Origin of the sequence: Caballeronia sp. M1242 (assembly GCF_017220215.1) — a bacterium.
In the GTDB taxonomy this organism is placed as follows: Bacteria; Pseudomonadota; Gammaproteobacteria; order Burkholderiales; family Burkholderiaceae; genus Caballeronia.
The window spans coordinates 2158003-2215093 of sequence record NZ_CP071129.1 but is presented as its reverse complement, the minus strand read 5'-3'; the positions used below and the strand labels follow the sequence as shown (position 1 = coordinate 2215093).

The following is a 57091-nucleotide window of genomic DNA, read 5'->3' as shown; positions in this document are numbered from 1 at the left end:
GCAGCAGAAGCGGAATGAGATACGGCATCGCGCCGCTGCCGATCCGCGCGAACAGGTTGCCGAGCAAGCCGACGCTGAACGTGTGAATCTTGAAGAGATCGAGCGAGAAGATGGGTTGCGCGGCGCGCGTCGCGTGCAGCCCGTAAGCGACGAAGCAGCCGACGCTCAGAATCAGCAACACGAGCACGATAGCGTGCTGAAGGCCGAGATCGGCGAGACCGTCGAGCGAAATGGTCAGCGCCACCATGCCGACCGCGAGCAGCAGATAGCCCGCGAGATCGAAGCGCGCGGTCGCGGGATTGCGGCTGTCGGGCATGTACAGATTCGTCGCGATGCAGCCGATCACGCCGACCGGCACGTTGATCAGAAAGATCCAGTGCCACGACGCGATCTGCACGAGCCAGCCGCCGAGCGTCGGACCGATGAGCGGCCCGATGAGCCCCGGAATCGCGACGAACGCGAGCGCCGAAAGGTAACGCTCCGCCGGAAAGACGCGCAGCACGGCGAGCCGGCCGACCGGCAGCAGCATCGCGCCGCCCACGCCCTGCACCACGCGAAACGCGACGAGCCCGGTGAGCGACTGCGCCTTCGCGCACAACAGCGAGCCGATGGTGAAGATCAGAATCGCGCTGAAAAACACGCGCCGCGTGCCGAGCTTGTCCGCGAGCCAGCCGGAGACCGGGATCATCATCGCCATGGTCAGCGAGTACGCGATCACGACGCCCTGCATGCGCAGCGGCGCTTCGCCGAGGCTTCGCGCCATCGCGGGCAGCGCGGTGTTGACGATGGTCGAGTCGAGCGTCTGCATGAAGAAGCCCGTCGCGACGAGCCACAGCATGATGGTGAGCGATCGGTCGGACGGCTGGACTGTGGCGGTGTCGGTCATGGCGGGCGACGTCGTTATTTGCGAAGCTCGGCGACGAAGTCGTAGTAGTCGTTGCGGCAGTAGGTATCGGTCAGCTCGATCGCGCGCTGGTCCGCCGTGTAGCCGACGCGCGTGATGAGCAACAGCGCGTCGTGCGGCGCGATGCCCATCTGTTCAGCAATCTCCGGACTCGCGTTCACCGCGCGAAAGTGCTGCAACGCGCGCACGATGGAGAGGCCGCGCGTGTCGAGATAGCTGTAGAGCGAATCGCCGATGGCGAGCGGATCGGGAATCAGCGCGGCGGGAAAGGTGGAGTTCTCGACGGCCATCACGGTGTCGTCGGCAAGGCGCAGGCGCTTCAGGCGCGCAACGGTGGCCGCGGGCGAGAGACCGAGCTGAATCACTTCTTCGCGATTGGCCGGCTCGATGGTGCGCGAAAGCCACTTCGAACTCGGCTGGAAGCCGCGCCGCCGCAGCATTTCGGAGAAGCTCGACAGACGCGAGAGCGGGTCTTCGTAACGCGGCCGGATGAAGCTGCCCGCGCCTTGTTCGCGTCGAATGAGCCCTTGCTCGACCAGCAGCGCGATGGCCTTTCTCGACGTAATCCGCGAAACGCCCAGCGCTTCCGAGAGCACGCGCTCCGACGGCAGCGCTTCGCCCGCGTTCCAGCGGTTGTCGTGTATAGCGTTGGCGAGCTTGCGGGCGAGTTGCAGATAGAGCGGAGTGTCGCTGTCCGGGTCCGGGCGCAAGTCGCGCCAGCGGTCTTCCGTGGTCGAGTTCATAAATCGGACGCTGTGGGGCCAAGCGGCGATTTTAAGACAAAGAGCGGGCAAAATTTCCGGCGTTTGCCTGCTCTTTCGGACGAGAGAGTGGAGCGATTTGCGAATCGACCGTTCACGCGGTTGCCGGGCCGCCCACGCCGCGCCCGGCGCGCATGTAAAGCGCCACCGACAACGCCACCGCCGATGCCGCCGCCAGCGCCGCGAACAGGAACACCGAGCCGTAGCCGAATTCGCCCGCGACATAGCCCGCGAGCGGCCCGGTCAGACCGAGCGACAAATCGAGGAACACCGAGTACGCGGAGAGCGCCGCGCCGCGGCTCGCGGGCGGCACGAGGCCGACCGCTTCCACGCCGAGCGCCGGAAACACGAGCGCGAAGCCGCATCCGGTCAACGCCGCGCCCGCCAGGGCGAAGGTGGGTTCGGCGGAGAGCCACAGCATCAGCAGGCCGGCGCATTCCAGCGCGAACGAGACGATGGCGACGCGAAAACCGCCGTAGACCTTGATCGTGTTGGCGAACAGGAGGCGCGCGCCGACGAAGGTCGTGCCGAACACGGTGAGCGAAAGCGCCGCGTTCGGCCAGTGATGCGCGGCATAGAAAAGCGTGATGAACGTGGCGATGGACCCGAAGCCCGCGGAACCGAGCGCGAGTCCGAGCCCATGCGGCAGCACGCGGAAGAACACGCTGCGATACGACATCCGCTCGCCGTGCACGATGGGCACGCTCGCCATGCGCGTCGCGAGCCAGTAGCCGATGCCGCCGAGCGCGATCACGATGAAGCCGAGCGACGCGAAGCCGAGCGAATGGTCGATGGCGACGCCGAGCGGCGCGCCGATCGCAAGCGCGCCGTACGTCGCGATGCCGTTCCACGAGATCACCTTCGCGTTGTGCGCGACGCCCACGCGCCCGATGCCCCATGTGATCGATCCGGTACCGACCCAGCTTTCGCCGAAGCCGAGCACGAGTCGCGCGATCACCAGCAGCACGAGGCTCACCGCGTGCCATTGCGCGGCGAGCGCGGAGCACAGCAGCAGCACGCCGCTCGCCGCGCAGGCGGCCAGGCCGTACAGCACCGTTTTCTTCGGCCCGAGCGTGTCGGCGGTGCGGCCCGCGAGCGGCCGCGACAGCAGCGTGGCGAAGTATTGGACGCTGATCGCCGCGCCCGCCATCACCGAGCCGTAGCCCAAATCCGTATGCACGAAGCCCGGCAGCACCGCGAGCGGAATGCCGATCGTCAGATAGCAGAGGAACGTGTACAGCACGACCGAAACGATCCGTAGAGTGACGGCGAAATCGCCTTGCGGCGCGGCGGCGGTGCGGGGCTGGGTGGACATAGGGAAAGTGCGGACTTGAATTCGGCGCGAAGGCGTGATTCTCCCATATGTTGCGGCGCAGCGTCGCAGCCGTTTTGTAACTGGATGGTCCAAATTTTCCGGAAGCACGGTCGTGCCGCATCGCTGAAAGCCTTGTCGGGCGGGGCGCTGGTGACTTATCGCGGGGCGAATATGTCGCTCATGCAATGTCCGCTATGGGTTCCACATTTTGGCGGTGATAGCTTTCGAACCATCGAGGCGGTCGGACTATTCCGAAAATTCCCGGCCGAACCTCTCCGCCACCGGCTGCGCACCCCGCGCAACCAGCAAGAAGCCATGAAGCCCCGCGAGACATTCGTCATGACCCAGCCGATCCGCTTTTATCACCGCAACGCGATCCGCGAAGTGAGCGGCGCGTCGCCCACGCGCACCGTTCTTCAATATCTGCGCGAAGACGCGCGCTGCACCGGCACCAAAGAAGGCTGCGCCGAGGGCGATTGCGGCGCGTGCACGGTCGTCGTCGGCGAGCCGGACGGCGCGGGCGGCGTCGCGTTCAAGGCGGTCAACGCGTGCGTGCAGTTCCTGCCGACGCTCGATGGCCGCGCGCTCTTCACCGTCGAAGACCTGCGCCAGCCCGACGGCTCGCTGCATCCGGTGCAGCAGGCGCTCGTCGATTGCCACGGGTCGCAGTGCGGCTTCTGCACGCCGGGCTTCGCCATGTCGATGTTCGCGCTCTACGAAAAGCACGGCCACGCGACCACCGGCTGCGCGCACCGCACGACGCCTTCGCGCGAGGAAATCAGCAACGCGCTGACCGGCAACCTGTGCCGCTGCACGGGCTACCGGCCGATCATCGACGCGGCCGAGCGCATGTTCGATCACGCGCCGCTCGCGCCCGTCGATGTGCAGTCGCTCGCGCGCACGCTCGACAGCATCACCCGCGACGACACGTTCCACTACGAGCACGCCGGCCGCCAGTTCGACGCGCCGCGCACCGTCGAGGCGCTCGCGAAGATCAAGGCCGAGAAGCCGGACGCGCGCATTCTCGCGGGCAGCACGGACGTCGGCCTGTGGGTGACGAAGCAATTGCGCGATATCGGCGACATCGTCTACGTCGGGCAGATCGATGCGTTCAGGCGCGTCGAGACGACGGACGAGTGGATCGAGATCGGCGCGGGTGTGAGCGTCGAGCGCGCGTATGCGGAACTCGCGAAGACCTACCCCGAACTGGAAGAGATGTGGCTGCGGTTCGCGTCGCTGCCGATCCGCAACGCCGGCACGCTCGGCGGCAACGTGGCGAACGGCTCGCCCATCGGCGATTCGATGCCTGGACTCATCGCGCTGAACGCGCGCGTGGTGCTGGCGAGCATCGACGGCACGCGCGAATTGCCGCTCGAAGACCTGTACCTCGCGTATCAGAAGAAGGACATGGCCGAGCATGAATTCGTCGCGGCGGTGCGCGTGCCGACGCGCACGGGAAAACGCGCGAATCTGCGCTTCCGGACTTATAAGCTGTCCAAACGCTTCGACTCCGACATCTCCGCCGTGTGCGCCGCGTTCGCGTATATCGCGGAGGGCGACGTGATCCGCGAGCCGCGCATCGCATTCGGCGGCATGGCCGCGACGCCCAAGCGCGCCGCCCGTGCCGAAGCCGCGCTCGCCGATGCGCAGTGGCACGAAGCGACGGCGCAGGCCGCGATGCGCGCGCTCGGCGAGGACTACGCGCCGCTCACCGACATGCGCGCGAGCAGCGGCTATCGGCTGGAGACGGCGAAGAGCCTGCTGTACCGCTTCTGGCTTGAGACCCGCCCGCACAATCCGCTCTCGAAATCGAAGCTGGATGTGCGCGCGATCGAACTCGTCGAAGCGAAATAAGGACACACACGAACATGAATCAGCAAGCCGAAGCCTTTCTCGCCGACGCGCAGTCCCTCGTCAACGACGCCGACGCGTTCAAGCAGGTCCACGTCTCGCGGCCGCATGAATCCGCGCATCTGCACGTGAGCGGCCGCGCGAGCTACACCGACGACATTCCGCCCGTCGCGGGCACGCTGCACGCCGCGCTCGGGCTGAGCCCGAAGGCGCACGCGAAGATCGTGTCGATGAACTTCGACGCCGTGCGCGCGACGCCGGGCGTGGTCGCCGTCTTCACCGCCGACGACATTCCCGGCGTGAACGACTGCGGCCCGATCATCCACGACGATCCGATTCTCGCGCCGGGCGTGGTGCAGTACGTCGGCCAGCCGATGTTCATCGTGGTCGCGACGTCGCACGACACGGCGCGGCTCGCGGCGCGCCGCGCAGCGATCGAATTCGAAGACTTGCCCGCCGTGCTCACGGCGGAGGACGCGCGCCGCGCCGAATCGTACGTGCTCAATCCGCTGAAGCTCGCGCGCGGCGATGCGGAAAGCGCGATGGCGAAGGCGGCGCATCACGAACGCGGCGCGATGAAGCTCGGCGGCCAGGAGCAGTTCTATCTCGAAGGCCAGATTGCGTACGCCGTGCCGAAGGACGATGACGGCATGCACGTCTACTGCTCGACGCAGCATCCGACGGAAATGCAGCATCTCGTCGCGCATGTGCTCGGCGTGCATTCGCACAACGTGCTCGTCGAATGCCGGCGCATGGGCGGCGGATTCGGCGGCAAGGAATCGCAGTCGGGCATCTTCGCGTGCTGCGCGTCGCTCGCGGCGTGGAAGCTGTTGTGTCCGGTGAAGCTGCGCCCCGACCGCGACGACGACATGATGATCACCGGCAAGCGCCACGACTTCGTGTATGACTTCGAAGTGGGTTATGACGACGAAGGCGTGATCGAGGGCGTGGCCGTCGACATGACTTCCCGCTGCGGCTTTTCCGCCGATCTCTCAGGCCCGGTGATGACGCGCGCCGTCTGCCACTTCGACAACGCGTACTGGCTGCCGAATGTCGCCATCGAAGGCTATTGCGGCAAGACCAACACGCAGTCGAACACCGCGTTTCGCGGCTTCGGCGGGCCGCAGGGCGCGTTCGCGATCGAGTACATCATGGACAACATCGCGCGTTCGGTGGGCCGCGATCCGCTCGATGTCCGCATCGCGAATCTCTACGGCAAGACGGAGAACAACCGCACGCCGTATGGCCAGACGGTCGAGGACAACGTGCTGCACGAGCTGATCGCCGAACTGGCCGCGACGAGCGACTATCGCCGCCGCCGCGAAGCCGTGCGCGAGTTCAACGCGGACAACGCGATTCTGAAGAAGGGCCTCGCGCTGACGCCGGTGAAGTTCGGCATCGCGTTCAACGTCACGCACTTCAATCAGGCCGGCGCGCTGGTCCATATCTACACCGATGGCTCGATTCTCGTGAACCACGGCGGCACCGAAATGGGCCAGGGCCTGAACACGAAGGTGGCGCAAGTCGTCGCGCATGAACTCGGCATCGACTTCGGCCGCGTGCGCGTGACGGCGACGGACACGAGCAAGGTGGCGAATACATCGGCGACGGCGGCATCGACCGGAACGGATTTAAACGGCAAGGCCGCGCAGGACGCCGCGCGTCAACTGCGCGAGCGGCTCGCGACATTCGCGGCGGAGAAGTTCGGCGCGGGCACGGTGCCGGCGGCGAGCGTGCGCTTTGCCAACGACTGCGTGATCGTCGGCGAAGATGCGATTCCGTTCGGCGAAGTCGTCGCGAAGGCGTATCTCGCGCGCGTGCAACTGTGGTCCGACGGCTTCTACGCGACGCCGAAGCTCTACTGGGATCAGGCGACGATGCAGGGCCGCCCGTTCTTCTATTACTCCTACGGCGCGGCGGTGTCGGAAGTAGTGATCGACACGCTCACCGGCGAAATGCGCGTGCTGCGCGCGGATGCGCTGCATGACGTAGGCGCGTCGCTGAATCCGGCGCTCGACATCGGGCAAGTGGAGGGCGCGTTCGTGCAAGGCATGGGCTGGCTCACGACGGAAGAACTCTGGTGGAACAAGGACGGCAAGCTGATGACGCACGCGCCGTCGACCTACAAGATCCCGACGGTCAACGACATGCCCGCCGATTTCCGCGTGTCGCTCTTCAAGAATCGCAACGCGGAAGACAGCATTCATCGCTCGAAGGCGGTGGGCGAGCCGCCGCTGCTGCTGCCGTTTTCGGTGTTCTTCGCGATCCGCGATGCAGTCTCCGCGGTCGGCGATCACAAGGTGAATCCGCCGCTGAACGCGCCCGCGACGTCCGAGGAGATCCTGCGCGCGGTCAATGCGGTGAGGAGCGCGCGGTCATGATGCATGTCGTCGTGTTCGGCGCGGGCCACGTCGGCCATGCGCTCGTGAAGGTGCTGGGCACGCTGCCGTGCGTCGTCCAATGGGTCGATGCGCGCGACGAGCTTTTCCCCGACGAAGTGCCCGCGAACGTGCAGATCGAAGCGACGGATCTGCCGGACGCCATCGTCGATGAAGCGCCCGCCGGGGCGTATTTCATCGTGATGACGCACGATCATTCGCTCGACTTCGCGCTCACGCAGCGCATCATGCGGCGCGACGACTTCGCGTACTTCGGGCTGATCGGCTCGAAGACGAAGCGCGTGAAGTTCGAGCGGCGATTGATGGAGCGCGGGTTGGCGGAGGAGCGGCTCGTCGAGATGACGTGTCCGATCGGCGTCGAAGGAATCGTGGATAAAGCGCCGGCGTCGATTGCGCTGGCAGTCGCGGCGCAGGTGCTGCGGGTGCGGGAAGAACGCGCGCGGTCGAGTGCTTCGGTGCTGGGCGCGAAACGCGCAATGGCCTAAGCGCGCCTCACGCCCCAAACCCCCGCTCCGCCCGAAACTTCCCCGGCGCGACGCCATACACTTCCTTGAACCGCTTGCTGAACGCCGCTTCCGACTGATAGCCGACATTCGCCGCGACATCCGCGATGCTCTTCTTGGTGTGCGTGAGCATGGTGCTCGCGAGCTGCATGCGCACATGGCCTAACAGCGCGAGCGGCGAGCTTTCCGAATGCGCCGAGAACGCGCGCATGAACGTGGCGCGCGACATCGCCGCTTCCTTCGCGAGCATGTCGAGCGTCCACGGATCGGCGGGGCGTTCGAGCATCGCGATCACGGACGCGCCCAGCCGCCGGTGCGCCAACAGCGCGAGCACGCCCGAAAGCGACGGCTGCTCGGCCAGCCACGCGCGCAAGACCATCGCGAACAGAGCGGTGGAAAGCGCCGCCACGATCGACGGCGCGCCGAGCTGCGCTTCCTCCGCCTCGCGACGCATCGCCGCGACGAGCGGCCCCAGATACGGCGCGGACGCGCGCGTGAACGACACGTGCACCGCGTCCGGCAACACGTCGATGAGAAGCGCGCGCGGCGCATACGTGAAGCGCCCGCACAGCAGATCCACCGCCGGCTGCGCTTCGCCGCAATTGCTGCGCACCGTGACCGCGCCGTTGTCGCGCGTCTGCATGTCGCCGCCGCGTGTGTCGCCACCCGCGACGTGAAGCACGTGTGCGTCGCCGCGCGGCAGAAAGAGAATATCGCCCGCTTTCAGGTCGATCGGCGCATGGCCCTTGCGCGCCACCGTGCACGCGCCGTCCAGGACGACGTGATACGCCGCCTCGCCGGCCGGCGCGGGCGCGTGATCCACTTCGAGCGGGCCGCGCAAAAGACAACGCAAATCAAGCGCGCCGGAAAGCTGCGCGAGTTGAATCAAGCGGTCGAGAGCGTCCATGTCGTGAGCACGTTATTTGGCGACGGCCGCAGCGGACTCATGCACCGGCGCGGTCTTTCGGCCGATGAGCGAGTCCGACACGCGCGACATCAACGCGCAGAGCCACGCCACATCGGTCGATTGATCCGACTGCGGCTGCGACAGCCGATAGCACTTGATGCGCGGAAACGGCACCGGCGAATCCAGCACCGCGAGCGGAAGCATCGCGGCATAGTGTTGCGCGAAACGGCGCGGCGCGGTGAAGATCAGGTCCGATTGCAACAACACCTGCGGCACGAGACCAAAATACGGAATCGTCGTGACAATTCTTCGGCGGATGCCCGCCCGCGCGAGCCCGATATCGATCGGATGACGCTTCGCGCCGCTGTACGGCGTCGGCGCGAGGTGCGCGGCGAGCGCATAGCGTTCCACCGTCAGCGGCTCGCGCGCGAGCGGATGGTTCGCGCGCATCAGGCAGACGAACACGTCGGAGAAGAGGTCCTGTCGCTCGAAGCGCGGCTCGGGCTTCGTCCAGTTGGCGACCATCAAGTCGATCTCGCCTTCGTCGAGCGCGCGTTCGTGGTCGCGCATCGGGTTCAGGGATTCGATTTCGAGACGCGCATGGGGCGCGGCGTCGCGAAACGCGGCCACGAGCGTCGGCATGAAGAAATCGTTCAGATAGTCCGGCGCGGCGAGCCGGAAGGTGCGGCGCGAATGGGCGGGATCGAAATCGCCGTGCGGCGTCGCGACGAACTCCACCTCGCGCAGCGCGCGCTGCGCGGGCGCGAGCAGCGTCTCGCCGTATTCGGTCGGCACCATGCCTTGCTTGCCGCGCACGAGAATCGGATCGTTCAGGATTTCGCGCAGGCGGCGCAGCGCCGTGCTGATGGCCGGCTGCGTCTGGTTCAGGCGCTGGGCGGTCTGCGTGACGCTGCGCTCCAGCAGCAGCGTGCGCAGGACGCGGATGAGCCAGATGTCGAGGGAATCGGCGGGTTCGTTCATGGGCTTTGCGTGGGACCGGAGGCCGAAGCGCCGTGTCGGGTGCGGCAACGGTTAAAAACAGACGGCGCGGCGCACGGCCGCAACCGAAGTTAAACCCGTTCCGATTTTTGACGCCATAGCGCATGCCCTATGCGCGGCATAGGCGCGGCATAGGCGACGGTCGCGAACGCGGTCGCCGTGGCTCAGCCGCCGACTGCCGTCGTGTCGCCGGGATCGGCTTCCGGGCGGGCCATCGGCAACGTGCTGATGCGCTTCACCTCGGCCGCGTCCAGCCAGTTCGGCGAGCGGGCGACGTAGAGCACCATCGGCAGCGTGTCTTCACCCCAGAAGATCTGGTCGTTCACGACGAAGGTCGGCACGCCGAACACGCCCATCGCGACGGCGCGGTCATTGTTGTCGCGCAGCTTCGCCTTCACGTCTTCGTCGTCGATGCGCGATTCCGCCTCCGGCATGCCCACGTATTCGCAGAGCGCGCGAAAGCCATCGGGCGACGATGGATCGCGCCCTTCGCGCCAGATGAAGCGAAAAATGTCGCGCACGCGCGTCATGTCGCCGTTTGCGAGCACGGCGAGCCGCAGCGCCTTCACCGGATCGAACGGATGCGCGGGCGGCATGCGGAACGGAATGCCGAGTTGTTCGGCCCGAAAGAGCGCGTGGCGATACGTGAACACGCGCTTGGACGGAATGGTGGCCGCGTGCGGCTGCTTCCAGCGGTCGAGGAGCTTCAGCAGTTGCACGGGCACGAATTCGAACGGCATGTCGGGCCATTTGTCGTGCTGCTCCAAGAGCAGATACGAGAACGGCGAGATGAAGTCGAAAAAAAAGTACGGGCGACCGTCGGCGGTCGAATGCGGGGCACTCATGTCGTTTCTCCTTGCTTTTGGCGCGCTCGCGCTGGCCTCGTCGTTCGCTCTACGTGTTCGGTTGCTGCGGCGCTCACGCTGCGGCATTCGCCGGCTGGCGTCGTGTCCTGCATCCGGTGCGGCGAACGCGCGCCGCGTATCTCCCGACCGCTTATCGCGATCGAATCATTCGATATTACGTGCTGCGCTGCTCCGTGTCTTCACGCGACGCGACTTGCCGGCGCGAAGGCGGCTGCGCGTTCGCGCCGGCCTCGGCGGCGAGCCGCTCGCGCACGAAGCCGATGTGCTCGCGCAACACATAGAACTGGTCCGCGAAGGCGAGCGGCATCTTCATCCGGTTGACCGCCGATTCGATCGCGTCGATTCGGTCGAGCAGGGCGTCGCGCTGCGCGGTGTCGGGGCCGCTGATCGCCTCCCGTTCGATTGCAATCAACGCGCCATACCAGCGATAGATGCGCGACTTCACGCGCCAGCGATACAGCCCCGGCACGAGCCGCAGCGCCGGAATGAGCACGACGACGAGCGGCACGAGCACGACGAGCACGCGATCGGCGAGACTCGCGATCCAGAACGGCAGCACGCGGTACAGAAAACTCTTGCCCGACTTGTAATAACGCTCGGCGTCGTCGCTGATGCGGAATTCGTGGGCGAGCGGCGCGGGAAATTCGTTCGCGCGCTGCATCAGGTTCGCGCGGCTGTGGACTTCGCGCGCCGCCTCGATGAGCAGGTCCGAGAGCGCGGGATGCAGGCTGTCGCGGGCGACGAGCTCGACGGTCGGCGCGATCATGTGGACCGGGCGCGGCGGCAGATTGTTGGCGAAATCGAACGCGCCCATCGGCAATTCGATCTCGGTGAGGTAGGGAAAGCGCCGCGCGTAGGCGTCGGCCTGCGCGAAGTCCATGAAGCGCACGCCCGGCGTGCGCAGCAGCTTCGCCATCGTCGGCGGCTGCGCGGAATCGCCCGTCAAAAGCGCGGCGTCGATCTGCCCGCCTTCGAGCGCCTTGGCCGCGGCCTCGCCGGACAGCGGCAGCAACTGCGTGTCGCCGCCGGGCTCGATGCCGTTCGCCTTCAGGAGCGTCAGCGCAAGCGCGCGCGTGCCGCTGCCCTCGGCGCCGATGCCGAGCCGCTTTCCCTTGAACTCCGACAGCCGCGAAACCACGGGCCCGCGATAGAACACGGCGAGCGGCACGTATGCGACGCTGCCGAGCGATTCGAGGTCGTCGTGCACTGCGCCCGGCGGCATCATGCCGCCCTGCACGAAACCGACATCGACGCCGGAATCCGGCTTCTCCAGCCGCGTGAGATTGTCGAGCGAGCCTTGGGTCTCCAGCACGTTGAGCGTCACGCGGTTGCGTGCGAGGATCGCCTTGTACTTCTGCGCGCTGTTCCAGAAAGAACTGCCCTTCGGCCCGGCCGCGATGGTGAGCGTGTTCGGCGGCGCGGGTTGAATGAGCCGCACGGCCAGGTATAGCGCCGCGATCGCCACGACGAGAATCGGGCCGAACGTCAGCGCGAGGTCGCGCCACGACACCGCGACGAAACGCGCGACGATTTTCGGTTGCGGCCTGCGTCGCGGGCGTTCCTTTTGGGGATTGCCGTCTGATTGAGTCATCTCGTGCCAACTGTCAACTTCGTGCCCGAGAGCTTACCCGAACGCGCGACGCGAAGCCCTCGCGGCCCGGCTGCCGTCGCGGCGGCGGCATGCGTGTGACACGCGTGTGTCGCGTGCGGGCGGCTCGCGATGTTAAATGCTTTGCGCTAATGCCCGCGCTGGGCTAAATTGACGTTCGCCGCCGCACGGCAAGGACTTCCGTCCGAAAACCCGTTATTTGGGTCAGGCGGGCACGTGCCGCCTTCTTGGGCGCTTGTTGAATTGCCGTGCGTCAGGACAACACATAGACGAGCCGACGGGTCATCCGCCCGAATAACGGCCGAGTTCGTTTCTTCGCCAGCCTCTCGCAGCATTGCATGACAGCATCCGCGGCACGTCGCCGCCGGTTCGCCGGTCCATTGGACCGCCGGCCGCGCGGCCACGGGCATGCGCGGTGCCGTACGCCTTAGGCCGGTCCACGCTGTCCGGCTTGAAGTGCAAACGAGCGAAGCAGCAACTGTGCGAAGTCAACAAGCGAAACAAAAGGAGAAACCATGAAAGTTGTCGATATGTTGAAGGCGCTGGGCGTCGTGGTGTGCGTGGCGGTCGCGTCGAGCGCCTACGCTCAATCCAGCGATGCCGCGGCGACCACCGGCACCGAATCCGCCGCGCCGACCAAGGCGCAGAAGTCCGCGACCAAGAAGACGGATCGCAAGCTCGGCTACGACGTGCGCCGCGCGCTGTCGAAAGCGCAGGGCTTCGATGTGTCGAACGTGTTCGTCCGCGCACGCGGCGGCGCGGTCACGTTGACCGGCACGGTGCCGGAAGGCGCGCAGATCTCTCAGGCCGAAGAAGTGGCGAAGGGCGTGACGGGCGTGCAGTCGGTCTCGAACAAGCTCACGCTGAGCCCGCAAAACGGCGGCAAATAAGCGGCGAGCCTCAGCCGTTTCGGGCGAGGCGCGCGAACGGGCTCCGGCTTAGGTCGGAGCCCGTTTTTGTTTGGTGCGACAGCCGGCCGATGAGCCAGCGCGGCGCTGCCAAGCCGGGTGAATGGGATAGGTGCTGTCCGGCCGCGACGCTGTGCGCGAACGGAGGCAGCGCGTCGGCGAATGGGCGGACGCAGGGCGGCGAGGAGCCCGTTATCGCCTTGTGCGACAGCCGGCCGATGAGCCAGCGCGGCGCTGTCGAGTCGGGTGAATGGGATAGGTGGTGTCCGGCCGCTTCGCTGTGGCGCGAAACGGAGGCCGCGCGTCGGCGAATTGGGGCGACGCAGGGCGGCGAGGAGCCCGTTTTTGTTTGGTGCGACAGCCGGCCGATGAGCCAGCGCGGCGCTGTCGAGTCGGCGATATGTGCTGTTCGGTCGCTCCGCTCTTGCGTGAACCGGGAAATGCGCGTCGACGAATGGGCCGACGCCGGCCGAAGTCGCAACGCCCCGCGAATCGGCAATCGCTCAGCCTGTCACCGCCGATGCGGCACGAGTGCGGATGCCGTGACTGCGGTCTTCGCAGTCGGTAGATTGTCGGCGAAGCGGTGCGTCACCGCCGACGCCGCAGCCGACCAACGATCCATCAATGCGTCACCGCCGACGCCGCAACCGGCGCCGATGCCGCCACAGTACTGGCGGCAGCCTGGGCTTCCTGCTTAGTGGCCGCCGCGGCCTCCGGCGTCTGAATCGCGGTCGCGGCCGCGGCAGGCGCCTGCACGACGATCGGCGTCGGCGTCAACTCCGGCGAGCTGACGATCAGTGAGGGCGCGAGCGGCTTGCTCTCGACTTCATCGGATGCAATGGGCGAGCTGCGCGGCACCGTCGTCAGATAGTGGCCCATCAAGCCGAAAAAGCGGTCATAGAACTTGCCGGCCGGCACGGTTTCGCTCGAGATCTTGACCATCGCGTCGCTGTTCGAGCGGATCGGCAGCGAAAGCGAGCCGAGCACGCTCAGGCCTACGCTCGCGGACGTATCGCTCTTCTTGAGCGCGTAGCCGTCCTGCACGGCGTTCACATAGGCGATGCTCTGATTCGTCGCGTTCTCGCCGGGCGTGCACACGACATGAAACGACACCACGACGTGCGTCTCGGCGGACGGCTGGAAGTTCTTCGTGGCGTCGACGCTGTCGGCCTGCGCCATCGTCGTGAGAAACCCTTGAGACAGCAACGCGCGGCGCGCGGCTTCGCAGGTTTCCTTTACCGTGGCGTCGAAGTTATGCGCGTAGGGGCTCGCGCCGGTGTTGAACAACTCCTGCTGATAGCTGGGCGTGGTGGCGGTGCGGCCACCGCAGGCAGCGAGCGCGAGAAGACCGAGTGAAACGACAGCGAGGCGCAAGGACGACGGGATAGGCATGGCAGGGGGCAGAAACCAGATCTGTGACAAGCAGACACACATTTTAGTGCGGTCCGAGCCTCCGATGAAAAAGCACAATCCGAAAACGTCGAAAAATCCGAGGCTTACAGCGAGATGACCGTCGTAAGGCGCCTGTCGTGGCGCTCACCAAACGCGGACGCGCATGCGAAAAAGCCCGGCGCGGGGCCGGGCTTCGCATCGGTCGATACCGCTTACGGACGATTGAAATCGACCGCATTGACCTCGGCAGTCGCGCGATTCGCGCGTCCGGACGCCGACGCGCCGTCCGCCGAGCCGCCGAACGACGTCGCCGCAGCGCCTTGCGTCCCGTGGATGCGGGCTTCCGCAGCCTGGATCGCGGCCGGGTAAGTCGTGTGATCGCTGGCGGGGTTGTAACCGGCGCGCTGCAGTTCGGCCAGTTGCGCCTTCACTTCGGCGCGGGTCAGAGCGCCGTTTTCGTCCGCGTGGGCCAGCGCCGGGGCAGCCAGTGCCGAAGCAATGACGATGGCGGGAACGATTGATTTGAACATGATAAACCTCCGTATCTGGTTGAGCGGGACGCCGCAGGAGCTTGGACTCGCACTGCGTTGTCGTTGAGATGCAGTGTAAGTCGGCTGCGACTAGGTATAAACCCTAGTTAAGCGAAAGCTGAATTGTCGAAATAGGATTAATCCGCTCAATCGGTTTGCCAGAGCGATTGACGCTGCATCGCATGCAAGTAGCGAGATGCATCGGCCCGCGGCCTAGACGAGCTTCTGCATATTTTTTGTTGCATATCGCGTGGTATCGTCGTCTGCGTACCGCGTCGTCCGCCCACATTAACGTCGGATGAATCCTTCGGGCTGCTTAGCGACGCGCTCTACGGTCAACGCAGCTTTCGCCATGAGAACATCGCCTATGACGACGTTTGATCTCATCTCGCCGCGCGACGAACCTTGCCGGCTCGTCAATCTGGCCCTGCGCGTCCGCGCCTCCTCTACAAGTTCGCAGCCTCACTACACGCCGACGACTTCCGTCCAAGAAGGGCACATCATCGAGGAAACGCCATGAACTTTCCGGTCGATCGCTCCGCGCCGGCGAGCGCGAACGTCGATGCAGCGGCCGCGCCAGCGCCGGTCTCGCGCGCCGGTCCGCGAGCCGCGATGCTGCCGCGCGTGCTTTTTTTCGCGACCGTGCTGTATGGCGCAGCCTTGTTCTGGATCGCGCCGCGTCCGCCGCTCGCCGACTTGCCCCAGCACGCCGGGCAGGTCATGTTGCTGCGCGATCTGCTCGAACATGCGTCGCCGTGGCAAAGCCTCGTGCAACTCAATCTGCTGACGCCATATCTCATCGGCTATGGGCTGGCTTTGCCGCTCACGTATCTCATGCCGGTCGCGGCCGCGCTCAAGTGCCTGATGACGGTCGCGTACCTGGGGTTCGTCGCATCGTGCGTGGGCTTTCGACGTCATTTGCATGGCGATGCACGGCTCGACTGGCTCTTCGTGCCCGGATGTTTCGGCTTCGCGTTCGGATGGGGCTTCTACACGTTTTTGGTCGCGGCGCCGCTGGGCATTCTGTTCATCTGGCTGACGTACGGTTATGCAACGGCGTTGTCGGTGAAGAAGGGTGTCGCCATCGCGCTGGCGGGCGCGGTGCTGTTCTTCTGCCACGGGCTCGTGTTTCTGTTCGCGTGCGCTGTCGGCGTCGGCTTCGTGCTCTTCAAGCAAAGGCCGCTCGCGCGCGGCGTGAAGGCGCTCGCGCCGTTCGTGCCGCTCGGCTTGCTGTGCATTGCCTATGTGCTGCGCAGTCGCGCGACCGATCCGCTGCTCGGGCAGACGGTGCCCGACATCGTCGTATTTAAATGGGGCTGGAATTTGCACCGCGTGCTCTCGCTGCCCGTTTATGTCTGGGGCATGAGCAAGAGCGCCGCCATGTATCTGCCGCTCGTCGCCTTGATGTTCGCGGCGCCTTGGCTCTGGCGCGACAAGATCAATCGGGACCGCGCGGTGATCGTCCCGATGCTGGCCGTGACTTTCATCTGGTTCGCCGTGCCCGACGCGGCGCTCAAGACCGGCTATCTGTATCACCGGTTCGCGCTTTTCCTGCTGCCGGCCTATGCGCTGATGTTCTGTCCCGCGCCACGGCCGGCGAGCGATGCGCGCGCATCGGCGTCGGGTTCGGCGTTGGGTTCGCCCTGGACCGCATGGCGAGGCGTCGGCGTGCAGGCCGCGATCATCGCGGGATGCTGGATTTTTCTCACCGATCAAGCCGTCCGCCTGCATCGCTTCGCCGCCGAGAACGCGCCGCTCGAGAAGCTGCTCGCGCGAGCGGAGCCGGGTCAACGCGCGCTGAACCTCGTGTTCGATCGGGAAAGTCCCGCGTACGGGAGCATCGCCGCTTACATGCATCAGGCGCTGTGGTATCAGGCGGAGAAACACGGGTTCGTCGATTTCAACTTCGCGACGTTCGTGCCGCAGATCGCGCGCTTCAAACCGGGGATGCTGCCTTTGCAACCCCCGGCGCTCGAAGGCGATCCCCGGCGCTTCGACTGGACGAAAGACAACGGGCGGCAGTATCGGTATTTCTTCGTGCACAAGGCGGGGCCCGTACCGGAGAATTTTTTCGTCAACAATGAATGCGATGTCGTTCAGGTCGTGCAAGAGGGCGAATGGTCGCTGTATGAGCGGCGCGATTGTCGCTGACACGGCCCGCCCCGATTGGCGTGGGCGCCGGCAAACCGCAGCGCGCCCGTCGTTTCGATCAGCTAGTCGGACTGTCCGCGGATGCCAGATGCCCGTGCTTCATTAGCACGGCGCGCGCGCCCGAGGCAAGCAGCGCCTCGCCCTGACGCACCAATGTGCGTTGGTATCACGGGAGGTTCGACCCGCCAACGTACCGTGCGTCGATCATGCCGTGAGCAGACGGCGCCGAATCAAGCGACGCATGACGTTTCGCCTGGGAGCTCAGCTCCTCTCGGCCGCATGCCGGTTCCCGTGCTTACACCGCAAGCGGTTCGGGAACGCTTCACGGTGCTGGGCCGGCCTCCGGCCGACAAATGCGGCGCTCGCTAACCCCGCCACAGGCTCGACGAGAACAGGCGCCATGCGTAACGGCCGCCCAACGCGCGCTTCGCTCGCGCAGTTGCCGTGTCGCATGCGGGTGCGGCGTCTCGCGAAGCATGAGCCGCGATGAAACCTGCCTAGTTCTTCGGATGCGCGAAAAAGAAGCGCAGCATCTCGGCGCTGGCGTCCGGTCCGCTCGGGTCGGTGTAAGTGCCGCGCGCGCTGCCGCCGGACCACGCGTGGGGTGCGCCGTGAAGCGTCCACAGTTCGGCGGGCAGCCCATCGGGCGATACGAACTGCTGCACCGAATGCTGGCGAGTTCCCGCCACGCCCGCCATGCGGCGCTCCGGCCCGCTCGCAACAAAGCCTTCGACGACTCGGCGCGCGTTGACGTGATTCACGGTGGCGTCTGCATCGCCGTGAAAGACGATCAGCGGACAGCGAACGGCCCCCGACGCCGCCGCCTTGCCTTCGCCGCCGCGCATGACGGCGAGCGCGGACGGCAGATCGTGCGCGTGTCCGGCGGGCAGTCCCGAGTGAACGCCCGCTGCCGCGTACAAGTCGGGATAGCGTTGCGCCATGATCGCCGCCATCGCACCGCCCGCCGACAAGCCCGCGACGTAGACGCGCTTCGCATCCACATTGTGAGTGGCCATGATTTCGCGCGTGATGCCGGCTATCAGCGACGGCTCGCCCGCGTCGCGCTGCTGGTCGGACGGCTTGAACCAGTTCCAGCATTTCGATGCATTCGCGCTTTGCGGCTGAACCGGGTACGCGACGATGCACGGCTGCCGTTCCGCGAGCGCGTTCATTTGCGTGCCGGCCGCGAAGTCGTCGGCGTTCTGCGTGCAGCCGTGCAGCATCACGACGAGCGGCAATGGCTCGTTGCGATAACCGCTCGGCACATAAAGCTTGTAGTCGCGCTGACCGGCGGCATTCGCGTAGCGGCGCGTGCTGAAGTGCCCGCGATCTTCCACTTCGGGCTGCGGTTCGGCGCGCGCGGGCGTCTTGAGGCGTTCGGTGAAGCGTGAGAGCCCGGACGCGGGCGCGGAGGACTCCGCGTGGGCATGGTCGCCGCGCATCGCGCGCTTGACGACGTCGGTGGCGGCATCGCTGTTGCCGTTCTGAAAGAGCTGAAAAGCCTCTTTCATCGAGTCGAGAAAACCTTCGTTCAGTTTCATGTCTTGTCCGGTTTCGGATGCAGAGCGGTCGAGCCGCAATCAGCGGATCCGGTCTGCAAGCGCGGCCTTGACGGCCGGCGATGCGTGAAGGGCACCTCGAACCAGAATCGATTCGATGGTGGCAAGCGCGAGTTCGGGGGAAACGTCGGCGGCGATGCTCGCGAGGCCCAGCACCTGAATCTTCAGCCGTTCATTGGCCGCGCGCACCGCTTCCAGGTCCTGTCTGGAGAAATATTGAAGCCCGAGCACGAGCGCACGCCGGGTCGCCGTTTCCCGAACGACGGACGCGTGCACCGCGAGTTGATTGCGGATAGCCGTGCGGATCAGGTCCGTGCGGTTCGAGTAAAAGCCTTCTTCGACGAGCAGATCGATCTGGCCGAGGTCGACGGGGCCGAGGTTGATCGTGATTTTTTCGGTGTCGCCGCCTTTTGAGCGGGTGAGGTCGTTTGGTTGTACGGGCATAAGGGGCTCCATCCTGCTGCCATCTAGGTGGATGGTCAGCGGCGGGTTTTCAAGTGGCAGTTCGCATTTTTTAAAGCGCGCGGTCGCGTCGCGCAGCGGGATATGGCGGCGCGGTTGCGCAATCTGCGGCGGAGGAGGGAACTGCCTTCTCGTGATAACTAATGGCTAGTCGCCGCTTTGTGCGGCGAACCGCGTTGTCGGCGTAACCGGCGCGGCAAGGCTTGGAATTAGCGGCGCGGCGCCCTTCGGGATCAGTTGGCCGACGCCGGTCACGTGGCCGCGCGGCAAGCCTGTCGACGCGAGGCCCGCACTGCGAGCTTGCCGGTAGCGCGGCCCCGGCGGCTGTACGCGACTCAGCCAGTCGCTAGCGCCTCGCACGCGTCAGTTTGGCGACGCATTGCGCAAAACGCTCGTTGCTGGCCGCGATACCGTATTCCTCAGCGCGTTCCAGCGCGCTTTGGCGCATGCGATTGCTCAACGCATCGTCGGTAAGCAAGCGGCGCATGGCGCTCGCGAGTTCCTCGTCCGCTCGAACTGCGAATTTTCTTGCCAAAGGCCAGTCGCGTAGGCGTGCGGCAAGCCTGTCGACGTGGGTCCGCATTGCGAGCGTGCCAGTAGCGCGGCCCATGCGGCCGTACAGAAAACAAGCGGCCGCTAGCGCCTCGCACTCGTCAGTTCCGACACGCATCGCGCAAAACGCTCGTTGCTGACTGCAATGCCGTACTCTTCAGCGCGTTCCAGCGCACGCGCGCGCATGCGATGCATCAACGTTTCGTCAGTGATTAGGCGGCGCATGGCATCGGCGAGTTCGTCGTCCGCTCCGATCGGAAACAAGATCCCGAAGCGGCCGTCGCCGAGAATCTCGCGCGGGCCGGTCGGGCAATCGCTCGCTATCACGGGCGTGCCCAGCGCGAGCGCCTCGAGCAGCACCATCGGCATGCCCTCGTAGCGCGAACTCAGCACCTGAAGGCGCGCGCCGGCGACCAGCGCGTGCGGGTTGTTGCGATAGCCGGCGAAGTGCACGCGCGCGGCGATACCGAGCTCTTCTGCGAGCCCTTCGAGTTCGCCGCGAAACGCGCCATCGCCGACGATCACCAGATGTTCCGCGATATCGCCGGCACTCACGAGCCGCGCGTAAGCTCGCAGCAATGTGCGATGGTCCTTCTGGATTTCGTCGAGCCGCGCGACGGATACGATGTACGGCGCATCACACAGCGGCGTTTCGGTCGCCAGCGCGTCGCGGCGAATACGTTCTATATCAATGGCATTCGGCAGCACGAACAGCCGCTGCAGCCCGTCGCCGAACATGCGGCGCGCTTCATCGGCCATGTGCTGATTCAGCGCGGCCACGCCGTCGTAACGCGCGAACTGCGCCGCGAGCCGGCGCTTCTTGCGCGGACGGGCGCCCAGCCGCGCATCGAAGCTGAAGTGGTTGACGCCGAGCCACGCCGTGCCGAACTGGCCCGCCAGGCGGCGCAGCGACATGTCGAAATCGACGATCAGCGCGTGCCGGCGCGCCAGTGCTTGAATGCGTCGCTTCACAAAGGGCCGCACAGCGAGCGTGTTGAAGACGTCGCGCCCCACGCGCCCGAGCTTGCTCAGCTTGCGCGCGTAACGTCGCGTCTGAAAGTAATTGAGCCATTGCTTATCAGCGAGGATCTCGATGCCGACATCCGGCGGCACGAGCGCCCGAAAGCGGCTCTCGAACGCCGGGGAGGAATGCATCACGGACAGCGTGACGCTGAAGCGCTCACGGTCGAAGACCCGCAGCCACTGGATGAGCGACGATTCGATCCCGCCGTCGTTGAAGTCGACGATATGAAAAAGCACCGGCATGCGTTCGCCCGCTGGCGGCCGTGCGTTGGTTTCGGAGTCGGCTTGGCTTGCGATTGTGCTTGCGGGAAGAGCGGCAGTCGGCACTGTGGGAACGCGTTCGTCGAAAAGAGAAGGGCGAAGCTGCCATGCTACCGCAGTTGCCGAGAGGCAAAGACGAGCGCCCGCGACCAAAGATTTCGTCTCGAGGACCGGAACGCGCCCGCTCGCAGGCGCCGCGGCCCGCCAGCGATGGCGGCGAAGCTGTCACTGATCCAGTCTAGACGCTTTATTAACATGACCGCGCGCACACGTCCGAAGCCGTCTCCCTCCCTCCCTCCTTGAAATTGTCAAATCCGGTCCATATAATTGGCACTCACTGCACGAGAGTGCTAACAAGATTTCCGTCCGGCGGGCTCCGCCCAAAAGACGGGCTTTCCCGCGTTTTCAGTCTCATTCAAGAGAGGAGTGTGTATGAACCTTCGTCCTTTGCACGATCGCGTCATCGTCAAACGTCTGGACCAGGAAACCAAGACCGCATCGGGCATCGTGATCCCGGAAGCAGCGGCAGAAAAGCCGGATCAAGGCGAAGTCCTGGCCGTCGGCCCGGGCAAGCGCGATGACAAGGGCACGCAAAACGCCCTCGACGTGAAGGTGGGCGACCGCGTGCTCTTCGGCAAATACGCCGGCCAGACCGTCAAGGTCGACGGGCAGGAACTGCTCGTCATGCGCGAAGAAGACATCATGGCCGTTCTGGTCAACAAGTAAGCATTCTTCCTGTACGCCGGGCTTCGCGCCTCAAAGGGCGGCGGGCCGGCACACTGAATCGAATCAAGGAGTCTGGATATGGCAGCTAAAGAAGTCACTTTCGGCGATTCCGCACGCGCCAAGATGGTCGAAGGCGTGAACATCCTGGCCAACGCGGTCAAGGTCACGCTGGGTCCGAAGGGCCGCAATGTCGTGCTCGAGCGTTCGTTCGGCGGCCCGACGGTCACCAAGGACGGTGTCTCGGTCGCGAAGGAAATCGAACTCAAGGACAAGCTCCAGAACATGGGCGCGCAAATGGTCAAGGAAGTCGCTTCCAAGACCAGCGACAACGCAGGTGACGGCACCACGACCGCTACCGTGCTCGCACAGTCCATCGTTCGCGAAGGCATGAAGTATGTCGCATCGGGCATGAACCCGATGGACCTGAAGCGCGGCATCGACAAGGCCGTCGCAGCAGCCATCGAAGAACTGCGCAAGATCAGCAAGCCCTGCACGACGAACAAGGAAATCGCGCAAGTCGGCTCGATCTCGGCGAACAGCGACACGTCCATCGGCGAGCGCATCGCTGAAGCCATGGACAAGGTCGGCAAGGAAGGCGTGATCACCGTCGAAGACGGCAAGTCGCTGCAAGACGAGCTGGACGTCGTGGAAGGCATGCAGTTCGACCGCGGCTACCTGTCGCCGTACTTCATCAACAACCCGGACAAGCAAGTCGCCGTTCTGGAAAACCCGTTCGTGCTGCTGCACGACAAGAAGGTTTCCAACATCCGCGATCTGCTGCCGGTGCTGGAACAAGTCGCGAAGGCCGGCCGTCCGCTGCTCATCATCGCTGAAGACGTCGAAGGCGAAGCTCTGGCTACGCTGGTCGTCAACAACATCCGCGGCATCCTGAAGACCGTTGCTGTGAAGGCTCCGGGCTTCGGCGACCGTCGCAAGGCCATGCTGGAAGACATCGCGATCCTGACCGGCGGTCAAGTCATCGCGGAAGAAACCGGCCTGACGCTGGAAAAGGCGACGCTGCAAGAGCTGGGTCAAGCGAAGCGCATCGAAGTGGGCAAGGAAAACACGACGATCATCGACGGCGCTGGCGAAGCCGTGAACATCGAAGCTCGCGTGAAGCAAGTGCGCAAGCAGATCGAAGAAGCGACGTCGGACTACGACCGTGAAAAGCTGCAAGAGCGCGTGGCCAAGCTGGCCGGCGGCGTGGCAGTGATCAAGGTCGGCGCTGCGACCGAAGTCGAAATGAAGGAAAAGAAGGCACGTGTCGAAGACGCTCTGCACGCCACCCGCGCAGCAGTGGAAGAAGGCATTGTGGCTGGCGGCGGCGTTGCGCTGATCCGTGCTCGCAAGGCGATCGAAGGCCTGAAGGGCGCGAACTCGGACCAGGACGCGGGTATCCGCATCGTCCTGCGTGCGATGGAAGAGCCGCTGCGCCAGATCGTCACGAACGGCGGCGAAGAAGCCTCGGTCGTGGTGGCGGCTGTTGCTCAAGGTTCGGGCAACTACGGCTACAACGCGGCAACCGGCGAGTACGGTGACCTGGTGGAAGCCGGTGTCGTCGACCCGACCAAGGTGACGCGCACGGCGCTGCAAAACGCGGCATCGGTGGCAGGCCTGCTGCTGACGACCGACGCAGCCGTCGCCGAACTGCCGAAGGAAGATGCTCCGATGCCTGGCGGCATGCCCGGCGGCATGGGCGGCATGGGCATGGACATGTAAGACGGCTTCGGCCCGATTACATCGGTGCGAGTCTCGCAAGGGGCTCGCGCCATGCCAGAAAAAAAACCTGCAGCGATGCAGGTTTTTTTTCGCCCATCGACAAGCTATTTGTTCATCTCGTCGCGCAGCTTCTGCGCGGCGGCTTTGTAGTCGTAGGTCGGGTAGAACTCCGTGTGATATCCGCCCCACGCGGTCGTTTCGATCGCGCGATTCACTTCCCGCAACCTGTCCGCCGGCACGCGCAAGGTCACCACTTGCCCGATGCCCATCATCACGTACCACGACACCACTTCGACGCCCGGCGGGGGAAACGTCTTGAAGTAGCCCTGTTCCTTCAATTGCTGGTTGATCTTCGGCAGCGGCTTGGACTCGTCGTGCTTGAGGAAGATGGTCAGCAGGAAGGTGCCGTCGCCCGCAGGCGTGGCCGGCGGCGGCGATGCGTCCTGCGCATGGACGGGCAGCGCCGCCGAGACAATCGTGGCGAGCATCGTGGCTCGGATCAGGCGAGCGAAGCGTCGTGCCGGCTTGTGCATCAGCGAATCTCCTTCGGAAGCAATGAGCAGAAGCGGAAAGGCACTACGCCTTCCGATGATGAAGATGCAGACGCTCCATCACATGCAGCGCGTTGGGCTGCGCGTGGCCGAGCGTCGTGTTGTCGAAGATGCACCACACCTCGGGCGTCTTTTTCGCGCGGGCTTGCAGCGTGCGCGCGAGATCGTCGAGATACGGGAAGTCGTACGAAGACTTGTAGAGATCCGGCGAGCCGTGCAGCCGCACATAGACGAGCGACGTGTCCGCCCGATGCTTGATCTCGCAGTCGTCGGGAATCGGGTCGGCGTCCACGTACGCGATGTGATGCGCTTTGAGAAGCGCCGCCGCATCCTTGGTGAACCAGCTCGGATGGCGCGCCTCGCAGGCAACCGGCAGCTTGGTGCGCTCGCGCAGCGCCTTGAAGAAGGCATCGGCCAGATCGTGTTCGAACGCGAGGCTCGGCGGCAGTTGCGCGAGCCAGCAGCCGAGCTTGTCGCCCAGTTTGCCGGCGGCGGCCAGAAATTCGTCGATGAGGGCGTTCGTGTCGGCGAGACGCGCGTCGTGCGTGATCGCCTTCGGCAGCTTCACCGAAAAGCGGAACGAGTCGGGCACGCTCTGCGCCCACTTCTCGTAAGTCTGCTCGCGATGCGGCTTATAGAAGCTCGAGTTGATTTCGACGCACGTCAGCACGCGCGCGTAGCGTTCGAGATGCGTGCCTTCGTCGGGAAAGCTCGACTGGACCGAGCTCGAAAGCGCCCAGCCCGCGCAGCCGACGCGGATGGCGCCTTGCGGGCCGGGCTTGTGCAGATGGGGCAGTCGATACGGCATGCGCTCGCAAAGCCTCCCTTCGTTGGTCTCCGAACTCCGTTCGTGTCGCTTCGTTCACTGCATCGTTGGCACCGATTTCGTCTAATGCCGGGCTTCTCCGGGCAATCCGGCCGAATCATCGGGCAAAGACGCGGCGTCGGTTTCGTCGTCCGCGTCGTTGGATCGCGCCCAGAAAAAGCGATCCGGCAAGTACGCGCCCATGCCCGGACGAAACGCGGCGCGCGCCGCCTGAAACACGTACTCCTGCGCCTCGCGCGCGGCCTCGGCGGGCTCCTGACCGTTCGCGAGCAGCGCGGCAACCGCGGCGCCGAGCGTGTCGGTGAGGCCCATCACGCGATGCAGCCCGCGATCCCACAGGTCCTGCCGCACCTGTCCTTCCTCGCTGTACAGCGTGTTCACATGCCGATGCGTGCCCGTTTCCATCGCCAGCACGTACTCGCAGCCCTGCGCGAGAATGTGCGAGATGGCGGAATCAAGCGTCGGCGCTTCCGCGTCGCTGTCCGGCTGCGCAAGCTGCAAAAGCGTCGCGTGATCGGCGATCAGCATGGTCGTCTGCGGCACGAGCAGGTCGGCGAGCGATTCGCGCAGCTCGTCGGCGGACAGTACGTGTTCGTCGTCGAGCGTGAAGTCGGGCGCGAGGATCAGCGGAACGTCGTCGTAGTCGGACACCACTTCCGCGATCGCGGAGACCACTTCCGCCCGCGTGGCCGCGCCGATCTTGAATGCGGCAATCGGCATGTCTTCTAGCAACATGCGCGCCTGAGCGGCGACCGCGTCGGGGTCGAGGCCGTTGACCTCATCGCAGGTTGCGGAATCGCGCACGGCGTAGCCGGTGAGAACCGTTGCGCTGTGGCAGCCCATGCTGGCGAGCGTGAGCAAATCGGCTTGCAGGCCGGAGCCGCCCGTTGGGTCCGAGAGCCCGAAAGTCAGAACGATCGGTGGAGAGTCGCCGGTCATGGCAAGAGCGGACATTTTTGATTTGAATTGCACGAGTGAGACGTTTCAGTTGCAGCGAACGCGAAAAAAGCCGCGCACGCGCCCGGACACGGTTCGATTATGCGGCCTATTGCCGCCCGCCTGCCGTCCGTGCGCACCTTTTTGCAGAGCGGTGACGCACACATCCCGCTATTTGGGGGATGCACGTCGGGCCGGCGCCTTGCTAGGCATCCACACGGCAACACGGTACCATCATGGCCTAATTTCAATCGACCAATCGACGCGGCATAAGTATGGAATACAGAAGCTGGATGTGCCTGATCTGCGGCTGGATCTACGACGAAGAGGCGGGATTGCCGGAAGAGGGCATCGCGCCGGGTACCCGCTGGGAGGACGTTCCGATCAACTGGACCTGTCCCGAATGCGGAGCACGCAAGGAAGATTTCGAGATGGTCCAGATCTGATCCGCATGCTCTACCGCGCCGCATGGCTCACGCCATGCGGCGCGTGTTTTTTGCGGCCTGCGATTCGTGCAGGCGTCGCAGGCGAGTCGGGTCGCGCGTCGGCGCCAATCCGGCAGGAACATTCGTTCCCGCCTGCGCTCGTAAAAGGCATACGCTTTGAGCACGACAGGCTCGGCGGCGCTTCGCTGCCGCGCTCGTCGATAATGCAGTTCAACCGCGCGTCGAGGCGGCGTCGCCACGCGCGTTTCTGGCTTGTGAGCGCCCGTTATGACATCTCGTCCCGACCTTCCCGTTCCGATCGAAGCCTTGCCGAACCCGCGCGGCGGCTCAGTCCGGCTCGCCGAAATGGCGCTCACGGACGCCATGCACGCGTTCCAGCGGCAGGGCGAGATCGCGCCCGCGCTCAAGCGCGCGATTGCCGCGCTGCATTCGGCCGGATGGCTGCCCGCGCAACGTTTCGCGGAAGCGCTCGCGCTCGTCGCGCCGCTCGGCGATGAATCGGAGGGCACGCACGACCGCATCGCTCTCGCCATGTCCGCGTTCCGCGCGGCGGTCGAGCGCCACAACCTGCGCGAGCTGTCGTGTTCGACGGAACTCTTCGATCACTATCGCGGGCTGCACGCGCTTTTGGCCGTGCATTCGCGCATCGCACCGGTTTCCTACGACGACCTCGCGCTCGCCGGACGCGCCATTGCGCCGTCGACGCTGCGGGGCGTCGCGCCCGAAAGGCTCGCGCGGGTCCGGGCGCACTACGAGGCGGCGCTGCTTGCGTTGCTGCGCGCGGGCGCCGACCAGCCGCAAGCCGACATCGACGAAACCTTCTCGCGGCTCGATGCCTGCCTCGCCGAGCTCACCGGCCCGGATCCGTACGACTTCTGGCGGCTCGCGTCGTCCACGGTGCGGGCGCTGCGCGAGCGCGCCGGCCGTCATGCGGATCTTTCCAGCTACGCGGACGCCAAGCGCCTGTACGCCCGCTTCAACCTCGTGCTGGCGGATCAGGCGCACGCGTCGAGCTTCGCGCCGCGTTCGCTCGTGCGCGCCACGCTCGCGTTGCTGTGGCGCGACTTCGCGCTCTACGGCGCGACGCCTGAAGACGCCGAACACGTCGACGTATTGCGCGACTACGGCCTGACCGTGGCGTGGCACGTCGCGGCGACGCCCGCGTCCGAAGCCGCGTGGGAGCAGGGCGCGGCGCAGGCGAGCGAAGAGAGCACGCGCGACGCCGTCACGCGCGATCTCGGCGTGCTGCGCGTGAACGCCGCCGCGTACGAAGACTTTCTGCAAAGCGCGGAGGCGTCGATCGAAGGGCTCGTCGAGCGGGGCACGCAGGCGAGCGAGACCGGCACCGTCGATTCCGCCGCCGCGCTGCATGCGGCGAACGCGTCGCATCGGCTGGGCGCGGCGGCGTGCGCGCTCGGGCTCGGGCACGTCTCGCTGCTCGCCGATACGCTCGGTCTCGCGTGGCGGCGCGTCGCGCATCAGGGTGAAGGCGCGGCCGAGAGCGATGCCCGCGGCCTGGACGCCTCCATTCCCGAGCGCGCCGCGCAAACGCTGCGTTCGATGCTGCATCAGGCGGCGGCGGGCATCGCGCCGTCGGAAGGCCGCGCGTCGATTGCGGCGCTGACCGCAATGATCGAGCGTCCTCCGGCCGTCACGCGATAGCGTCGTCGTCCTCGTCTAAAGACGACGCCCGTTTGGCCGCCCCGCGCACGACGTCGTAACGCAGCAGTGTTCGCTTGCGCGCGGCGTCGTGATCGACGATCGGCGGCGGATAGTCCGCGCCCAACGCGATATTCGCGGCCTTCAGCGCGTCGGGTTTCGCGAGCCACGGCGCATGAATGTCGCGGTCGGACAGCGCCGCCAGCTCCGGCACGTAGTGGCGGATGAACTTGCCGGCGGCATCGAATTTCTGCGACTGCGTGACCGGATTGAAGATGCGGAAGTACGGCTGCGCGTCGCATCCGCTGGACGCGGCCCACTGCCAGCCGCCGCTATTCGACGAAAGCTCGAAGTCGTTCAGCTGCGCCTCGAAATACGCCTCGCCGCGCCGCCAGTCGATGCCGAGATCCTTCGTCAGAAAACTCGCCGTCACCATGCGCAGCCGGTTGTGCATGTAGCCCGAGGTATTGAGCTGGCGCATGGCGGCATCCACGAGCGGGTAGCCGGTTTGTCCAGCGCACCACGCGGCGAAATTCGCGTCGGCCGCCTCGCCCGTTTCCCATTCGATGCGGTCGTACTCCGGCTTGAACGCGCGATGATCGCCCGGCATGCCCACGCGCGGGAAATGGTGCAGCACCGCGAAGTAGAAGTCCCGCCAGATAAGCTCGGAAAGCCACGTCTGCGCGCCGCGGTCGCCGTGGCGCTGCGCGTCGTGCGCGACGCGGGCGAGCGCGCGGATCGACACCGTGCCGTGCCGCAGATGCACGCCCATGTAGCTCGGGCCTTTGACCGCCGGGAAATCGCGCGTGCGGTCGTAATCCGTCATGCGGTCGCGGAAGTCGTCGAAGAGCGCGTACGCGCCGACGGTGCCTGCCGGGAACGCGGGGCCTTCTGCATCGGCGAAACCGAGCGCGGCGAGCGACGGAATGCCCTGATCCGCCTGCGCGGGCGGCTTGCCGAGCGCGTGCAGATTGTCTTCCGACGCATACGGCTGCAACGCGTCGGGCGTGAGCGTTTCGAGCCACTTGCGTTTGTACGGCGTGAACACCGTGTACGGCTTGGCGCTGCCCGTCAGCACGTCGTCGCGGTCGAAGATCGCCTGATCCTTGAACTCGAAAAACGCGACGCCCGCGCCCGCGAGCCTTCGCGCGACTGCTTCGTCGCGTGCCTTCGCGGACGGCTCGTAGTCGCGGTTCACGAACACGGCGTTCGCGCCGCACTCGCGGGCGAGCGCGGGAATCGCGTCGAGCGGCATGGCATGCCGCATCAGCAGCGCGCCGCCGGCCGCCCGAAGCGTGCGGTCCAGCTCGACCACGCTCGCATGAATAAAGGGCACGCGACGGTCGTTTTTAGCGAGCGGAGCGAGGATTTCGCGGTCGAAAACGAACGCGCACAGCACGCGACGGCACCTTGTAAGCGCATGATAGAGTGCAGCATTGTCTGCCGCGCGCAGGTCCCGCCGAAACCAGACCAGCCCCACATCGAAGTCGGCCATCTCGCAGCGCCTTTGTTAAAATCCTGAATTATGTCCAAGACTTCCGATCGCATCAATTTGACGAACCAGTTCCTGATCGCCATGCCCTCCATGGTCGATCCGACGTTTTCCGGAACGGTGGTCTACCTTTGCGATCACACCGATCGCGGTGCGCTGGGTCTCGTCATCAACAGGCCGACCGACATCGACCTGCAATCGCTTTTCAACCGCATCGACCTCAAGCTCGAAATCGAGCCGCTCGTGCATTTGCCCGTGTATTACGGCGGTCCGGTGCAGACGGAGCGCGGCTTTGTCCTGCACGAGGCGGGCGAGGGCGAACCGTACAGCTCGTCCATGAGCGTGCCCGGCGGCCTTGCCATGACCACATCGAAAGACGTGCTCGAAGCGGTCGCGAGCGGCAAGGGCCCCGAGCGTTTCCTGCTGACGCTCGGCCACGCGGGCTGGGGCGCGGGGCAGCTCGAAGAAGAAATCTCGAAGAACGGCTGGCTCACGGTCGAAGCGGATTCGCGCATCATTTTCGATGTGCCCGCCGAGGACCGTCTAGAAGCGGCGCTGTCGCTGCTCGGCGTGTCGCGCTCCATGCTTTCCGGCGAAGCAGGGCACGCATGAGCCGCGAAGCCACGCTGCTGGCATTCGATTACGGCGAAAAGCGCATCGGTGTCGCCGTCGGCAATACATTGACGCGCAACGCGCGGGCGCTCGCCGTGCTAGAAAACCGCGACCGCGACTATCGCTTTCAGGAAGTCGGCAAGCTCTTGCAGGAGTGGAAGCCGGACGCCGTGGTCGTCGGCATGCCGATGCATCCGGACGGCACGCCGCACGAAATGAGCGCGCTTGCGAAACGCTTCGGCAATCAGGTGAACGGCCGTTTCAACGTGCCGGTGCAGTGGGTGGACGAGCGATATTCGTCCGTCGATGCGAAAGCCGACTTGCGCGAGCGCGGCGTGCGCCCGAATGCGCGCGGCCGCTTCGACGGCATCGACGCCGAAGCTGCCCGCGTCATCCTCCAACAATATCTCGACGGACTTCCCGACGATCATGAGTTCCATTGACGCAGAGGCGCTGTATCGCGCGCTCGTCGAACAGATTCGCGCGGCTTACGGCGCGTCGCTCGCGGCGGCAGACGGCGTGGCGCTCGCGGGCATCTACAGCGGCGGCGCGTGGCTTGCCGAGCGGCTCGCGACAGACGTGGGCGCGCCGCATTTCGGCGTGGTGAACGTGGCGCTGCATCGTGACGACTACGCGAAAAAGGGCTTGCACAGTCAGGCGAGCCCGACTTCATTGCCGTTCGCCGTCGAAGGCCGCCGCATTCTGCTGATCGACGACGTGCTTTCCACCGGCCGCACCGTGCGCGCGGCGATCAACGAGCTCTACGATTACGGCCGTCCCGCGTCCATCGATTTCGCCGTGCTCGCCGACCGCGGCGGACGCGAAATGCCGATTGCGGCGCGCTTCACCGGCGGCATGGTGGACGTCGCAACGAACGAAGACCTCGTGCTCGCGCGCCGCGACGACGGCACCTTCGGCTTCACGACCGAGCCGCGCACGCACTGACGCTCAAGCGGCACGCGTCTCACGCCCAAGCAGCAAGCCTTTTTTCAAAGCAACGCCTGGATCACCATGAACACCGCCACGCAGAGCGCAGCCGAACCGGGCGCGCAGCAAGCTGACAAGACCAGCGACACCTTCCGCTACGGCTTTCTCAAAGGCAACCCGCAGCTCACCAAAAACGGCGAGCTGAAGCACTTGCTGACCATCGAGGGCCTGCCGCGCAGCATCGTCACGCATATTCTCGATACGGCCGAGCAGTTCGTGAGCGTCACCGATCGCGAAGTCAAAAAGGTGCCGCTTCTGCGCGGCAAGTCGGTCTTCAACCTCTTCTTCGAGAATTCGACGCGCACGCGCACCACGTTCGAAATCGCGGCGAAGCGCCTCTCGGCGGACGTGCTGAATCTGAACATCAACGCGTCGTCGACAAGCAAGGGCGAGTCGCTGCTCGACACCATCAACAATCTCTCCGCGATGCACGCCGACATGTTCGTCGTGCGTCATGCGTCGAGCGGCGCGCCGTATCTGATCGCCGAGCATTGCGCGCCGCACGTGCACGTGATCAACGCGGGCGATGGCCGTCACGCGCATCCGACGCAGGGCCTGCTCGACATGTACACCATTCGCCACTACAAGCGCGACTTCACGAAGCTGCGGGTGGCGATTGTCGGCGACATCCTGCATTCGCGCGTCGCGCGCTCGGACATTCATGCGCTCACGACGTTGGGCGTGCCGGAAGTGCGCGCCATCGGTCCGCGCACGCTGTTGCCGAGCAACCTCGATCAGATGGGCGTGCACGTCTACCACAACCTCGACGAAGGTCTGAAGGGCGTGGACGTCATCATCATGCTGCGGTTGCAGAACGAGCGCATGAGCGGCGCGCTTTTGCCGTCCGCGCAGGAGTACTTCAAGAGCTGGGGCCTCACGCCCGAGCGTCTCGCGCTGGCCGCCCCGGATGCCATCGTGATGCACCCCGGCCCGATGAACCGTGGCGTGGAAATCGATTCGCAAGTGGCCGACGGGCCGCAGTCGGTCATCCTGAATCAGGTGACCTTCGGCATCGCCGTGCGCATGGCGGTGATGGGCATTGTGGCCGGCAACAGCGACTAATCAGAACGACATGAAGATCCAGATTCAAGGCGGCACCATCATCGATCCGGCCGCAGGCACCGAAACGCGTAACGACGTATTCATCGCGGCCGGACGTATCGTCGCGATCGGCGAGGCGCCCGCCGAATTCAGTGCGGCTAAGGTCATCGACGCTAACGGCTTGCATATCGCGCCGGGCTTCGTCGACCTGTCGGCGCGTCTGCGCGAGCCAGGCTTCGAACACAAGGCGACGCTCGAATCGGAAATGGCCGCCGCGATGGCGGGCGGCGTGACGAGCCTCGTCTGCCCGCCCGACACCGATCCGACGTTGGACGAGCCGGGCCTCGTCGAAATGCTCAAGTTCCGCGCGCAGAAGCTGCATCAGGCGCATGTGTATCCGCTTGGCGCGCTGACCGTCGGGCTGAAGGGCGAGAGCATCACAGAGATGGTGGAACTGACGGAGGCCGGCTGCATCGGCTTCTCTCAAGCCGATAACCCGATTGTCGATACCCGCACGCTGCTGCGCGCGCTGCAGTACGCAACGACCTACGGCTATACCGTGTGGTTGCGCCCGCAGGACGCGTTCATGGCGAAGGGCGGCGTGGCGGCGAGCGGCGCGGTGGCGTCGCGCCTCGGCCTGTCGGGCGTGCCGGTGTCGGCGGAAACCATCGCGCTGCATACCATCTTCGAACTGATGCGCGTGACCGGCGCGCGCGTGCATCTGTCGCATGTGTCGTCGGCGGCGGGCGTGGCGCTCGTGCGCGCGGCCAAGGCCGAAGGCCTCGCCGTTACGTGCGACGTCACGATCAACCACGTCCATTTGACGGACGTGGACATCGGCTATTTCGATTCGCAATTCCGCCTCGATCCGCCGTTGCGCCAGCAACGCGACCGCGAAGCGATTCGCTCGGGCCTCGACGACGGCACCATCGACGCCATTTGCTCGGACCACACGCCGCTCGACGATGACGAGAAGCTGCTGCCATTCGCCGAGGCGACGCCGGGCGCGACCGGCCTCGAACTGCTGCTCTCGCTGACGGTGAAGTGGGCGCGTGAAGCGAACCTGCCGCTCGCGAAGGCGCTTGCGCGCATCACGTCCGCGCCGGCCGATGTGCTGAAGCTGCCGGCGGGGCGCATCGCGGTGGGCGCGCTCGCCGATCTCTGCGTGTTCGATGCGGGCGCTTCGTGGCGCGTCGATCCGCGCAAGCTGAAGAGCCAGGGCCGCAATTCGCCGTTCCTGGGCTATGAGCTGCCGGCTCGCGTGCGCGCGACCATCGTCGGCGGGCATCTCGCTTACGAAAGCCGCTGATTCATGAAGTTGATGTTGCGCAAGCTGCGCCTCGCTGCTCATTTGCTGCACGGCGCATGGATCGTGGCGCGGCGCTTTCCCGGCGCGACCGCAAGCAAGCGCATGGCGATGAACCGCGCGTGGTCGCTCGAGATGCTGCGGCTCGCGGGCATGAAGCTCGTCGTGCATAACGACGAAGCGCGGCTGGATGCCGGCGTGCTCGTCGTCGGCAACCATGTGTCGTGGATCGATATTTACGTGATCAACGCGTGGCGGCCGACGCCGTTCGTATCGAAGGCCGAGATTCGCCAGTGGCCGGTGGTCGGCTGGCTCGCGCAACAGCTCGGCACCGTGTTCGTCCAGCGCGAGAAGCGCAGCGACGCGAAGCGCATCATGCATGAACTGGCGGACCGGCTCGTCGCAGGCGAGATGATGTGCGTGTTCCCCGAAGGCACGACGAGCGACGGCGTATCGCTGCTGCCGTTTCACGCGAATTTGTTTCAGGCGGCGGTGTCGGCGTCGCGTCCGGTGCAGCCTATCTGCCTCATGTACGAGGATGCGCGCGGCATGCAGACGACCGCGCCCGCGTATATCGGCGATATGTCGCTCAGCGATTCGCTCGATGCGCTCTTGCGCGGCGGGCCGATCACGGCGCATCTCTACGTGTGCGATCCGCTCGCGCCGGGCGCTGACCGGCGGCTGCTCGCAAGCGAGGCGCAAGCGGCGGTTCAGGCGGCGCTGGAGCGGATGCGGGGCGCGCCGGCCGTCGTCATGGAAGCGCCGCTGGCGCCGCCGATCACTTCTTCATCGCGCAACTCACCTGCGTGACGACGCGCTGCGCGGGGTCTTTCGTCAGCCGCACTGCCGACAGCTTGTTGCCCCACACGCAGCCGGAATCGAGACAGAGAACGTCGTCGCGGATCATGAGGCCGAGCGCGGCCCAGTGTCCGAAGACGATGGTGACGTCCCGCGTGCGGCGGCCCGGCACGTCGAACCAAGGCATGTAGCCGGGCGGCGCGGTGTCCGGGCCCCCGTTGCCGGCGAATTCCATCGCGCCTTCCGCTGTACAGAAGCGGATGCGCGTGAGCGCGTTGTAGATCACGCGCAGGCGGTCCATGCCGGTCAGCGAATCTTCCCAGCGATGCGGCTCGTTGCCGTAGAGTTCGGCCAGCGTCTCTTTCCAGTTCGGCGCGCGCAGTGCGGTTTCGAGTTCGTGCGCGAGTTCCAGCGTCATCGTGACGTCCCACTGCGGCAAGACGCCTGCGTGAACCATCAGCGCGCCGTCTTCGAAATGGGCGACCGGCTTGTGCCGCACCCATTCGATGAGATCGGCGCAGTCCGGTGCCCCGAGGATGTCGTCGAGCGTGTCGCCTTTTTTCGGCTTGCGCAGGCCGGCGGCGACGGAGAGCAGATTCAGATCGTGATTGCCGAGCACGACGGTCGCGCGCGAACCGAGCGCGATCACGTCGCGCAACGTTTCCAGCGACTTGGGGCCACGGTTGATGAGATCGCCCGCGAACCAGAGCGGCGTGTCGGGTTCGGGCGCGGCTTTCTTGAGCAGGCGCTGAAACGGGTCGCAGCAGCCTTGGAGGTCGCCAAAGACGAGGGGAGCGGACGAGACCGCGAGGCTTGCGGAGAGTGCGTCGGTCATGGGTTCAGTGCGAAAGCGCGACGCGGCTTTGAAGTCGCGAGCCGGACGCCAGTCGAATTGCGGTGCGACAAATTATGCCGGTGATTAGAAAAACGCAACGCTCGATCGCTTTCGTACAAAAGATCACCACGGCGTCATTCCCGCCCACGCGACGGAAATTGACTAGCTGTATCAAGTTGTTAGCCGTGTAGTTTTTGCACTGCATGGCTTTATAATTGGCGGCTGACCAAAAATTGAACCGCGTCCGGCAGTCGGTCGCGGTTCCCGCATTTGATGCATCGGGGCATCGAATGCTGCAATTTTTTCCACAGCTTGCGCGTGCGTGTTCAGTCGCGCGAAGACTACAAGCAGCCAAAGGGTTTCTATGATTCTCGTGACGGGCGGCGCCGGTTTTATCGGCGCGAATTTTGTTCTGGACTGGCTCAAAGGCTCCGATGAGCCCGTGCTCAACGTCGATAAGCTGACGTACGCGGGAAATCTCGGCACGCTGAAATCGCTCAAGGACGACGCCCGCCACCTGTTCGTGCGTGCCGATATTTGCGACCGCGCAGCAATGGACGAACTGCTCGCCACGCACAAGCCGCGCGCCATTCTGCATTTCGCGGCAGAAAGCCACGTCGACCGCTCGATTCACGGCCCGGCGGATTTCGTGCAGACGAACGTCGTCGGCACGTTCACGTTGCTGGAAGCTGCGCGCATGTATTGGAGCGCGCTGCCCGAAGCGGAGAAGCAAGCGTTTCGCTTCCTGCACGTCTCGACGGACGAAGTCTTCGGTTCGCTTTCCGCAACCGATCCGCAATTCTCCGAGACCACGCCTTACGCGCCGAATAGCCCTTATTCGGCGACCAAGGCTGGCTCCGACCATCTGGTTCGCGCATATCACCACACGTACGGTCTGCCCGTGCTCACGACCAATTGCTCGAATAACTACGGCCCGTATCAGTTCCCCGAAAAACTGATCCCGCTGATGATCGCGAACGCGCTCGCAGGCAAGCCGCTGCCGGTTTATGGCGACGGTCAGAACGTGCGCGACTGGCTGTATGTGGGCGATCACTGCTCGGCCATCCGGGAAGTGCTGGCTAACGGCAAGCCTGGCGAGACGTATAACGTCGGCGGCTGGAACGAGAAGAAGAACCTCGAAGTCGTGCATACGCTCTGCGATCTGCTCGACGAGAAGAAATCGAAGGCAAGCGGTTCGTATCGCGATCAGATCACGTATGTGACGGATCGCCCGGGACACGATCGCCGCTACGCCATCGACGCGCGCAAGCTGGAGCGCGAGCTCGGCTGGAAGCCGGCCGAAACGTTCGAGACGGGTCTCGCCAAGACCGTTCAGTGGTATCTGGACAATCAGGAATGGGCGGACGAAGTCGCTTCCGGCGAATACCGGAAGTGGGTCGAGACGAATTACGCGCAGCGGGCATAAGGAGCAGGCATGGCGCGCAAAGGCATTATTCTCGCCGGCGGGTCCGGCACGCGGCTCTATCCGATCACGCACGCAGTATCGAAGCAACTGCTGCCCGTGTACGACAAGCCGATGATCTACTATCCGCTGTCGACGCTGATGATCGCGGGCATTCGCGATGTCCTCGTCATTTCGACGCCGCAAGACACGCCGCGTTTCGAAGCCATGCTCGGGGACGGCAGCCAGTGGGGCATGAACATTCAGTACGCAGTGCAGCCGTCGCCGGACGGGCTCGCGCAGGCGTTCATCATCGGCAAGGAGTTCGTGGGCAACGATCCCTCCGCGCTCATTCTGGGCGACAACATTTTCTACGGTCACGATCTCGCGAAGCAGTTGGCGAACGCCGATGCGCGTACCGACTGCGCGACGGTTTTCGCCTATCACGTCCATGATCCGGAGCGTTATGGCGTCGTGGAGTTCGACGAGAGCTTCCGCGCGCTGTCGATCGAAGAGAAGCCGGCGAAACCGCGATCCAACTACGCGGTGACGGGCCTGTACTTTTACGATAACCAGGTGTGCGACATCGCAGGGGACATCAAGCCGTCCCCGCGCGGCGAGCTCGAAATCACCGACGTCAACTCGCGCTATCTTCAGCAGCAAAGGCTGAACGTCGAGATCATGGGTCGCGGTTACGCGTGGCTCGACACCGGCACGCATGAGTCGCTGATCGAGGCGGCGACGTTTATCGCGACTTTGCAAAAGCGTCAGGGGCTGGTGGTGGCTTGCCCGGAAGAGATCGCGTACCGCAAGGAATGGATCGACGACGAGCAACTGCTTGCGCTAGCGAAGCCGCTGTCGAAGAACGCGTACGGTCAATATCTGCTCAACCTTCCGAAGGACCAAGTCGCATGGCCATCCAGGTAACTGCCACGGCGCTGCCCGAAGTCAAGATCATCGAGCCGAGAGTGTTCGGCGATGCGCGCGGCTTCTTCTACGAGAGCTTCAATGCGCGCGAGTTTGCCGAGCACGTGGAAGCGGGCGTCGAGTTTGTGCAGGACAATCATTCGCGTTCGGCGAAGGGCGTGCTTCGCGGGCTGCATTATCAGATCCAGCATCCGCAGGGCAAGCTCGTTCGCGTGGTGGAGGGCGAAGTTTTTGACGTCGCCGTGGATATTCGCAAGAGCTCGCCGAACTTCGGCAAGTGGGTGGGCGTGAATCTGTCGGAAGAGAATCATCGGCAGTTGTGGGTGCCGCCGGGCTTCGCGCATGGGTTCGTCGTGCTGTCGGAGACGGCGCAGTTTCTTTATAAGACGACGGATTATTGGTATCCGGAGTTCGAGCGGAGCATTGTGTGGAATGACGTCGACCTCGCCATTGCATGGCCGTTCGAGGGCGAGTTGATCATCGCCGCCAAGGACCGGGACGGTGCCGCGCTCGCCGGTGCCGAGGTGTTCCAATGAGACTGCTGTTGACCGGTGCGAACGGGCAGGTCGGCTGGGAGTTGGCGCGCAGCCTCTTGCCGCTCGGTGAGGTCGTGCTGGCGACTCGCCAGACTGCCGACTTCACTAAGCCGAACGGCGTGGCGGGGCTTGTCGAATCGGTGCGTCCCGATGTCATTGTGAATGCGGCTGCATATACCGCCGTGGACAATGCCGAGCAGGAAGAGGAAGTCGCACGCCGCATCAACGGCGATGCGGTTGCGGAAATCGCCGCAGCCGCCGCGCGTACCGGGGCGCTGCTCGTCCACTATTCGACGGACTACGTGTTCGACGGGACCGCGAAGGACAGCGCAAAGGAAACGGACGCCGCTGCACCGCTCAACGCCTACGGTCGTTCCAAGCTCGCCGGCGAAGAGGCGATCATCGCGTCGCAATGCGACTATCTGATTTTCAGAACGACGTGGGTCTACGCCGCGCGCGGCAAGAATTTTCTCTTGACCATGCTCAAGCTCGCGGCCCAACGCGAGGAGCTGAAGGTGGTCGCAGACCAGACGGGTGCACCGACGAGCGCCCGGCTGATCGCCGACCTGACGGCTCACTGTATCCGTCACGCACACGCCGAACGGCTCGACGGGCGCTTCGAGAGCGGCCGCTTTCATATGACGGCGGGCGGTAGCGTGAGCTGGCATGGCTTCGCCGAGGCGCTGATCGACTATGCGCGGGCCGTCGGTCGATTCGATATCAAGACGCGCACCATTCTCCCGATTGCGACGTCGGAATATCCTCTTCCCGCGCGTCGTCCGGCGAATTCTCGCCTCGACTGTTCGCACTTCGACAGGCGGTTCGGTCTGCATCGTCCTGCGTGGGATGTGTGCATGCGACAAACCATAGACCAGCTCGCCGGCGTTTGACGGCCCCTCGCGCCAACTTGCGCGTGCGATCAAGTTTCGAAGAGTAAAGGACTGAATGAGCCGTTACAGCTACCGTAATCCCTTGGCAGTCGTCGATTCGCTCGTCAGCCAGCGAGCCCTGATTTATCAGTTCGTCAAAAGAGAGGTGTCAGGACGATACAAAGGATCGTTTCTCGGTCTCTTTTGGTCATTCGTGAATCCGTTGCTGCTTCTGAGCGTGTACACCTTCGTGTTCGGCGTCGTCTTCAAGTCGAAGTGGCGTCCGGCCTCGACGAGCCATTTCGAATTCGCGGTGGTCATGTTCGTGGGCGTGCTGACGCACGGGCTACTGGCCGAGTGCATCAATCGCGCGCCGGGCATGATCGTGGCGAACACGAATTATGTGAAGCGCGTGGTGTTTCCCCTGGAGACGCTCACGTGGATCACCCTTGGCACTGCTCTCTTTCATACGTTCATCGCGTCGCTGATTCTTATCGGCGGAATTCTGCTCTGGCAGCAGCATCTTCCGGTTACGGCGTGGACGGTGCCGCTGATCCTCGTGCCGTACCTGTTGCTCATCGCGGGCGTAACGTGGTTTCTCATGTCTCTCGGTGTCTTCCTGCGTGACATCGGGCAACTCATGTCCATCGTCACGTCGCTTCTGATGTTCCTGTCACCGGTCTTTTATCCGACAACGTCCGTGCCCGAGCAGCTGCGATTCCTGATCGAATGGAATCCGCTGACGTTCATCATCGAGCAGCTTCGTAACGCGCTGATCTGGGGTGGTACTCCGGACTGGCTCGGCATCCTGAAGTATTTCGTGTTTGGCTACATCGCCGCGTGGTTCGGCTATGCCTGGTTTCAACGGACCCGCGGCGGCTTCGCGGATATCCTCTGAGCAGGCGCGAACGAGACATCTATGAGTGAATCCGCGATCGACATCCGCGACGTCGGCAAGTGCTACAACATTTACGAGCGCCCCCGAGACCGCCTACTTCAGATGCTGGTCGGACGACGTCGCCAGTTATTCCGTCAATTCTGGGCATTGAAGAACATCAGTTTCACGGTTCCCAAAGGCGAAACCATCGGGATCGTGGGCCGGAATGGGTCGGGCAAGTCAACGTTGTTGCAGATCATCGCCGGCACGCTCACGCCCACCACAGGCTCGGTGTCGGTTCATGGCCGCGTCGCGGCTCTTCTTGAACTGGGATCGGGCTTCAATCCGGAATTTACCGGACGAGAAAACGTCTATCTGAACGCCTCCCTGCTGGGCCTGTCGACCGAAGAGGTGGACGAACGCTTCGATAGCATCGTGTCCTTCGCGGATATCGGCGCATTCGTCGATCAGCCCGTGAAGACTTATTCGAGCGGGATGATGGTTCGTCTTGCGTTCGCGGTTCAGGCGCAGACGAATCCGGAAATTCTTATCGTTGACGAGGCCCTCGCCGTTGGCGACGCGCGTTTCCAGGCGAAATGTTTCGACCGCCTGAAGCAACTGAAGGACAACGGCACCAGCATTCTGCTGGTGACGCATAGCAGCGAGCAAATCGTGACGCATTGCTCGAGCGCCGTGCTGATCGATTCGGGCGAAATGCTGCAGCAAGGCGCGCCGCGCGAGATCGTGAACCGCTACCTGGACCTGCTTTTTGGCCGCGACAGCAATCGCAAGCGGGTGAAGTCGTCACAATCCGACGAAAACGGCAACGGATCGGACGGTAATGGCAAGAAGCGGATCGACGAGAGCATCGACGTCGGCGCAGGGAAGCTTCTCTTCGACGAAGATGCGTTCTCGCAGCGGCCCGGCTACAACCCCTACGAGTACCGATGGGGCGACGGGTCTGCGGTCATCAGCGACTTCCGGCTCGAAAGCGACGGCGTCGAATATCCGCATTCGGTGGAGAGCGGCGCGCGCTTGCGCCTCGATGTGGCAGTGACGTTTCAGCGCACCCTCGTGCGCCCCATTCTCGGCGTGACGGTCAAGACAAAGGAAGGCGTTACCGTCTTCGGTTCCAACTCGGAGTTGCTCGCCTGTGACGAAGTAAAAAACATGGGCGGAGCCGGCGAGCGCATGCGCGCCACGGTATTTCTCGACTGCAAGCTAGGGCAGGGCGACTACTTCATCTCGCTCGGCATAGCGACGCGAGAAGGCGAGAACATCGTGCCTCACGATCGGCGCTACGATTCCATCCATCTGGTCGTGAGCCCGGATTCGTCTTTCTTCGGATTGCTCGACATGAATATGTCGATGCAACTGCATCAGCCATGAGCGGATTTCGCGCCAAACTGCGCACCGTCAGGCGCGCGCGCAACGTTATTGCTGCAGCCGGCGGCCCTGCCGCGGTCTCGCGCTATGCGTTGAGATTGTTGCGTACGGAGGGACCCACGGGGCTGTGGTCTCGGGTCGCGCGGCACGTCCTTGGTAACAGGCCGGTCGGATCGGACGTTCGCGGCGATCGCGCCGAGAAACGGGCCGAGAAACGCGCCGCTCTCGCTTCACAGTTGACGCTGCTCGACGCGAGCGACGGCGCCTTGCTGACGGAAGCCTCGCGAACGACATTCGGCGGCGTCGGCGAAACCGTCGTGTCCGTATTGCTGATCCATCGTCAGGAGCGTCAGCGCGTTGTCGAAAGCCTGCTCGCGCTGAAGCACGCGACCGCCGGCGGCGCCGCCGCGATGCAAATGAACGTCATACGCGTCGGCGAGGCCGAGGCCTGGCTGGAAACGCTGAGCGGCCTCCGGCTGCTACGCTCGCCGTCAGAAGCCGAGATGCTCGACACCGTGCGCGCAGCCGTCCAGGACCTGCAAGGCGAGTTTGTCCTGCTGACGACCGATGCCGTGCAGGCTCAGGCGGGCGCAATCGATGCGCTGGTGCATCGCTTGAGAACCGAGAGTAGTGCGGTGGCTGCCTGCGGCATGATCGTCTGCGCCGATGCGACGCTCGTCGAATCGGGCGCGCTGTGGGGTCCGGATGGCGGCCTTCGCCGCCTGGGCAATGGCGACGACGCGAGCGATCCGTCTTACGCCGTCAGCCGGCGCGTGCCCGCGGCGACGGACCTCGCGGTCCTGGTCCGCCGTGATGCGCTGCTGCGGGCCGCTGAAGTCGCGCACGCGCAGGTTCACGCTGCGTCCGCCGTCGACGCGCTCATGCGCGCCTTTTGGCAGAGCGACGAAGCGATCGTCTTCGAGCCGCTTGCACGCTTTGCCTGCCCTGCAATGCCGGCGGAGCCGCCCAGGACCGTGGCGATCGTTGGTGGGAAAGAGCGATCGTCCGACCGCGTGGCGCGAGAGGCGTCGGATATTCGCGTGCTCGCCTTCTATCTTCCGCAATATCATCCGATTCCCGAGAACGACGAGTGGTGGGGCAAAGGTTTCACCGAGTGGACCAATGTCTCGAAGGCCAAGCCGAACTTCGATGGTCATTATCAGCCGCACCTTCCGGCCGACCTCGGTTTTTATGATTTACGCGTCCCGGAAGTCCGGCAGGCGCAGGCGGATCTCGCGCGCGGGGCGGTGTTAGCCGGTTTTTGTTACTACTACTATTGGTTCAGCGGCCGCCGCCTTCTGGAGCGGCCCCTTCAGGAAGTGCTCGACACCGGCAAGCCTAGTTTTCCGTTCTGCATCTGCTGGGCGAACGAGAACTGGACGCGTCGCTGGGACGGGCTGGAGTCGTCGCTGCTCATGGGGCAGTCGTATACGCCGGAAGACGAAGCGGCGCTCTTTCGCGACTGGCTGCCGCTTCTGCGCGACGAACGGTATATCCGCGTCAACGGCAAGCCGCTCGTGCTCATTTATCGGATCTCTTTGCTTCCAGAGCCGCGCAGGGCGGCAGCCACGTGGCGACGCATGGCGCGAGACGCCGGTCTGGGCGACGTGTATCTGGCCTACGTGCAGTCGTTCGACAGTTGGGCACGCGGCGAAAAGCCGAGCGACTTCGACTTCGACGCCAGCGTGGAATTCCCTCCTCACGGTTGCGGCGTGCCGTACACAGGCGAAGTGGAAGGCCTCGCTCCGAAGTTCCGGGGCGCGCTGTTCGATTACCAGGCCACCGCCGAAGTCTGCCTTGCGAAGACCAATCCCGGTTACGCGATGTTTCGCGGCACGATGCCTTCATGGGACAACACGGCGCGCAAGCAGGACACGGGTCACATCTTTCTGGGCGCATCGCCGGAAGCGTATGAGAAGTGGCTGGACGGCGCGCTGTCGTACACCGACCGCTTCGCGTGCGGCGATGAGCGCATCGTCTTCGTCAACGCGTGGAACGAATGGGGCGAAGGCAATCACCTCGAGCCGGATATGCGCTACAAGCACGCATACCTCGACGCCACGCGCCGAGCCATATCGAGATGGACGCGCCGCCCGGCATGAACTCCATGGACCGCGTGAGCTTTCACCGTCTTCAGTCGATACTGCGCTTCCAGTCGCGCGCCTGGTTGCGGCGCGTTCGCGCGACGTGCGGCCGTACCGGGATGTCGCGCCTCGCGTCGGCCGTGTTGACCGCGGTGGGATCACGCGCCCTCGCGGCCGCGAGCGAAATGCGAGCACGTACCGGCTCGGATGAAGCCAACGCGGCGCTGAAGTTGCTGGAAAGGCTTCCCTTGCGGACACGCGACAGCCTGCGTTCGGCGTTTCTGGCGGTTCGTGCGGGACGGCGACATCCCGAATACAGCGACCGGCTTCTTCCCGGCATGGCACCGTCGGAGATAAGGGCCATCGCCCTCTACCGCTGGAGCGCCACCTGGGACTGGCAGGCCGTGGCGGCCGCCGGCGTGAGGTTCGTCGGACACAGACAACCTCGAATCCCCGGAAAGTTCGGCTTCTATCCGAAGACCGATCACGATCTCGCTGTTCGACACGCGCGGCTTGCGTCCGACTACGGCATCCACGCTTTCTGCATCCCCGCTCGGAGCGCCGCCGCCAGCGACGGTGTGACGGCGGCAGAACTGTTGCGGCTTCTGAACGACCCAGACTTGACGCTGCGCCTTTGCGTTCTCTTCGATCTTGCGCCCGACGCCGCTTCCGCTGCGGCCTGGGACGAGTGGCGCGATGTGCTGACGCATCCACGTTATCTTCAGGCGGCCGGCGGGCCTCTCGTCCTGGTCACGGGATCGCACGTTGGAACCGGCGCCCGGCTCTCCAGAGCGATGCTGGCGGAGATTGGCGTTGCCGACGCGCATCTGGTGGCGGTCTCGGCCGAGCCGGTTGCCGACGGAGGCTACGACGGCATCGCACGGCTTTCGCTTGCTCCTGCTGCCGCGCCCGTTCAGCCCGTGCTGCTCGATGCGCACTTCAGGGGCGCACTGTCCCGTTATGCCGACGACGCGAGATGGCTGCTCGGCGACGACCATGCGCGCCCACCGTTTTATCCGACGGTGATGGCCGGGATGGACGACAGCCCGCTTGTCGGCGAGCGGGCGCGAATCTGCACGGACCCGACTCCCTCGAAGTACGCGTCCGCGCTGGCGGCTGCATGCGCACGGGCAAGAAGCCGCACCGACCGACCGTCGTTTGTCTTTCTGAATGCCTGGAACGACTGGCTGCGCGGCGCAGTGCTCGAACCGGATGCCGATACGGGCTTCGCTTACCTTGAGCGAACGCGCCGAGTGCTCGAGCAATTCAGCTCAGGAATGCCGGACGGCTGGCGTCCAGACAGTCGCGAAGTCGCCGTGATCGTGCATTTGCACTATACGGAACTGTGGCCCGAAATCAGCGGGTTTCTCGCTAACGTGCCTGCTGGCTTCAAGTTGTATGTATCCGTCAATCTACACGCGCCAGCCGAGTGCGAGACCGAGATCCTCGCATCGTTCCCTCATGCGGTCGTCGAGCGGCTCGAGAATCGTGGACGGGACTTGTATCCGTTCCTGCACATGCTCGCCCGGGCACGCGCCGACGGATGCCGTTTTGTATGCAAGCTTCATTCGAAGAAGTCGCTGCACCGGGTCGACGGGGACGTGTGGCGGCGCGATCTTTTCGGCAAGCTGCTAGGCAGCGAGCCCGGGCCGCTGCGCATTCTTCATGCGATGCAGTCGCGACCGTCGGTGGGCATGATCGGTCCCGAAGGGCACATGGTCCTGTCGGACCGCTTCCGGGGTTCCAACGACGCACGCGTGCGCGAACTGGCGGCGTCGCTCGGATTCGACGCGGCGGACATGCGGTATCGTTTCGCGGCCGGCACCATGTTCTGGGCAAGAATGGAGGCGCTCGAACCGCTGCTCGGCCTCGGCCTGAACCGCGACTCGTTCGACGAGGAAAACGGTCAGACGGACGGCACGCTCGCACACGCGCTCGAGCGCCTGCTACCGCTCTCGGCGCGGCGCGCGGGAATGAGTGTCATCGACACCGGTGAGATCGCCGGCGGCAGTCATCGAGCTGCGGCCGTTTCCGAAGACGGCGCCTACCGGTGGGCACAGTCGTCGCGAAACACCTGAGGCCGCGCCGACGCGGCCGCTGTCATCAGCAGAACATTGCAACATAAAACGAAGGATCAACGCATGTCATTTTCGCTGGAGCGAAGCGGATATCGGTTCGATGCCGCCACCCGGGTGTGGCGGCGACGGGGCTACGAAGGAATCGCCTATAGCGACGGCGATGCAGTCGAGGAGCGAATCGGGCAAATCGTGGCTGGCGCGGCCGACGTTTCGCTTCATTCCGCGGAGTTGACGACGCGCATCTCGGACTGGCCATCGCTCTACCATCTATCGAGCGGGCGAGCGAACGTGCTTCGTCCGTTCGAGGCGAAGCTCGCGTCGCGTCGCGTGCTCGAAATCGGCGCGGGTTGCGGTGCGATCAGCCGCTATCTGGGCGAAGCCGGCGCGGACTTGCTCGCGCTCGAAGGATCGCCCAGACGTGCCGCCATCGCTGCTTCGCGATCGCGCGATCTGCCGAACGTGCACGTAGTGACCGAACGTTTCGACGACTTCCGGACCGACGAGCGTTTCGACGTCGTCACGCTCATCGGCGTGCTGGAATATGCATCGCTCTTCACGCCGGGAAGCGAGCCCGCTGTCGCCATGCTGCGTCGCGTGCGGGACTTGCTCGCGCCGGGCGGCATCGTCATCGTCGCGATCGAGAATCAGGTCGGCCTGAAATATTTCGCCGGAGCGCCCGAGGATCACGTGGGAGTGCCGATGTTTGGCATCGAGGACCGCTACGGCGATGTCGGGCCCCGCACGTTCGGCAAGGGCGAACTGACGTCGGTGTTCCAGCGCGCTGCGTTCGCCGCGCCGAACTTTCTGGCGCCGTTCCCCGACTACAAGTTCCCGGTTGCGGTCGTGAGCGAGCGCGGTTTCTCGCATCCCGCTTTCGAAGCATCGGCGCTCGCCGTGCAGACGGTGCATCAAGACCCGCAACTGCCGACGAATCTGTCCTTTATCCTGCAACGCGCATGGCCGACCTTGATCCGCAACGGACTCGGCATGGACGTGGCGAACTCCTTCATCGTCGTGGCGAGCGCAGAGGAAGCCGGTCAGAGCTTGCCAAAGGAGGCGCTCGCTTACTACTACAACACGACGCGCCGCGCCCCGTTCTGCAAGGAGGTCCTCTTCCGGGCGGTCGGCGCAGAGGTCGTTGCCGAGTCGCGAGCCCTTTATGTGTCGACCGGTTCGGCCCGGCATTCGGGACGCTACCGTTTCCTGCTGAACGAAACCGAAGCGTATGCGCCTGGCCGCCTGCTCGCGGACGAGTTCGTCAGCATCATCTCGAAAGACGGTTGGACGCCGTCGGAGATCGGCGCATTCCTGCGGCGCTACCTAGACCTGGCGCAGCGGCTCGTACGTGAGCGAGGTCACGACTGCACGCTGGATTCTGCGCATGCTTCGGTGCCGGGCTGTTTCCTCGACCTCATTCCTCAAAACATCGTGCTGCGCCACGACGGTCTCGCGCGGGCAATCGACCTCGAATGGCAGACGAAGGACAGCATCGAATTAGGATTCCTTTTGTTCCGGGCGATGCTGTCATTGATCAATCGGAATTTCAGCTTCTCGCCGAGCAGCGATGCGGCGTTGCTGAGCCGAAAGCAGTTATTTATCGATGCGGCGCGCGCGGCCGGCATGGCGATTAGTGATGAAGACTTCCACCGCTACGCTGCGGAGGAGGGCGAATTCCAGAGCTTCGCGACGGGCCGGGACGTGTCCGAATTCCTGGCGGGTTGGGCGGACGAGGGCCTGCCGCTCGCGTCGACTGCACCGGCCCGGTTCACCGCGACCGTCTACTACGGACATCCGGATGTCGGTTTCTCGGACAGCCGCACAGTCGCCGCGCAAGTGAGCGGCGGGCCGGAGACCGTCCGACTGACGCTGCCGCCGGACGCGTCTTCGCCGAGCATGTTGCGCATCGACCCCTCCGACCGCCCCGCCTGGTATCAGATTTCGAGCATCGAGGTGCTGGATGACCGGGGCATTCTCCGCTGGACTTGCGCGCTGAAAGACGATCTCGTGCTTTCGCCGTCCGTCATCCCGTTGCGGGCCGCGCCGGGCGACGCGGGGTTGTTGATCTTCGCGAGCGACAACGATCCGCAGATGCTTCCCGTCATGCCGGCCGACATCGCCTCGCAGGTCGGCGCCGGGTGGGCGCTGGAAATGCGCATTCGTATCGTCGAGACGCACGAGATAGCGAGGCGGTTCGGCGACAGCATGGCGCACTGGGCGGGACAGGTCGAACAAGCGCGCGCGGGCGTTGATCGGGCCGCAGCGGAACAGTTGCACACTGCCCGGGCCCTGCGCGACCTGAGCGAGCAGCTTGCCGCGAGCCAGCAACGCGTGCTGGCGCTCGAAGCGCGCCTCGCCGCCAGTGGCATCGCGTTGGACGGAGGAGAGGGGCAGTGAACAACTCGAATCAACCGCTGATGCCGGCTGCAGACATGCCACTTCTCACCATCATCACGCCCTGTTACAAGACCGTCGCCTACTATCTGGAGCGTCTCGCGACTTCGCTGTGGCCGGTGCAGTCGGACGTGCAGTGGATCGTCGTCAACGACTCGCCGGAGGACACGGCCATCGATGCGTTCGCGCAACGCATGGCGTCGTGCTTCGAGCACTTCGAATACGTTCGCCATGACCGCAATCGCGGAATCTTCGCGGCTTATACATCCGCGCTCGTTGCCGCCAGCGCACCGTATGCGGCGATTCTGGATCACGATGACGAAGTCGATCTCATACCGCTCGTGCAATTCCTGAAGCGTCATCGCGACGAATACGATCTCGTCTTCACCGACGAAACCAAGTTCTCGGCCGAGACGCGAGAGCGTTACTGGAAGCCGGAATTCGACGGCCTCAGCGCGATGCATTACTTCTACATGCATCACATCACCTGTTTCCGCACGAGCATCTGCAAGGAGATGATCCTCGCGGAGCCCGACGCAGAGGCCCGCTATCGCAGCTGTTTCGACATCTGGCTTGCGTTCGGCTACCAGCGGCGCTTTGCCGACAGGGCGCTCAAGCATGCGCATCTGCCGTATGCGGCGTACGGATGGCGAATTCATCCCGCGAGCACTGCGATGAACCTGGGGCAAAAGCCCAAGGCGGAAGCCGAGCGGCTGGAAATCGCGGCCAGGCTCTACGAGCCGCTCGATGCCGGCGCGGCCATCTCGGTCGATCCCGTCGCGCGATATGTCGTGCGTTACGAGCATGCCCTTTCGTCGTCCGAGTCGCAGGGCGAACTTGCCGCACTCCTGTCTGCGCATTTCGATGCCGGATTCGCCGCGCCCGATGGCCGGCGTGTCGATGTGGCCTCGTCTGTCGATCCGGGCTTGCTGAATCTGCTCGCACGCGTCCCCGTCGGATTGCTCGCCTGGCATGCCGGCGAACGCTGTCTCGTTCTGCCGCGAACGGCTGTCCCTGAGACAAGCGAACTGGGAAGGCAAGTTGCGCGACATGTTCGCGACGTACCGTTCGTGGCGCCGGCAACGACGCTCGACGGCGCCGCGCTCGATGCCGTGTTTCTCCGGCGGCCGGCTGTTCTCGTGCGCAAAGACTCGGGATTTGCGCTGGATCGCTCCCGACTGAACGTCCTTGTTGTCTGACCCGATGTACCCAACCATGACTTCATATTCGCCACTCGTCACCGTTGTCCTGCCCGTCTACAACGGCCAGCGTTTTCTCCGGGACACGCTCGAGTCAATCAGCGCGCAGCAGCGGGAGGACGTCGAAGTCGTTATCGTGGATGACGGCTCGTCGGACGACAGCTGGGACATCATCAGCCAATGGAGCAGTGCGCAACCGTTTCATGTGCGCACCGTTCGCAAGCCGACGAACTACGGCGTCTGCGCCGCGCTGATCGACGCCACATCCGTCGCGCGCGGGCGTTACATTGCACAGATCGGGCACGACGACGTATGGCTGCCCGGCCATCTCTCCGGACTGGTCGACGCACTCGAACGCCATCCGGATGCCTCCGCGGCATTCGCGGATATCGCGTACATCAACGCGGAAGGCATGCCCGCCAATGTCACGATCTTCAATCACGCGCTGCTTCGGTCGAATACGCACGCCGAGCTGTTCGCGGCGTTGCTGAGCGGCAACTTTCTTTGTGCGCCCGCTTCGATGTTCAGGCGCGACCGTTTCAGGCAATCGTTCTGGGGTGTGTCGAACGAGCGTCTGCAGGACTTCGAATTATGGCTGAATCTTCTGTTCGAAGGCCGATTCGTCAGTTCGGAAGCGTCGACCTGTCTATACCGCGTGCATGCGAACAACCTGAGCAGCGGATCGGCCATGCGCCGCCAGAGCGAGTACGAACTGCTCGCCACGCTTACACGCGTGCTGTTGAGCGAGCGTTTCGGCCGCTTCTACCGGTCCATTGAGCTTCCCGATGAGCGGCTTGCATTCGTCGACAGTGCGCACGCTCGCTTGATCAATGTCACGGAATACGCACCTGCCATCCGGTCGCTGCACTCGATGCTGCTGGAAAATCTCGTAGCGCTCGAAGACGTGTGGCCGGCGCGCATCAACGCCTTGCGGGCCGAGCTCGCATTGCGGCTTGGCATGTATCGGAAATACCTGGCGATTTCCAAGACATATCCCGCCCATTATGCCGACTCGCTTCCGCATATTCCTTACCTGGTGCCCGTTCACGACAAGGTTGGGAGCCCTTACGCCGCGCTGGTCGAGGCGGGCGTCTTTCGCGACGGAAGGGGCGTGGACGTGGCGGGGTCGGGCACGGTCTATTTCTTCGCCTGTCCGGAGCACGAAGTAGAGGCACACATGAAGTACCCGTCTTTCGCTGAAGCCGTGGCGCGGCGCCGCCTGATCGTCTTCGGCGCGGAGGCGACGCAGCCGGTGCAGAGCGGCTTCGCGCTCGGGTCCAATGCCCGCGTCGATCATGGACTGATCGACAAGATCTTCCGCTTTTTCGAGGAGGATCATGGCTCGTTCCAGGTGCATTCGGAGTGGCGCGGCGCTGCTGCGCCGCTGCAAAAAACCATGTTGCGCCGGTTGTATCATCGTACCGGCGGTTTCGTTCCCGAACGATATCGGCCCGCCGTCGCGGCCGGGGTGCGCAGGCTTCTGCGCCGCCGCTAACGTTTTCTCAATTGCTGACAGCTCGACATGAACCCAAAAACAGTGCTGGTCACGGCCGCCGGAACCGCGACGGCCGTCAACGTCATCAAGAGCCTGAGTGCGCTCGAGGGCGTGCGTATCGTGACCACTGATTCGAACCCTGCACAATTGATCGCGGCGCCCACACGCTGGCAGACGACTCACTATCAGGTGCCCCTCGCCTCGGACGTCGAAGCGTTCGTCGATGCGCTCAGCCGCATCGCGAAGCAGGAAAGCGTCGATGCGATCTACCCGATTCACGATCAGGAGATTCTGGCCGTCGCGCAATTTCGCTCGCGTTTCAACGACACGGTGAAGACGCCGGCATTGACCGCCGCCGCAGTCCAGGAGTGCAACGACAAATGGAAGAATTTCCAGAAATGCCGTGCGTCCGGGTTACCCGTACCCGACACCCTGCTCGGAAGCGAGCTCACCGCGCAAAACTTTGCCGCGCCGATGGTGCGCAAGCCCCGCCGGGGTGTGGGCAGCGCGGGCGTGCGAGTCGTGAACGCGTATGACGAGCTTCGTCCGGACGATCTGACCGAGGACGTCGTCTTCCAGTCTGTTTGCATCAAACCCGAATATACGATTGACGTCCTCGCCCTTGACGACTACTTTGGCGCCGTGGTGCGGGACCGGCTCGAAACCAAGGCTGGCGTCTGCGTGAAGGCGCGCGTGTTCTTCGACGCGGAGTTGCAAGCCCTGAGTCAGCGGGTGGCGGCTGCGTTCGGCTTGCGCGGGATGTTCTGCTTCCAGGTCATGACCGACCCGGCTGGCGGATACCGCATCGTCGACATCAATCCACGGTGTGGCGGCGGCACCGCGCTCACGGACGCGTGCGGCTATCCGATCTATGCAACGTATTTCAGTGATCTGCTCGGCTTGCCAATAGCCGCCGCACTGAAAGACCAGTGCCGGCAACGCACGGAGCAAGGCGGTTCCGCGCTGGTATGCCGCTATTATCAGGAAGTCGTGACCTTCGAATCGGCGGAAACCGCGCCATGACGGACCGATCGCATCTACCGCTGATCGGCTTCGATCTCGACGGGACATTGATCACCTGCCGCGCCAAGCAGTTGTCCGCTCTGCGCGAGGCGCTGCGCGCCTGCGAGTTAGAATACGCGTCGGACGACGCCTTCTGGCAACTCAAGCGCGACGGCGCGACGACCGTCGATGCGCTCGTCGCCACGGGGCTCGATGAGCAAGAAGCGGGCGCTGTTTCGAAAGCGTGGGTCGAATGTGTCGAAACATGGCCGCACATGCAATGCGATGCCGTCTTCGATGACGCGATTCAGTTGCTCGAGAGGTTAAGGCCGAAGTCGCGGCTGTTTCTGCTGTCGGCGCGCCGGGACCCGGATCTGTTTCATCGACAGATCGCCGCCCTGGGGCTTGCGCGGCTGTTCGACATCATCGAAGTGGTGAAGTCGGGCAAGGACGCAGCGCAAAGGAAAGCTGTGAGGCTTCGCTCTCACGGTGCGGTCTGTTACGTGGGCGATACTGAAAGCGACATGGAGGCCGCGCAGCAGGCGGGCTGTCCGATGTACGTCGTATCCACCGGACAGCGCAGCCGGTCCTTTCTGGAGCGGGCCGCAGCCCGCAGTCAAGCCGCCATGCCAATATTCGATGACCTGGCTGGCGCTATATATGAGGTGGAACGTGAGTTTTTCAGTTGAAGAGTGTCGGTTCATCGAGCTTCCCCAATTCGCGGACCGTCGCGGGAACCTCTCATTCGTTCAGGAGGGCGATGTTCCGTTCGACTTCCGACGGCTCTATTACTTGTACGACGTTCCATTCGGCGTGGAACGCGCCGGCCATGCGCACAAGAATCTTCATCAGTTGTTCTTCGCATTCGCTGGTTCGTACGAACTGCATCTGGACGATGGCGTGAACACGCGGACCGTGGTTATCAACCAGCCGAATCGCCCGTTCTATGTCTGCCCTCATATCTGGCGCGTGGTGAACAACTTCACCTCCGGCGCGGTCTGCGCGGTGCTGGCGAGCGAGACGTACTCGGAGTCCGACTATCTTCGAACCTATGACGGTTTCCTCGACTTCTTGCGGGAAATCGGCAAACCTATCAAAAGTGACCTCGCATGAACGTGCCCTTTCTCGAGCTCTCGCGGCTCAACGCGCGCTATAAGCAGACTTTCTTCGAACAACTCGACGGCTTTTACGACGCCGGCTCGCTGATCGGCGGGAAGCATCTCGCCGATTTCGAGAGCGCCTTTGCGCAATACTGCGGCACCCGGCACTGCGTGGGCGTGGGCAACGGCCTCGACGCGCTCACGCTGTCGTTGCGCGCACTGGAGATCGGTGAGGGCGACGAGGTGATCGTCCCGGCCCAGACTTTCGTTGCCACGTGGCTGGCGGTCACGCAGGTCGGCGCGACGAACGTCCCGGTGGACGTCGAGCCGCGTAGCGCGAATCTCGATGCTTCGCTGGTCGAAGCCGCTATTACGCCGCGGACGAAAGCGATCATCGCCGTGCATTTGTACGGCGCGACGGCAAACGTCGCGCAACTGAAGGAAATCTGCGCGCGCCATAAGCTGTATCTGATCGAAGACGCGGCTCAGGCGCACGGCGATGTGCGCGATGGCAAGAAGGCGGGCGCGCATGGAGACATTGCCGCGTTCAGCTTCTATCCGTCCAAGAACCTGGGCGCGCTGGGCGACGCCGGCGCGGTCGTGACGAACTCCGATCGGCTGGCCGCGAAGGTCCGGGAACTGGGTAACTACGGTAGCGCCGTCAAGTACTACCACGAGTCGCTGGGTACGAACTCGCGGCTGGATCCGCTACACGCCATGTTCCTGTCGATCAAGCTGAAGCATCTCGATGAAATCATCGAGCAACGCCGTCGGATCGCCTCCCGTTACGACGAGGTGGTCGCCATGACGCCGGGCGACGGTCCCGTGTATCGACTGCTCGATCCCGCGCAAGCCTGCGTGTGGCACAACTACGTCATCGTCTGCGAGGACCGCGAGTCCGTTCAGAAGCGCCTTCAGGAAGCAGGCGTCGGCACGAGCATCCACTATCCGGTGATACCGGCGGCGCAGCAGTGCTATGAATCGGAAGGGTTGGACCCGAACGCGACGCCCGTTGCAAAACGCTTGAGCGAAGCCGTGCTTAGCCTGCCCATGGGCGAATACATGACCGATGCGGAAATCGATCACGTATGCCAGGCGCTTTCGGCGTTGCGCAAGTAGCGAGCGTCGCTGCTCATGCGCTCTGCGCATGAGCAGGTCTTTAAAGGGACAGTCACGGATTCGCCGGCGTCAACGTGACGGCGGGCGGGCGAAAAAATCGCACGAGCGCATCGGTGAGCCCGGTAAGCAGTCTGCCGGCGGTGAAGGCCAGAAACACAATGATCATGTAGAGGAAATAGACCTCGACGTGCGACAAAGCCATGTTCATGAATCTGACGAGCAGCTCGCCGATGATATTGTGATGCACGAGAAACGCCGCGAACGAGTACGTGCTGACGAAGGACACGACTTGCAGCAAGCGGCCCTCGGGCTTCATTGTCTGGCCGATATACGCCAAAACCACGAACGCCGCGATACCGGTGTCCAGAGCGACATAAATGTGCGGTATCGGCAGGCTCCAGATAAGCGGAATGCACAATGCCGCAAGCGCGAGCGTGGCGACCGGCCAGCGCAACCGCGGAGCATACTGAACGAATAGCATGCCGAAGACGAACTCCGGCAGGCGCGCCAGCGGATTATGGACGACGTCGATCTGGAATAATTTGGCGTAGTTCAATGTCACCACGGCATAGATCGCGGCAACGGCCAGGACCAGAACGAGAGGTCGCCGAAGCGCCATCCACCGTAGCACGGGAAAGGCGACATACAGAACGAGAATGAAGCCGATGAACCATTCTCCGAGCAAATAATAGTTGGGAATGCGATAGTAAAGAAAACCATCCATCCCGATAAGCGTGAGAATGAACTTCCAGTGCGACGAATCTCCGCGCACATGACCATGAAGCACGAAAAGGATGGCCGCCGTTAGCAAGAATCCCGTCCAATATAGAGGGAATATGGCGAGAAAGCGTTTTCGCGCATAGACACGCAGGTCAAGGGTGTTTCCGGAACTCATCATCAGGGCGGCCCCCGAGATGATGATGAAAAGTGTGATGCCCAGTGAGCCGATGTTTTCGCTGTGGAAGGTCTGCTTGAAGATTTCGGCCGCCTTTATGCCGTGCGCTCCAATCTGCTGGTTGAAGTGAAACGTGATGATAAGCAGAACGGAAATCGCCCTGATGAGGTCGATGTAGAAAATGCGCTCGCGGCTTTTTGGTTTCATGTTGGTCTGGTGGTGCTGGCAGTCAGGGCGTTTGCCAGAATAAACAGCAAATCCAAGACGCATCATGTCCGCGGGCGAGGCGGACGTGTGCAGTCGGCGCCACATATTGCCGCAAGCGCAACACTAGAGGCAAGTGCGGCATGGCGAATCGCCTGGCTGCTGTCCGGCCGGCCTCTCATGCCGCGCGATTCGGTCTCCTGCCATTGGGAGTGGGCAGCAAGCAGCGAATAACGTCCCAAGCCTCTTCGGTCAGTAACTAGCCCGCTGGGCGGTGAAGTGGCAAAATTCGGTCACGTCGCGTTGTAGCCGACGGTTTCAGCTCGCCCTTACAATACGCTTGGCTCGCCTTCGATTCCGCAAGTCGTCCTTCCAGTGCCTGAAGGCATCGCTTAGGAAGAACGCAACGCGCACCGCCAGGCAGACCGCATCTCGGATCGCGGAGCCGAATGGCGCCGGGGCGCGACACACGGGAGCGCGTGTTCGCCGCGGCTCCGGTGCAATGCAACGAAGCATGTAAAGACGAGGCCGGATTGAACAGCACCACTTCCCGCGACACAGAACTATCCGACACCGGCGCGTTGCAGCTTTCGCTAGTGGTGCCCGCGTACAACGAGGCCGAGGCCATTGCCTCGTTCTTGGCTCGCATCGACGAAGTGTTCGGCTCGGTGCCCGCAATCGAGCTGGAGATCGTGTTCGTCAACGACGGAAGTACTGACGACACGCTTGGCGAATTGATGCGTCATCAGGCGTTGGACGCGCGCGTGAGGATCGTGGATCTGAGCCGCAACTTCGGCAAGGAGGCGGCCTTGACCGCTGGACTAGAGGCGGCTCGCGGACAGGTGGTCGTTCCGATCGATGCAGACCTGCAGGATCCGCCCGAACTGATCCTTGAAATGATCGCGGTCTGGCGGCAGGGCTACGAGGTGGTGCTCGCGCGCCGGGTAAATCGCAACGCGGATACATGGGCCAAACGCGCGTCGGCTGCGTGCTTCTACCGGATCCACAATCGAATTGCCGATCTGGTCATACCCGAGAACGTCGGGGATTTCCGGTTGATGGATCGCGTGGTGGTCGACGCAGTCAAGCAATTGCCGGAGTCCCGCCGCTTCATGAAGGGTCTGTTCGCCTGGATTGGATTTCGGACCGCCTTCGTCGACTACGAACGGCACAGGCGCGTCGCGGGCCGGACTAAATTCAACGGCTGGCGACTGTGGAACCTTGCGCTGGAAGGCCTCACGAGCTTCAGTACCGACCCGCTTCGCATCTGGACCTATGTGGGCTGCCTGGTATCGCTGGTGTCGTTCATCTTTGCGATCTTTATTGCTGTAAGAGTCATCGTCCGTGGAATTGACGTTCCGGGTTATGCGTCGCTGATGGTCGCCGTCACGTTTTTGGGTGGCCTGCAACTCATCGGGATTGGCGTCATTGGCGAATATCTCGGACGGACATATCTGGAATCGAAACGGCGTCCAGTATTCCTGGTGCGGAAAATCTACGAGCCGAAGGGCTGAATCATGGATGTCAAGGAAACCGAGATACTCGGCGACGATATCGACCGTCACTGGTATTACGCCTCGAAGGCGAAGGCAATGCGCGCCATGCTGGGAACGCAGGTTGTGTCGAGCATTCTCGACGTGGGTGCGGGTTCTGGCTACTTCTCGGGAAAACTGCTCGAAACCACGGAAGCGCGGGAAGCCTGGTGCGTCGATATCGGTTACCCGAACGATTCCGATGCGTTCCGGGCGGGCAAGCCGGTTCATTACCGCAGATCGATCGCATCGAGCAATGCGGATCTCGTCCTGCTCATGGACGTCCTCGAGCATGTGGACGACGATGTAGCGTTGCTCGCGGAATACGTGCGAAAGGTGCCGGCGGGAGCGCGCTTTCTGATAACTGTTCCTGCCTTCCAGTTCCTCTGGAGTGCGCACGACGATTTTCTCGAACACAGGCGCCGTTATGTATTGCCTCAACTGGAGCATGTAGTCCGCGAGGCGGGATTGCATGTCGACCGTGGCGGATACTTTTTCGGTGGCGTGTTTCCGATTGCGGCTGGCATGCGACTCTCGCAGCGATATCGCGCTGGCGAAGCGCCGGCGCAGTCGCAATTGAAGCGCCATCACTGGCTCGTCAATAGAGTGCTCGCTTCCATCTGCGATGCAGAGTTGCCGTTCATGCGGTGGAATCGCATCGCTGGGCTGTCGATCTTCTGCATGGCCACAAAGAAACCATGACCGGGCGATCACTCAAGCAACAGCGATCGCCGGGCCTTGTAGTGCTGATCCGCGAGGCGCTCATCGCGGGGCGCTTCGCGCTCGTCGGTTGCGCCGCGACGCTCGTGCACATGGCAATTGCCGGGACGCTGGTCGGGCAGTTGCGCGTGCCAGCGCTTTTCGGCAACACCTGCGCTTTTCTCTGCGCATTCGTTCTTTCCTTTTGCGGCCACTACTTCTGGACGTTCAGCCAGCCCGGACAGCCGAAAAGGGCGCTGTTGCGGTTCTTGACCGTGTCGTTGACCACCTTTCTGATCAACACGGCACTCCTCGCGTCTGTTCTTCGTAATACGTCCCTTTCGGCGGTTGCGGCGACGCTCGGCTCGGCTGTCATCATCCCGGTGATTTCTCTGGTGGCAAGCCGGTTA

The 57091-nt window shown here is 64.0% G+C and carries 51 protein-coding genes (2 of these 51 running past the window's edge); 33 read left to right on the top strand and 18 right to left on the bottom strand.

The window, feature by feature from the left end:
- The 3 genes from mdtD to JYK05_RS10275 all read right to left on the bottom strand — a co-directional run.
- Nucleotides 1-886, bottom strand: the 5' portion of a protein-coding gene (gene mdtD / locus JYK05_RS10285; RefSeq protein WP_175944830.1) for a multidrug transporter subunit MdtD. 548 nt of this gene lie to the left of the window's left edge; the window shows 886 of its 1434 coding nt (coding positions 1-886); it begins with the start codon at nt 884-886; the stop codon falls past the left edge of the window.
- Between the two features lie 14 nt (nt 887-900).
- Nucleotides 901-1647, bottom strand: a complete 747-nt coding sequence (locus JYK05_RS10280) for a GntR family transcriptional regulator (protein WP_175944828.1) — start codon at nt 1645-1647, stop codon at nt 901-903.
- Nucleotides 1648-1759: 112 nt separating this feature from the next.
- A complete protein-coding gene (locus tag JYK05_RS10275) occupies nt 1760-2980 on the bottom strand; it encodes an MFS transporter (RefSeq protein ID WP_206466851.1) in 1221 nt (406 codons plus the stop codon).
- 339 nt (nt 2981-3319) lie between these two features.
- Between JYK05_RS10275 and xdhA the strand changes: the two genes are divergently transcribed.
- From xdhA to xdhC, 3 genes are read left to right on the top strand one after another with little or no spacing between them, the layout of a single operon-like run.
- On the top strand, nt 3320-4834 hold the full coding sequence (gene xdhA, locus JYK05_RS10270) for a xanthine dehydrogenase small subunit (protein WP_206466849.1): 1515 nt from the start codon (nt 3320-3322) through the stop codon (nt 4832-4834).
- 14 nt (nt 4835-4848) lie between these two features.
- Entirely contained in the window at nt 4849-7212 is a 2364-nt protein-coding gene (xdhB, locus tag JYK05_RS10265; RefSeq protein WP_206466848.1) for a xanthine dehydrogenase molybdopterin binding subunit, read from the top strand.
- Nucleotides 7209-7715: a xanthine dehydrogenase accessory protein XdhC gene (gene xdhC / locus JYK05_RS10260; protein WP_206466846.1), complete on the top strand. Its 507-nt coding sequence runs from the start codon at nt 7209-7211 to the stop codon at nt 7713-7715. The genes xdhB and xdhC overlap by 4 nt, the downstream gene beginning before the upstream one ends.
- Before the next feature lie 7 nt (nt 7716-7722).
- Here xdhC and JYK05_RS10255 read toward each other — a convergent pair whose 3' ends face one another.
- The 4 genes from JYK05_RS10255 to JYK05_RS10240 all read right to left on the bottom strand — a co-directional run bounded on the left by JYK05_RS10255 (nt 7723) and on the right by JYK05_RS10240 (nt 12096).
- Nucleotides 7723-8640: an AraC family transcriptional regulator gene (locus JYK05_RS10255; RefSeq protein ID WP_175944817.1), complete on the bottom strand. Its 918-nt coding sequence runs from the start codon at nt 8638-8640 to the stop codon at nt 7723-7725.
- Between the two features lie 12 nt (nt 8641-8652).
- Nucleotides 8653-9621, bottom strand: coding sequence for a LysR family transcriptional regulator (locus tag JYK05_RS10250; RefSeq protein ID WP_175944815.1), 969 nt, complete (start codon nt 9619-9621; stop codon nt 8653-8655).
- 182 nt (nt 9622-9803) lie between these two features.
- Complete coding sequence (locus JYK05_RS10245) at nt 9804-10484, bottom strand: 2-hydroxychromene-2-carboxylate isomerase (protein WP_206466844.1); 681 nt, start codon at nt 10482-10484, stop codon at nt 9804-9806.
- Nucleotides 10485-10659: 175 nt separating this feature from the next.
- On the bottom strand, nt 10660-12096 hold the full coding sequence (locus JYK05_RS10240) for a TAXI family TRAP transporter solute-binding subunit (protein WP_175944811.1): 1437 nt from the start codon (nt 12094-12096) through the stop codon (nt 10660-10662).
- Between the two features lie 533 nt (nt 12097-12629).
- On the opposite strand from JYK05_RS10240, the gene JYK05_RS10235 reads away from it, so the two are divergent.
- The gene (locus JYK05_RS10235; protein ID WP_175944809.1) at nt 12630-13004 is read left to right on the top strand and encodes a BON domain-containing protein; all 375 of its coding nucleotides are present in this window, start codon (nt 12630-12632) and stop codon (nt 13002-13004) included.
- A 639-nt stretch (nt 13005-13643) separates the two neighbouring features.
- On the opposite strand, the gene JYK05_RS10230 is transcribed toward JYK05_RS10235, so the two are convergent.
- Nucleotides 13644-14414 carry a DUF2242 domain-containing protein gene (locus JYK05_RS10230; protein ID WP_175945293.1) on the bottom strand — a complete coding sequence of 257 codons (771 nt, stop codon included), beginning with the start codon at nt 14412-14414 and terminating at the stop codon, nt 13644-13646.
- 212 nt (nt 14415-14626) lie between these two features.
- Entirely contained in the window at nt 14627-14944 is a 318-nt protein-coding gene (locus tag JYK05_RS10225; protein ID WP_175944808.1) for a DUF4148 domain-containing protein, read from the bottom strand.
- Between the two features lie 516 nt (nt 14945-15460).
- On the opposite strand from JYK05_RS10225, the gene JYK05_RS10220 reads away from it, so the two are divergent.
- Complete coding sequence (locus JYK05_RS10220) at nt 15461-17095, top strand: hypothetical protein (protein WP_175944806.1); 1635 nt, start codon at nt 15461-15463, stop codon at nt 17093-17095.
- A 497-nt stretch (nt 17096-17592) separates the two neighbouring features.
- Here JYK05_RS10220 and JYK05_RS10215 read toward each other — a convergent pair whose 3' ends face one another.
- The 3 genes from JYK05_RS10215 to JYK05_RS10205 form a co-directional block, all read right to left on the bottom strand.
- A complete protein-coding gene (locus tag JYK05_RS10215) occupies nt 17593-18636 on the bottom strand; it encodes a PHB depolymerase family esterase (protein WP_175944803.1) in 1044 nt (347 codons plus the stop codon).
- 39 nt (nt 18637-18675) lie between these two features.
- Entirely contained in the window at nt 18676-19098 is a 423-nt protein-coding gene (locus JYK05_RS10210) for a CopG family transcriptional regulator (protein ID WP_175944802.1), read from the bottom strand.
- Nucleotides 19099-19752: 654 nt separating this feature from the next.
- Nucleotides 19753-20928, bottom strand: coding sequence for a glycosyltransferase (locus tag JYK05_RS10205; protein ID WP_206468277.1), 1176 nt, complete (start codon nt 20926-20928; stop codon nt 19753-19755).
- A 456-nt stretch (nt 20929-21384) separates the two neighbouring features.
- Between JYK05_RS10205 and groES the strand changes: the two genes are divergently transcribed.
- Both groES and groL read left to right on the top strand, forming a co-directional pair.
- Nucleotides 21385-21678, top strand: coding sequence for a co-chaperone GroES (groES, locus tag JYK05_RS10200; protein WP_159836846.1), 294 nt, complete (start codon nt 21385-21387; stop codon nt 21676-21678).
- Nucleotides 21679-21756: 78 nt separating this feature from the next.
- Nucleotides 21757-23397, top strand: coding sequence for a chaperonin GroEL (groL, locus tag JYK05_RS10195; RefSeq protein ID WP_175944800.1), 1641 nt, complete (start codon nt 21757-21759; stop codon nt 23395-23397).
- 104 nt (nt 23398-23501) lie between these two features.
- On the opposite strand, the gene JYK05_RS10190 is transcribed toward groL, so the two are convergent.
- The 3 genes from JYK05_RS10190 to JYK05_RS10180 all read right to left on the bottom strand — a co-directional run bounded on the left by JYK05_RS10190 (nt 23502) and on the right by JYK05_RS10180 (nt 25713).
- Complete coding sequence (locus JYK05_RS10190; protein ID WP_371826377.1) at nt 23502-23930, bottom strand: hypothetical protein; 429 nt, start codon at nt 23928-23930, stop codon at nt 23502-23504.
- Nucleotides 23931-23973: 43 nt separating this feature from the next.
- Entirely contained in the window at nt 23974-24756 is a 783-nt protein-coding gene (locus tag JYK05_RS10185; RefSeq protein ID WP_206466843.1) for a DUF72 domain-containing protein, read from the bottom strand.
- Nucleotides 24757-24837: 81 nt separating this feature from the next.
- The gene (locus tag JYK05_RS10180; protein WP_175945287.1) at nt 24838-25713 is read right to left on the bottom strand and encodes a hydroxymethylpyrimidine/phosphomethylpyrimidine kinase; all 876 of its coding nucleotides are present in this window, start codon (nt 25711-25713) and stop codon (nt 24838-24840) included.
- Nucleotides 25714-25985: 272 nt separating this feature from the next.
- Here JYK05_RS10180 and JYK05_RS10175 point away from each other — a divergent pair, with 272 nt between their 5' ends.
- Nucleotides 25986-26156, top strand: a complete 171-nt coding sequence (locus tag JYK05_RS10175) for a rubredoxin (RefSeq protein WP_025527884.1) — start codon at nt 25986-25988, stop codon at nt 26154-26156.
- A gap of 267 nt (nt 26157-26423) precedes the next feature.
- Nucleotides 26424-27818, top strand: a complete 1395-nt coding sequence (locus tag JYK05_RS10170) for a hypothetical protein (RefSeq protein WP_206466841.1) — start codon at nt 26424-26426, stop codon at nt 27816-27818.
- Here the strand turns inward: JYK05_RS10170 and JYK05_RS10165 are convergent.
- On the bottom strand, nt 27808-29310 hold the full coding sequence (locus tag JYK05_RS10165; RefSeq protein ID WP_206466839.1) for a deoxyribodipyrimidine photo-lyase: 1503 nt from the start codon (nt 29308-29310) through the stop codon (nt 27808-27810). The two genes, JYK05_RS10170 and JYK05_RS10165, sit on opposite strands and share 11 nt — an antisense overlap.
- A 30-nt stretch (nt 29311-29340) precedes the next feature.
- Here JYK05_RS10165 and JYK05_RS10160 point away from each other — a divergent pair, with 30 nt between their 5' ends.
- The 6 genes from JYK05_RS10160 to JYK05_RS10135 all read left to right on the top strand — a co-directional run bounded on the left by JYK05_RS10160 (nt 29341) and on the right by JYK05_RS10135 (nt 34063).
- Nucleotides 29341-29919 carry a YqgE/AlgH family protein gene (locus JYK05_RS10160; protein WP_175944792.1) on the top strand — a complete coding sequence of 193 codons (579 nt, stop codon included), beginning with the start codon at nt 29341-29343 and terminating at the stop codon, nt 29917-29919.
- Nucleotides 29916-30362: a Holliday junction resolvase RuvX gene (ruvX, locus tag JYK05_RS10155; protein WP_175944790.1), complete on the top strand. Its 447-nt coding sequence runs from the start codon at nt 29916-29918 to the stop codon at nt 30360-30362. The genes JYK05_RS10160 and ruvX overlap by 4 nt, the downstream gene beginning before the upstream one ends.
- On the top strand, nt 30349-30864 hold the full coding sequence (gene pyrR, locus JYK05_RS10150) for a bifunctional pyr operon transcriptional regulator/uracil phosphoribosyltransferase PyrR (RefSeq protein ID WP_206466838.1): 516 nt from the start codon (nt 30349-30351) through the stop codon (nt 30862-30864). Before ruvX ends, pyrR begins: the two co-directional genes overlap by 14 nt.
- Before the next feature lie 66 nt (nt 30865-30930).
- Nucleotides 30931-31968, top strand: coding sequence for an aspartate carbamoyltransferase catalytic subunit (locus JYK05_RS10145; protein WP_175944786.1), 1038 nt, complete (start codon nt 30931-30933; stop codon nt 31966-31968).
- A gap of 10 nt (nt 31969-31978) precedes the next feature.
- Nucleotides 31979-33256: a dihydroorotase gene (locus tag JYK05_RS10140; protein ID WP_206466836.1), complete on the top strand. Its 1278-nt coding sequence runs from the start codon at nt 31979-31981 to the stop codon at nt 33254-33256.
- A gap of 3 nt (nt 33257-33259) precedes the next feature.
- Nucleotides 33260-34063 carry a 1-acyl-sn-glycerol-3-phosphate acyltransferase gene (locus JYK05_RS10135; RefSeq protein ID WP_206466831.1) on the top strand — a complete coding sequence of 268 codons (804 nt, stop codon included), beginning with the start codon at nt 33260-33262 and terminating at the stop codon, nt 34061-34063.
- Here the strand turns inward: JYK05_RS10135 and JYK05_RS10130 are convergent.
- Nucleotides 34032-34886 (bottom strand): symmetrical bis(5'-nucleosyl)-tetraphosphatase, encoded by an 855-nt coding sequence (locus JYK05_RS10130; RefSeq protein WP_175944780.1) that lies wholly within the window; start codon nt 34884-34886, stop codon nt 34032-34034. The two genes, JYK05_RS10135 and JYK05_RS10130, sit on opposite strands and share 32 nt — an antisense overlap.
- 364 nt (nt 34887-35250) lie before the next feature.
- Here JYK05_RS10130 and rfbB point away from each other — a divergent pair, with 364 nt between their 5' ends.
- The 15 genes from rfbB (at nt 35251) to JYK05_RS10055 (ending at nt 53351) form a co-directional block, all read left to right on the top strand.
- Nucleotides 35251-36312 (top strand): dTDP-glucose 4,6-dehydratase, encoded by a 1062-nt coding sequence (rfbB, locus tag JYK05_RS10125; protein WP_206466829.1) that lies wholly within the window; start codon nt 35251-35253, stop codon nt 36310-36312.
- Between the two features lie 9 nt (nt 36313-36321).
- On the top strand, nt 36322-37215 hold the full coding sequence (gene rfbA / locus JYK05_RS10120) for a glucose-1-phosphate thymidylyltransferase RfbA (protein WP_206466828.1): 894 nt from the start codon (nt 36322-36324) through the stop codon (nt 37213-37215).
- Nucleotides 37200-37751 carry a dTDP-4-dehydrorhamnose 3,5-epimerase gene (rfbC, locus tag JYK05_RS10115; RefSeq protein ID WP_175944774.1) on the top strand — a complete coding sequence of 184 codons (552 nt, stop codon included), beginning with the start codon at nt 37200-37202 and terminating at the stop codon, nt 37749-37751. Before rfbA ends, rfbC begins: the two co-directional genes overlap by 16 nt.
- Nucleotides 37748-38641: a dTDP-4-dehydrorhamnose reductase gene (rfbD, locus tag JYK05_RS10110; RefSeq protein ID WP_175944772.1), complete on the top strand. Its 894-nt coding sequence runs from the start codon at nt 37748-37750 to the stop codon at nt 38639-38641. The genes rfbC and rfbD overlap by 4 nt, the downstream gene beginning before the upstream one ends.
- 55 nt (nt 38642-38696) lie before the next feature.
- A complete protein-coding gene (locus JYK05_RS10105; RefSeq protein ID WP_175944770.1) occupies nt 38697-39518 on the top strand; it encodes an ABC transporter permease in 822 nt (273 codons plus the stop codon).
- 21 nt (nt 39519-39539) lie between these two features.
- Complete coding sequence (locus JYK05_RS10100) at nt 39540-40886, top strand: ABC transporter ATP-binding protein (RefSeq protein ID WP_175944768.1); 1347 nt, start codon at nt 39540-39542, stop codon at nt 40884-40886.
- Between the two features lie 233 nt (nt 40887-41119).
- Nucleotides 41120-42985 carry a glycoside hydrolase family 99-like domain-containing protein gene (locus JYK05_RS10095; RefSeq protein ID WP_206466826.1) on the top strand — a complete coding sequence of 622 codons (1866 nt, stop codon included), beginning with the start codon at nt 41120-41122 and terminating at the stop codon, nt 42983-42985.
- A complete protein-coding gene (locus JYK05_RS10090) occupies nt 42964-45045 on the top strand; it encodes a rhamnan synthesis F family protein (protein ID WP_206466824.1) in 2082 nt (693 codons plus the stop codon). Before JYK05_RS10095 ends, JYK05_RS10090 begins: the two co-directional genes overlap by 22 nt.
- A gap of 63 nt (nt 45046-45108) precedes the next feature.
- Nucleotides 45109-47439 (top strand): bifunctional 2-polyprenyl-6-hydroxyphenol methylase/3-demethylubiquinol 3-O-methyltransferase UbiG, encoded by a 2331-nt coding sequence (locus JYK05_RS10085; protein ID WP_206466819.1) that lies wholly within the window; start codon nt 45109-45111, stop codon nt 47437-47439.
- A gap of 35 nt (nt 47440-47474) precedes the next feature.
- Entirely contained in the window at nt 47475-48635 is a 1161-nt protein-coding gene (locus tag JYK05_RS10080) for a glycosyltransferase (protein WP_175944762.1), read from the top strand.
- Nucleotides 48636-48639: 4 nt separating this feature from the next.
- The gene (locus JYK05_RS10075; protein WP_371826376.1) at nt 48640-50130 is read left to right on the top strand and encodes a glycosyltransferase; all 1491 of its coding nucleotides are present in this window, start codon (nt 48640-48642) and stop codon (nt 50128-50130) included.
- Between the two features lie 42 nt (nt 50131-50172).
- On the top strand, nt 50173-51153 hold the full coding sequence (locus JYK05_RS10070) for an ATP-grasp domain-containing protein (RefSeq protein WP_206466817.1): 981 nt from the start codon (nt 50173-50175) through the stop codon (nt 51151-51153).
- Nucleotides 51150-51821 (top strand): HAD family hydrolase, encoded by a 672-nt coding sequence (locus JYK05_RS10065; protein ID WP_175944757.1) that lies wholly within the window; start codon nt 51150-51152, stop codon nt 51819-51821. The genes JYK05_RS10070 and JYK05_RS10065 overlap by 4 nt, the downstream gene beginning before the upstream one ends.
- Nucleotides 51793-52245 (top strand): FdtA/QdtA family cupin domain-containing protein, encoded by a 453-nt coding sequence (locus JYK05_RS10060; RefSeq protein WP_175944755.1) that lies wholly within the window; start codon nt 51793-51795, stop codon nt 52243-52245. Before JYK05_RS10065 ends, JYK05_RS10060 begins: the two co-directional genes overlap by 29 nt.
- The gene (locus JYK05_RS10055) at nt 52242-53351 is read left to right on the top strand and encodes a DegT/DnrJ/EryC1/StrS aminotransferase family protein (RefSeq protein ID WP_206466815.1); all 1110 of its coding nucleotides are present in this window, start codon (nt 52242-52244) and stop codon (nt 53349-53351) included. Before JYK05_RS10060 ends, JYK05_RS10055 begins: the two co-directional genes overlap by 4 nt.
- A gap of 52 nt (nt 53352-53403) precedes the next feature.
- Here JYK05_RS10055 and JYK05_RS10050 read toward each other — a convergent pair whose 3' ends face one another.
- Nucleotides 53404-54453: an acyltransferase gene (locus JYK05_RS10050; RefSeq protein ID WP_206466814.1), complete on the bottom strand. Its 1050-nt coding sequence runs from the start codon at nt 54451-54453 to the stop codon at nt 53404-53406.
- 530 nt (nt 54454-54983) lie between these two features.
- On the opposite strand from JYK05_RS10050, the gene JYK05_RS10045 reads away from it, so the two are divergent.
- The 3 genes in view from JYK05_RS10045 to JYK05_RS10035 are tightly spaced (at most 3 nt apart) and all read left to right on the top strand, a layout consistent with a single transcriptional unit that may run on beyond the window.
- Nucleotides 54984-55964 carry a glycosyltransferase family 2 protein gene (locus JYK05_RS10045; protein ID WP_241269799.1) on the top strand — a complete coding sequence of 327 codons (981 nt, stop codon included), beginning with the start codon at nt 54984-54986 and terminating at the stop codon, nt 55962-55964.
- A 3-nt stretch (nt 55965-55967) separates the two neighbouring features.
- Nucleotides 55968-56684 (top strand): bifunctional 2-polyprenyl-6-hydroxyphenol methylase/3-demethylubiquinol 3-O-methyltransferase UbiG, encoded by a 717-nt coding sequence (locus JYK05_RS10040; RefSeq protein WP_175944749.1) that lies wholly within the window; start codon nt 55968-55970, stop codon nt 56682-56684.
- On the top strand, nt 56681-57091 hold the 5' portion of the coding sequence (locus JYK05_RS10035) for a GtrA family protein (protein ID WP_175944748.1). Its footprint extends 21 nt past the window's final position; the window shows 411 of its 432 coding nt (coding positions 1-411); its start codon is at nt 56681-56683; its stop codon lies off the right edge, out of view. Before JYK05_RS10040 ends, JYK05_RS10035 begins: the two co-directional genes overlap by 4 nt.

Coding starts and splice junctions, on each gene's coding strand:
- rfbB (WP_206466829.1), top strand. CDS start 35,251: ATGATTCTCGTGACGGGCGGCGCCGGTTTTATCGGCGCGAATTTTGTT.
- JYK05_RS10145 (WP_175944786.1), top strand. CDS start 30,931: ATGAACACCGCCACGCAGAGCGCAGCCGAACCGGGCGCGCAGCAAGCT.
- JYK05_RS10255 (WP_175944817.1), bottom strand. CDS start 8,640: ATGGACGCTCTCGACCGCTTGATTCAACTCGCGCAGCTTTCCGGCGCG.
- JYK05_RS10245 (WP_206466844.1), bottom strand. CDS start 10,484: ATGAGTGCCCCGCATTCGACCGCCGACGGTCGCCCGTACTTTTTTTTC.
- JYK05_RS10055 (WP_206466815.1), top strand. CDS start 52,242: ATGAACGTGCCCTTTCTCGAGCTCTCGCGGCTCAACGCGCGCTATAAG.
- JYK05_RS10135 (WP_206466831.1), top strand. CDS start 33,260: ATGAAGTTGATGTTGCGCAAGCTGCGCCTCGCTGCTCATTTGCTGCAC.
- xdhC (WP_206466846.1), top strand. CDS start 7,209: ATGATGCATGTCGTCGTGTTCGGCGCGGGCCACGTCGGCCATGCGCTC.
- JYK05_RS10050 (WP_206466814.1), bottom strand. CDS start 54,453: ATGAAACCAAAAAGCCGCGAGCGCATTTTCTACATCGACCTCATCAGG.
- JYK05_RS10170 (WP_206466841.1), top strand. CDS start 26,424: ATGACATCTCGTCCCGACCTTCCCGTTCCGATCGAAGCCTTGCCGAAC.
- JYK05_RS10180 (WP_175945287.1), bottom strand. CDS start 25,713: ATGACCGGCGACTCTCCACCGATCGTTCTGACTTTCGGGCTCTCGGAC.
- JYK05_RS10130 (WP_175944780.1), bottom strand. CDS start 34,886: ATGACCGACGCACTCTCCGCAAGCCTCGCGGTCTCGTCCGCTCCCCTC.
- JYK05_RS10165 (WP_206466839.1), bottom strand. CDS start 29,310: ATGGCCGACTTCGATGTGGGGCTGGTCTGGTTTCGGCGGGACCTGCGC.
- rfbD (WP_175944772.1), top strand. CDS start 37,748: ATGAGACTGCTGTTGACCGGTGCGAACGGGCAGGTCGGCTGGGAGTTG.
- JYK05_RS10080 (WP_175944762.1), top strand. CDS start 47,475: ATGCCACTTCTCACCATCATCACGCCCTGTTACAAGACCGTCGCCTAC.
- JYK05_RS10230 (WP_175945293.1), bottom strand. CDS start 14,414: ATGCCTATCCCGTCGTCCTTGCGCCTCGCTGTCGTTTCACTCGGTCTT.
- JYK05_RS10085 (WP_206466819.1), top strand. CDS start 45,109: ATGTCATTTTCGCTGGAGCGAAGCGGATATCGGTTCGATGCCGCCACC.
- rfbA (WP_206466828.1), top strand. CDS start 36,322: ATGGCGCGCAAAGGCATTATTCTCGCCGGCGGGTCCGGCACGCGGCTC.
- JYK05_RS10210 (WP_175944802.1), bottom strand. CDS start 19,098: ATGCCCGTACAACCAAACGACCTCACCCGCTCAAAAGGCGGCGACACC.
- JYK05_RS10250 (WP_175944815.1), bottom strand. CDS start 9,621: ATGAACGAACCCGCCGATTCCCTCGACATCTGGCTCATCCGCGTCCTG.
- JYK05_RS10240 (WP_175944811.1), bottom strand. CDS start 12,096: ATGACTCAATCAGACGGCAATCCCCAAAAGGAACGCCCGCGACGCAGG.
- JYK05_RS10075 (WP_371826376.1), top strand. CDS start 48,640: ATGTACCCAACCATGACTTCATATTCGCCACTCGTCACCGTTGTCCTG.
- pyrR (WP_206466838.1), top strand. CDS start 30,349: ATGAGTTCCATTGACGCAGAGGCGCTGTATCGCGCGCTCGTCGAACAG.
- JYK05_RS10175 (WP_025527884.1), top strand. CDS start 25,986: ATGGAATACAGAAGCTGGATGTGCCTGATCTGCGGCTGGATCTACGAC.
- JYK05_RS10185 (WP_206466843.1), bottom strand. CDS start 24,756: ATGCCGTATCGACTGCCCCATCTGCACAAGCCCGGCCCGCAAGGCGCC.
- xdhA (WP_206466849.1), top strand. CDS start 3,320: ATGACCCAGCCGATCCGCTTTTATCACCGCAACGCGATCCGCGAAGTG.
- JYK05_RS10060 (WP_175944755.1), top strand. CDS start 51,793: ATGAGGTGGAACGTGAGTTTTTCAGTTGAAGAGTGTCGGTTCATCGAG.
- JYK05_RS10065 (WP_175944757.1), top strand. CDS start 51,150: ATGACGGACCGATCGCATCTACCGCTGATCGGCTTCGATCTCGACGGG.
- rfbC (WP_175944774.1), top strand. CDS start 37,200: ATGGCCATCCAGGTAACTGCCACGGCGCTGCCCGAAGTCAAGATCATC.
- JYK05_RS10225 (WP_175944808.1), bottom strand. CDS start 14,944: ATGTTCAAATCAATCGTTCCCGCCATCGTCATTGCTTCGGCACTGGCT.
- JYK05_RS10280 (WP_175944828.1), bottom strand. CDS start 1,647: ATGAACTCGACCACGGAAGACCGCTGGCGCGACTTGCGCCCGGACCCG.
- JYK05_RS10140 (WP_206466836.1), top strand. CDS start 31,979: ATGAAGATCCAGATTCAAGGCGGCACCATCATCGATCCGGCCGCAGGC.
- JYK05_RS10190 (WP_371826377.1), bottom strand. CDS start 23,930: ATGCACAAGCCGGCACGACGCTTCGCTCGCCTGATCCGAGCCACGATG.
- JYK05_RS10235 (WP_175944809.1), top strand. CDS start 12,630: ATGAAAGTTGTCGATATGTTGAAGGCGCTGGGCGTCGTGGTGTGCGTG.
- JYK05_RS10100 (WP_175944768.1), top strand. CDS start 39,540: ATGAGTGAATCCGCGATCGACATCCGCGACGTCGGCAAGTGCTACAAC.
- JYK05_RS10160 (WP_175944792.1), top strand. CDS start 29,341: ATGTCCAAGACTTCCGATCGCATCAATTTGACGAACCAGTTCCTGATC.
- JYK05_RS10090 (WP_206466824.1), top strand. CDS start 42,964: ATGGACGCGCCGCCCGGCATGAACTCCATGGACCGCGTGAGCTTTCAC.
- JYK05_RS10275 (WP_206466851.1), bottom strand. CDS start 2,980: ATGTCCACCCAGCCCCGCACCGCCGCCGCGCCGCAAGGCGATTTCGCC.
- ruvX (WP_175944790.1), top strand. CDS start 29,916: ATGAGCCGCGAAGCCACGCTGCTGGCATTCGATTACGGCGAAAAGCGC.
- JYK05_RS10215 (WP_175944803.1), bottom strand. CDS start 18,636: ATGAAACTGAACGAAGGTTTTCTCGACTCGATGAAAGAGGCTTTTCAG.
- xdhB (WP_206466848.1), top strand. CDS start 4,849: ATGAATCAGCAAGCCGAAGCCTTTCTCGCCGACGCGCAGTCCCTCGTC.
- JYK05_RS10105 (WP_175944770.1), top strand. CDS start 38,697: ATGAGCCGTTACAGCTACCGTAATCCCTTGGCAGTCGTCGATTCGCTC.
- JYK05_RS10040 (WP_175944749.1), top strand. CDS start 55,968: ATGGATGTCAAGGAAACCGAGATACTCGGCGACGATATCGACCGTCAC.
- groL (WP_175944800.1), top strand. CDS start 21,757: ATGGCAGCTAAAGAAGTCACTTTCGGCGATTCCGCACGCGCCAAGATG.
- JYK05_RS10220 (WP_175944806.1), top strand. CDS start 15,461: ATGAACTTTCCGGTCGATCGCTCCGCGCCGGCGAGCGCGAACGTCGAT.
- groES (WP_159836846.1), top strand. CDS start 21,385: ATGAACCTTCGTCCTTTGCACGATCGCGTCATCGTCAAACGTCTGGAC.